We start from the raw sequence: 57,671 nt of genomic DNA, 5'->3' as shown, positions 1-57,671 counted from the left end.
GCAGTTCGCCGTCATTATAAAGCTCGGCGGAAAGTCCTTCGTTACGTGCTTTATTACCGTGAGGTCTGCAAGTGTATCTCCGCTGCTGCGCTTAGGGAGGTAGTCACGGAGAGTTTTTACCGTGCAGAAATGCTCAGCGTCGTATATTCCGCAGTTAAGGGCAAGTCCTTTTATTGTAAGCCCCTTCGGCGGCTTGAAGCTGTACTTCTCAGCGTAGTCCGCAGAGGTCAGTATACAGGCGTAAAGCGCTATTCCCATCGCTCCTGCCGAGTCGCCGACTGCAAAGATATTGTCAGTATCAAAGCCGTACTTCGCGGCATTTTCCATAAGCCATGCGAATACCTCGTTCGTGTCCTCAAATGGCGCAGGGTGGCGGAACTTCGGCGCAAGACGGTAGCTGTAGTTCACAACGGCAAAGCCCTGCTTTGCAAGCTCCATGCAGTAATACTGGTACACGCCCTTGTCTCCGTAGACCCAGCCGCCGCCGTGAAAGCTCACAATTACGGGAAGCTTTCTGCCTGCCGCAGCTTTCGGACGGTAAACGTCGAGCAGGTTCCACTTCGGGTCGCTGCCGTATTTTATATCGTCAAAGCGCTCTATCTCCGCAGGTGTGGTAAGTCCGCTGTCCCTTGCGGTATCGCTTCTGGTACACATTTTTCTGAATAAATAGCTGCCTAACGACATTATATCCCTCCTTCGGCCTGCTTTTTATTTAGTGTGCATTAATTATACCAGTCTTTCGCTCACCTGTCAAGGTGCGTATTGACTGGCGGTGCGTCAAGTGGTATAATATATTCCGTGTAAAACGAATATTTCGCGTTTTTCGGAGGAGCTTAACTTTGAAAAAGATAATACTGAAACTGTCAGCTCCATTGCTTGCAGCGGCAGTTCTTGTCAGCTGTGGAAGAGCCGACATCGACCTGAACAATTACCTCAGACTGAGCTTCAGCGGCCTTGACACCGCAGCTTCTGCGGACATTGACATGGATTACGAGAAGATCGTCACGGACAATCTCCGCGCTTTCGGCATAAAAGACCCCGACGACAGGGAAAGTATACAGCGTGCGGCTGAAAAGCTTGCGGAGTGTATCAGCGGTTCTCCCGACAAGGATTCAATGCTTTCAAACGGCGATGTCATCACCTTCAGGTGGGACAGGAGCGGCGTGGAAGAACTGGAGAATACATACAAAATAAGGCTCGCCCTTTCGGACAAGGAGATCACCGTATGCGACCTCAGGGAAGCAGAGCGCTTCGACCCTTTCGATTTCCTCAATCTTGAATATTCGGGAGTCGAGCCAAACGGTGAGCTGATACTTAATGCCGACGGACTGCCTGTAAAGAACGTCTCCTTTACTGCAAGGCATACCAGCGGTCTCAGCAACGGAGACAGGATAAAAGTCCGTTTCGGCGGCGCCAGTGAAAAAGAAACGACAGAAAAATGCTTCGGGCAGGGATTTGTTCCCGAATGCTTTGAAAAAGCGTATACCGTCAGCGGTGTTCCCGTGTACGTGAAGAAGCTCGGCGATATCAGCAAGGCTTCCTATGAGAGAATGGACGGGTACGCTCAGGAGGAGCTCCGAAAGCTCGGAGCTTCGTGGGCGGATAAGAAGCTCTGCGATGTGGAGCTTCTCGGTGCTGAGCTCTATACTCCTGCGGAAAATACTGCAAAATGGGGCAGGAACGCCCTCTGCTACGTCTACAGGGTCACTTCCGATATAAAGAGCGGCAGTGACGCTAAAAAGCATGGTGAGAACCTCGATTATTACTATTTTACGTACTTCCTCAACGTTTTCACGCCCGATAACAGCAAAAACGGGGAGTTTCCGGCGGAAAAAGCCGTGTTCCCGAGCTATTCGCAGTTCTACGACTCTTTTTACGGTGACGCTTTCAAGGTCGGCGATGTTATCTGCGAGGGCTGCAAAAGCCTCGACGAGCTCCGCCAAACTATGGCTGACTGCTTTGAGGGCAGTATCTGTGAAACAAATATTGAAGAAGAATAAGCAGCTGTATCGCCTGCGGAGATGCAACTGTACGCTAAAAAAGCCATAAGGATACTTCCTTATGGCTTTTTGTTATAATACAACCGTGCTTTCGAGGACTGCTTTGCTGTAGCGCCACTCGGGGTACATACGCTGCAGAAGCGCGTAAAAATCCTTGCTGTGGTCGGGGTGTACAAAGTGACAGAACTCGTGGGTAACGACCTGCTCGATACAGTGCCGCGGAGCTTCGATAAGACGCCTGTTCAGCGTTATTATCTTCTTCATCGGGTGACAGCTGCCCCAGCGCGAGGTCATTGTACGAAGCTTGAGCTGCGGAAAAGGCAGGCTGTACTCTCCGAACTTCTCGTGCACATCGTGCATCACTTCGGTGAATATCTCCCTGCATATCTCTTCGAGCCATGCATTATACAGCTTCTTTCTGCGCTCCGCGTCGTCCTTGTCCTTTACGTGGATAAACAGCCTTGAGCCGTCCCTTTCTGTGTATTCCTTGAAGTCCTGCACTATTTTCAGCTCCACGTCTGTGCCGAGGAGCTTTATCTTTTCACCGCTTATATATTTCATCTCCGCCTTTTCCGTCTGCGGACGGGTGCGGAAATATTCGGTCGCGCGTCTGATATATCTGCTCTTGGAGCGTATGAAGCTCTCTATCTCACGTACAGTCACTCCGTCAGGCGCGGATACGTATACCGTGCAGTCGGGCTTTACGCGAAGATTGATGTTCTTTACTTTTTTTCGCTCCAATATGTAATCCTGTGCACCGTCAGACGTCAGAACGGTGTGTGTTTCCTTTGAATTCGCCATTTATTCTCCGTGAGTATATGTACCCTTTATGTGTCCGCAGGCGATGATGTTGCCGCCCTCTTCGCCGTCCATTACCTTGAAGGCTTCAAGAAGCTTTTCGTTTGAGTTGTCGAATGCGCCTTTCAGCTTTTCGGGGGGCTGCTTCATTGCAAATACAAGTATCTCATAAACGTGAGTTCCCTCGGGGGGATATGGTCCTACATATTCTTCCTTGGGAGCCCAGCCTGCAGGGAGAGAGGTCTCCTCTGTAAGCGACTTCCAGTGCATCCATGAGCTGACGCCTGTAGTTCCTGTATCTACCATATATACAGCATAGCAGGACGCTCCGTCAACTGCGTCCCATGAGAGCTGGGGCGAACGGTTGGTGCCGTTTTTTGTGTTGGTTATGTCGCTGTCCCACACGCCGTCGTGAAGGTCGTCTGAGCTGAGCTCAAACGGCGTAAGCTTGCTGATATCCAGCTGGTCTGCGTTCCGGGCTGTCAGTGTGTAAGCCCATTCCTCCGCATTCCCGTCAGCTTCCGTAGCCGTTTCTGCTTCGGTCTCCTCCTCTGTCACCTGTATATCGGTGGCAGAAGCAGTTGCGGACTGAGGCTCTGTGCTGCCGCTATCCTCCGAGCAGCCCGCACTCAGGCAGAGCGTGACCGCGACAAGTATCGCTGCGGTAAATTTAATGCTTTTCATGCTGCATCTCCTCTTGCAATTATTGTATGATAGTTTTTGCGTATAGTCGTGTTATGTCAGGAAAGCTTGGTGAAAAATCTCTCGTGGGTCTCGAATGTGTCGCCGGGCTTTATCTCGCGGTAGCCCGTTACATCAGCAGGGAGCCTGAGATTCGGTGCGTCTATCATTGCTGTCATGGGCTCGGGGCAGAAGAAGTGATTGAAGCCGCGGTCGTTCCAGATTATCCAGAAGCCGTACTCCTCCGATACTTCGTAGCATATCTTCTTGCCGCTGGCAACGTCCTCTGCGATAATGCCGTGGAAGTCCTCGCCGTCGAGCTTCGTGCACTCGCCTATGTACATCTCGTTGTCGACTACCTGTAATACAGGGTGCTTCGAGCCGTTCCTGTACTCGAGGTCGTGCATATTCGGTACCTTCAGCTGCTCAGTAGGCAGGCAGCGCTCGTTGAGCTCGCAGCGCTTGCCTATCGGCACTGTCAGGCGGATATCCTCCTCCTTGCCGCCGTCAACGAAAGGTGCGCTGATAGTGGTATGCGAAGCAAGTGACATGGGGAGCATCTTTACTCCGTCAGTATTCATGAAGCGGATATTCTGCTCGAGTCCCTGCTCGGAAAGAGTGAATGTGTACTCTACAGTGAATCTTACGGGAAGGAACTCGAAGAACTCGTCCTTCTCATCGTAGACGTATCTCGTCTTTACCCATGCACAGTTGTCGTCGGAGCTGAACTCCAGCACCTCATGGACTCTCTTGTGGAGAAATCCGTGAATGTGATTGTTGTAGGGCTCTTTCTCGTTTACGGGGAGCTGATACACAGCGTCTGAGGCTCTGAGCACTCCGTCCGCAAAACGGTTGGGAAGATACAGCGTGGGAAGTCCCCATACCTCGGGCGACTTCTTTATAGCGTCGGCTGTATTCTTCGGGTTGAAGCGGAAAAACTCGATGCCGTTCTCGTTGTCGCGGAAACGGATAACGTTGGAGCCTATCTCGTTTGCTACCCATGCTTCATAGCCGCCTGCAGTTAGCTTTACGCAGGTAGTGCCCTTCCATTCAAATAATTCTGCTGTGTTCTTCATGTTAATCACAATCCTTTTATAAATAAAAATATGTTTTTTATCTCTTTTTTACCGCGTTTACTATGGCAGTTATCACGCGGATCACAACTGCCCAGACAAAGCCGCCTGCAAGTATGATAAGCATTATGGTAAGACTGATACCTGCAAGGAAATAGTGACCGAAAAGCTTATACATATCCAGCGAATCAGTAATAAAAACAAGTACAGGTACAATTACCGCATAGCCTATCAGATATGCGGGAGCGATAAGCTTTGTGGGGAACTGTTTCTTCAGCTTTTCCTCCCTGTCATGGAAGAATATCGGCAGGACAAGAAGACACAGTCCCTCAAGGAAAATGAGGACCATATATATGTCTTCCTTTGTGATAACATCAATAGCTCCTGCCGCCAGATATATTATCCCAGGGAATGTCATTCACATTAAGAATGATTTTGCCAGTACTCCGCTTTTCATAGCTGTATCAGTCCATTCTGTTTTCCATGTCGGTATATTCGCGCATAGGCGATATAGCCTTGTACGCAGGTCGGATTATCTTGTTGGAATTGATGAGCTCCTCTATTCTGTGGGCTGACCAGCCTGCTATCCTTGATGTTGCGAACAGGGGAGTGAACAGCTCGTCGGGTATGCCGAGCATACGGTATACAAATCCGCTGTAGAAGTCAACGTTGGCGCATACTCCCTTGTATATGCGGCGCTCCTCGGCGATGACCTCCGGGGCAAGAAGCTCTACCAGCGAATACAGGGCAAATTCATCGTGCCTGCCCTTTTCGGAGCTGAGCGACTCAACAAAGCTCTTGAATACCTTTGCTCTCGGGTCGGACTGGGAATATACAGCGTGTCCCATGCCGTATATAAGTCCCGAATGGTCGAAGGCTTCCTTGTGAAGGAGCCTGCGGAGGTAGTCCTTTACCTCTTTCTCGTCCGTCCAGTCCTTCACGTTCTCCTTCATGTCGTCGAACATCATTGCGACCTTGATATTGGCTCCGCCGTGCTTTGGTCCTTTCAGCGAGCCCAGCGCAGCTGCTATGGCTGAATAGGTATCCGTTCCCGAGGACGATACGACGTGCACCGTAAAGGTGGAGTTGTTTCCGCCGCCGTGCTCTGCGTGGAGCACCAGTGCAAGGTCGAGTATACGCGCTTCCAGCTCGGTATACTTTCCGTCCTCGCGGAGCATATAGAGTATATTCTCGGCTATGGAAAGCTCGGGCCTCGGACTGTGTATGAACAGGTCCCCGCCAAGCCTTGCGTAATTGTAGGCGTGGTATGCATACACTGATATCACGGGGAACAGTGTTATGAGCTCTATGCTCTGACGCAGTACGTTCGGTATGGATATATCGTTAGCCTTGTCATCGTAGGAATACAGCGCAAGGACGCTCTTGGCAAGGGTATTCATCATGTTGTCCGTGGGAGCTTTCATGATAACATCTCTCATGAAGTTGGACGGGAGCTCGCGGAACTCCGCAAGTATCTTCCTGAACTCCATGAGTTCATGCTCAGATGGCATTTTTCCGAAAAGGAGGAGGTACACGGTCTCCTCGTAGCCGAAACGCTTTTCCTTTATAAAGCCTGCGACGATATCTTCTACATCTATTCCGCGGTAATAAAGCTTGCCGTCGCCGTGATTCGGCATCCCGTCGCCTATTTCAAGGACCTTTATCGTACTGATATTAGTAAGTCCTGCCACAACTCCGTTGCCGTTTATATCGCGGAGTCCGCGTTTTACGTCGTACTGTGTGTAAAGCTCCGGGTCTATCCTGTAGCCCTCCAGTGACATATCTGCAAGGTGGATTATTTCGGGGGTAAGCTCTGAAAATTTGTATCTCATCGGTATCGTCATCCCTTTCTTTACTGCGTTTTTTACTGACAATAGTATGTACTACAATTATACGTGATTTCGCCTTTTTTGTCAAGTATAAAACCATATGCATTATACTTTCGGGAACATTGATTAATAAGCTGTAAATATTGACTCTTTTCTCTTGAAAAAAACAGCGGAATATGTTAATATATATTTGTCGGTCAGTGCCGATACATGATATTTTTAGGGTTACTTCCGCGCTTTATGCGCTGAGGAAAGGAGATAGGCTATTGGAATCAGTTAAGTACACCTGTCCGAACTGCTGTGCAGACCTGAAATTCGACCCGCAGCAGCAAAAGCTCACCTGCGAGTATTGCCTCAGTTCGTTTACTGTCGAAGAGATAAGAAAGCTCTGCGCCAAAACCGAGAACAGCATACCTCAGGAGGCTGTGCAGGTCAAGGAGGACTTCGAGAACCACACCCATCTGTACCGCTGCGACAGCTGCGGCGCCGAGATAATGGCTGACGACCAGCAGACCGCTACGTTCTGCTATTACTGCCACAATCCCGTTATCCTCGCAGGAAAAATGGGAGGCGAGTTCAAGCCGGACAAGGTCATCGGCTTCAAGCTCACAAGAGAAAACGCTATCGACGACTTCAAGAAATGGATAGGCAAGCGCCTGTTCGTTCCCAAGGACTTCAAGTCCGAACAGCAGCTTGAAAAGCTCACGGGCCTCTATGTCCCGTTCTGGATAGCGGACTGCCATATCAATGTGGATTACTCCGCTACAGGCAAGAAGGTCCGCCACTGGACATCGGGCAATTACAGATATACCGAAACAAGCACCTACCACATCGTCCGCAGAGGCAATCTCGTCACCCGCGGAGTCCCCGCAGACGGCGAGACTAAAATAGACGACCTACTCATGGAGGCTATCGAGCCCTTCGACTACAAGGACCTCAAGGACTTCTCCATGTCCTACCTCAGCGGCTTCTTTGCCGACAAGTACGACGTGGACAAGAAACAGGTATTCCCGAGGATACGCGAGCGCTCCACTCAGGCGTGCTCTTCCCTCATAAAGGAAAGCATATCAGGCTATACCACTGTTACTCCCCTTGCACAGAACTACAATATTTCGCAGACAGACTGGAAGTACACCATGCTCCCTGTATGGTTCATGTCCTATATGTACAAGGGCAAGGTGTATGAATTTGCTATCAACGGTCAGACAGGAAAGCTGGCAGGCACTCCGCCTCTGTCAAAGCCGAAGCTGGCGCTCGTCAGCGGTATCATAGGGGCTGCAGTCGCCCTCGCAGGTATGTTTATAGGGGGTGCTTTCACAATATGAAAAAAGCAGGTTCAGCACTGACAGTCTTTATCACTATAGTCGCATTGATAGTGGGATTGTTCCTCTTTGATTCGTTTGTAGCAAATACAAGCTCTCAAAACCTCTATAAAGGCTTTTCGGACGACGATATTTCAAAGTCCGGTATCATCGACGAGCACGGGCTCTTTGCAGGCGACCAGTCACTGCTGTGGTCCCTCAATGACGAGATACAGGAGTGTGCAAGGAAAAACAATATGAATATCCTCGTGTTCCTACCCGACAGCAGCAGGAGCCATTACACTGACGATATGGTATGCAATTTCACAACAAATGAGTTGAACAGCGTTTTCGGCGAAAATACCGACGGCATTCTGTACTATCTTGACATATCGGGCAAAAGTCCTGCATCTGACGATATTGCTACAAGCGCAAGGACTAATCTTATTTTTACGGATTCAATATGCGACAGCATTTTCAGTCTGCTCGACTCGTACCTCCCCTCGTCGAGCTCCTCTGAGCCCCTCGACCCTAAAAAGATCGGCGAGGCTATCTCGAAGTTCTGCTATTATGTGGACTACTACAACACAAGCACTCCGAGAGAGAGCTATTTCCACGAGCCTACAGCAGACCCGCCCGTTTATGTATATATGAAAAACGGCGAGACATTTGTCACAAAAAGCGCTCCTCCGTCAAAAAAATGGGTGGTCCTTATCATTTCTGAGCTTATAGGTGCTCTTGTAACGCTTATTATCTATCTTGTCTCAAAGCATAATTATAAGTTCAAGAGCAAGACCAACCCGAGGATATATCTTGCAAGCGACGCGATAAACCTCACGCAGAATGCGGATATATTCCAGGGAACTCACACCACAAAGACAAGAATTGAAAGCAGCTCGGGCGGAAGCAGGGGCGGCGGATTTCACGGCGGAGGCGGCCATCACGGCGGCAGCGTAGGCCATCACGTTCATCACAGATAAAAAACGAGACAGGTATATGTGTGTTACGCACAGAGAAGTATTTGTGAGATTTATTCGGGGGATAACCTTTCCCCCGATAAGTCCCATATACACTTCTTTACGAGTATCACGCATATACCTGTCCGTTTTTTATTTTATGCTGTCAGCAAATTCTTTTATGACCTTTGCCACCTCATCGGGTTTCTGCTCGTAGATAAAGTGGCTTCCGGAAATATTCACTTCCTTGCAGTTGCCTACCTTTTCAATGTATTTGCTTCTGTTTGTGCGGTATTCCATCTCTCTGTCCGACTGCTCGTCCCCGAACCATTCCTGCGCCTTGGCTTCGTCAACTTCGCCGTCCATGAACATCAGGTAGTCCCTTACGTCCTGAATTGTCTGATAGTTGGTGGAAATGTATATCTTCGGGATATCGTTGGACTTTATGGAAGCCCATGCTGTTTTCATGTTACTGTTGAAGTTCTTCATCTCGCTGATATGAGACTTTGAAAATGCAGGCGGATTCAGTGCAAACAGTGCATTTGCGTCCTTTGCGTATTCATCGGAGCTGTCTTTGCTTGTGATATCGTTTATAGCTCTTAAAACGCCTGATTTGTACAGGAATTTAGTGACGCCGAACATTAAGCCCGAAGTAGTCTCTTTAAGCTCCTCGTCGGTCAGCTCGGGGTATGCTTCATTGACGGAATCAAGGAAGATAACTCCCGATACCTCGTCGGGATAGGTGTTCTCCCAGTAGGTGCCGTAGATTCCGCTGAGGGAATGAGGCATAAGTATGTATGGAGCTTCAACTCCTGCGTTTTTCAGTGCGGTACGTGTGCTGTCAACTATGTACTCGGTCGTGACGTCATGTTTTGTTTCTCCGCAAAGCCCGTACCCGGGACGGGTAACGACCACAAGGCTTATATCGTCGCTGAGGTGCTCCGAAAACTTCTTCATGTCCACGGTGAACTCCGCATGACCGTTGCCGGGCATAACGATTATCTTGTTCTCGCCCTCGCCGTAGATGTTGATGTTCATTTTATAGTCGCCTGCGTCGTACAGGTGGCTGAAGCCATCCCTTTCAAGGAGCTCCCTGTCCTTTTTCTGCGCGATCTTCTGATAAATAAAGCTTGCTATTATTGCGATAACTATAAGTATCAGCAGTACAAGCAGTATTCTTCCTATCACCTTAAAAATCTTCCTGACAACTCCCATATCCTTTTCTCCTTTATGTCTCATGTCCTTGTATTTGCCGTTTTATGCGGCATAGTGTACATATTATAACATAAAAGGAAGTTGATGTCAATTGACTGTGCGCCCCTGCAAAAAAGGCTATCGGTTTTCCGATAGCCTTTTTATCTTATGCGTTCATGCCGAGGTCGATAGCCTTGAAGTTGTTGGGGATAAGTGCTGCCTTCTTGGGAGGTACGACTTTCTCGATAGCCTTCTGCATTGTCTCAAGCGAGCAGATGTTTGTCTCCTTGAGGAGCTTGCCGAGAAGTATGATATTTGAGCCGCCCTTGAGGTTATTGTCATCAGCCATCTGCTGTGACGGGATACCGTAAAGCTCGATATCTGTTCTGTCTGTCTCGGGCTCGATCATGGTGCTGTCGAAGAACACCTTGCCGCCGGGACGTACACAGCTTACGAACTTGTCAAATGAGGGCTGGTTCATTGCAATAAGAAGATGCGGTGTGAGTACAAGAGGTGAACCGATAGGATCATCGGAAATAGTAACTGAACAGTTGCAGGTACCGCCTCTCATCTCAGGACCGTATGAAGGGAGCCATGAGAGCTCCTTATTGTCCATAAGTCCGCAGTATGCAAGGATCTTTCCTGCGAAAAGGATACCCTGTCCGCCGAAGCCTGCAAGAAGGATCTCTGTAGTAGCCATTACTCATTACCTCCTTCTGTCTTGGGGAATACTCCCTCTTCTACGTCCTTGTATACGCCGAGAGGATAGTACGGGATCATTTCGTCCTGAAGTCTCTTGATTGCGTCAAGAGGTGCAAGACCCCAGTTTGTGGGACAAGTCGAAAGAACCTCTACGATAGAGAAGCCCTTGCCTGCCTTCTGGTTCTCGAATGCCTTACGGATAGCCTTCTTGGCTGCCTTTATGTGAGGAACGCTGTCAACTGCAACACGCTCTGCATATGCAGTACCTGTCAGCTGTGAGAGCATCTCGCATACCTTTACAGGATAGCCTGCAAGCTCGGGGCTTCTTCCGAAAGGTGTTGTCTGTGTTACCTGTCCGGGAAGTGTTGTAGGAGCCATCTGGCCGCCTGTCATTCCGTAGATAGTGTTGTTGATGAAGATAACGACGATATTCTCGCCTCTTGTTGCAACGTGAACTGTCTCGGCAGTACCGATAGCTGCGAGGTCTCCGTCGCCCTGATATGTGAATACGAACTTGTCGGGGTTTGTACGCTTTACGCCTGTTGCTACAGCAGGTGCACGTCCGTGTGCAGCCTCGATCATATCACAGTTGAAATAATCATATGCCATAACGGAGCAGCCAACAGGACATACTCCTATAGTATCGCCCTCTATGCCCATTTCGTCGATAACTTCACAGAGTATCCTGTGTACGATACCGTGTGTACAGCCGGGGCAGTAATGTGTAGGAACGTCGATGAGCGACTTTGGTCTTTCAAATACTACAGCCATCAGAGGGCACCTCCCATTCTCTTGATCTCGCCCAGCACCTCAGCAGGTGAAGGGATAACGCCGCCTGTTCTTCCGAAGAACTCTACAGGCTTTGAGCAGTTGATAGCGAGTTTGATATCGTCTATCATCTGTCCCATTGACATCTCTACGCTGAGAAGCTTCTTTGCGTTCTTTGCAGCCTCGTTGATCTCCTTTACAGGGAACGGCCACAGTGTCTTGGGACGGAAGAGACCTGCCTTGATGCCCTGTGCTCTTGCGTCGTTTACAGCAGACTTTACGACTCTTGCTGTTGCGCCGAATGCACATACCAGTATATCGCAGTCCTCTGTGAGATAGAGCTCAGCTTCTGTCTCTGTTTCCTTGATGATATCGTACTTCTTGTAGCGCTCGAGGATAGAGTTCTCGAGCTCGTCGGGCTTGAGGTAGAGGGAGTTGATGATGTGGTGCTCTCTCTTCATCTTGTGTCCGTTTGCAGCCCAGCCGCTCTTGTCGTAAGCCTCGGGATTGATCTCGGGGAATGTAACAGGCTCCATCATCTGTCCGAGAAGTCCGTCTGCAAGGATCATTGCAGGCATACGGTACTTGTCGGCACGGTCGAATGCCTTTACAACGTAGTCTACCATTTCCTGTACGGACGCAGGAGCGTATACGAGAAGCTGGAAGTCGCCGTGGCCGAGAGCCTTTGTTGCCTGCCAGTAGTCAGCCTGTGAAGGCTGGATACCGCCGAGACCAGGGCCGCCTCTCTCTACGTTGATGATTACAGCAGGAAGATCTGAACCTGCTATGTATGATACGCCCTCGCTCTTGAGTGAGATTCCGGGTGAGGACGAAGATGTCATTGCACGGACGCCTGTGGAAGCAGCTCCGAGTACCATGTTGATAGCAGCGATCTCGGACTCTGCCTGTAAGAATACGCCGCCTGCCTTATGCATACGCTTTGCCATATAAGCGGCAAGCTCTGTCTGAGGAGTGATAGGATATCCGAAGAAGCATTTACAGCCTGCTCTGATAGCAGCCTCTGCCAGCGCTTCGTTACCCTTCATAAGATTTCTTTCCAAAGCTAAACAGCTCCTTTCAACGAATATAGATTATTTTTCAATAACGATAGCGCAGTCGGGGCACATAGTTGCACACATTGCACAGCTTATGCACGCTGACTGATCGGTGCATTCTGCGTAAAAATATCCCTTCTTGTTACGCTTTTCCTTCTGAAGTGCAACGATCTTCTTGGGACAGGCAGCAGTACACAGACCGCAGCCCTTGCAGCGCTCGGTAATTACTGTCATTTTAGCCATACACTTTTTCTCCTTTCAATCAATTCATAATTCACAATTCATAATTCATAATCAATGCTGCTTGCGAAATATGCGGAAATCCGATCTTTCATGCAATTATGCATTATGTATTATGAATTATTCATTCAGGCTCAGCCCCATACGGGCTTTACGTATATCTTTGCGGCGAACCTGTCGGGCTTATCCGACTGCTCCGCGATATCCTCGGGATATACCGTATATATTACGGGAAGTCCTGTGATACGGGAGGTCTCCTCCGCAAAGGGACGCGACTGCTCGATGATGTCAAGAGTGGTCTCACAGCCGAGGTTGGTATTGTTGACGATAGCCGTATGCTTCATACGTGCTGCCGCCTCTATCTCATACATCAGCTTTGTCACTTCCTCAGCTGTATTGGTGAGGTAGCGGCGCTGGTTTATGACGTAGTACATCTCGATACTGTCCCTGAACTGCTCCAATGCTTCGGCATAGCGTCCGAGAGCCACAGCTCCCGCGTCGTCGCCGCCCACGTCGATTATCAGGCAGTCCTCATCTGTGGCAAGCTCCACAACGTCGAACTGTATTGACGGGATATCGAGGTTGCTCCTTGCAAAATCGGGAGCTATGAGCCTTATGCCCTTTTCCTCGAAAAGGTCTTTGAAATCGGCAGTTCTGAAATAGGGATTTACAATGTCAAGGTCAACGATAGCTGCGGACTTTCTCTCCGCTGCGGCTTTTACCGCAAGGTTTACGGAAAAATTGGTCTTTCCGCTTCCGTAATGACCTGTGATTATCTTAATATTCTTCATAAATATCCTCTTGTAATCTTTGTGAAAAATCCTACAACTTATATTATACCACTTTGAATTGTCAATTGCAAGTGCAATTTTTAGTATCAAAGGCAGGCGTTTTTGTTGAAAGCAGGCAAAAGCCCTGACTATAGTCAGGGCTTTGGGTCATTCACCAATATCAGCGCCGGTCTGGCAGCTTGTCATAAACTGCCTTATAGCACGGGGCTTCACGGAGCGTAATTTCGTCTATACGCCAGTCGTTGAATTCAGAGTCAAACACGAACTTTACCTCATAGCAGCCTATCTTATCAAGCTCGATAAGACCGGGGTCTATCGGGTCGCTTGCAGAATAAATGTAGGTGCTCTGTATATATGCGGTAAACGACGTATCTGTCTTGTTCGATATGATAACAGGCAGCTCATCCATGTAATCTCCCGCGGGGACATATCCTCTTCCGCCGCCGTCGAACCATATGTACAGTTTTCCGCGGTATTCTGCGAACCAGCCTATCTTGTCCGTAGGCAGGAAGCCGCCCACGTCTATATCATCGAAGCCCGATGAAAAGGTGTTTCCAAGACATAAACTATTGGTCAGCTTTTCAGTGAACACAGTCCTTGCGTATCTTCTTATATCGTCTATGCAAGTGAAGCGCTCATCGTTAACAAGTGAGTAGAATACTGTGTTTTCCAGTATCTCATCGGAATTATCGGGTAAATTACTGGTCTTATATCCCAATGCCGGATCAACTGAGAACCTTAGGAACTCACGCTCTCTCATAATGTTACTTGTCAAATTAAAATGAACGTCGCCGCTCTTTGCGAACATATCATGTACATAGCGGGACAGCTCGTCGTCGATGATGATATCCTCAGCCTTCGGCGCGACAAACGGCCTTGTTGTGTATTTTTCGTCAGCTGCCGGAGCTGATGTGGTCTGAGTCGATACAGCAGTAGTATCGCTTGTGGCCGTTTCAGTCGTTTTTGTGGTCTTATTGTCTGTTCCTAAAGCTGTGACAGTTACAACAGTATCTGTAGCCGAGCCGAATCCCGAAACAGATGTGCTTTCGGTTCCCGACTGACCTGACTGCTCGGCGCTTATATGTGTATCGTCGCCTATTATCACGTTTCTATTGTTTTTCATAAGGGAAACGCTGCCGATGACAGCTCCTGCGATGAGCACCACTGAAGCCGCCGTTATAAGGGGCGTGAGCCATACGGGACGCTTTATGCGGTCAACTCCGCTGACTGTGTACTCCCCCTCTGTATCATTATCTTTCCTTGTTCTTTCTATTTCTTTCTTTTTCATTCTGTAGTTCCTTTCGCTCACTGCGAGGAGCTTTTCCAGCTGATCATCGCTGATCCCGGGGCTCATATCTGTAAAATCGTCCATAAGCTCGTCCTCTGCATTTTCAAGAATATCGAATATGTTTTTCTTTTTCACAGCTGCTCCTCCTTTACCTTGTGATACCGACTTCGGCCAGCTTTCCGCGCAGCTTATCCATAGCCCTTGTACACCGCGATCGGACGGACGAAGCCGTCATGGAAACCGTCTTCGCTATCTCCGACGATTTGCGGTTGTAGTAGAATTTCTGTATAAGTATGGTGGAATCGGGCTCGCCGAGTTCTTTTATCTTCTGTACGAGAAGCCTGCGGAGTTCTGAACTGTCAACGTGCTCGTCCACGCTGAAATCGGAAACAAGCTCCGCCATATCCTCCTCGTCTGCATATGCATTGTGGCTGTTTTCGGCGGAAAGGCTCCTGTAACGGTCGATGGCCGTGCGCTTTGCAACAGTTCCGATATATCCCTTGATATCGCTTACGTATTTCTCGTCGTACTCGAATTTTATGAATATATCCGTGAAAACATCGCAGACGCACTCTTCAACGTCCTCCCTTGTGCCGCAGCTCCTCAGCTTATTGAATACTATGGCATAAACATATCTGCCATACTCCTGCATGAGCTTTCTGTGGCAGTCCGCAGGAGATGCACTGAGAAGCTCTCTCAGCTCGTTTCCTGTCATGTTCATCCCTCCCTGCTGTATTTTTTATTGAAGATCGACCTTTCATAAACAACATTCGGAGCGAAAAACGAAAGTGCTGCAAGATCGTGAAAAATTTTTTCTCTTTTTTATCATACTGCTTCGGCATAACCCGAGATCATCTGCATTTTTCAGGCGGCAGCTCCGTCTGACAAAAAAATCCCCCGGCTGAGAGCCGGGGGAGTGTTATACGCTCATTATTCAGCGTCTGTATTCTTTTCGATATAGTTTACGATGTCTCCTACTGTCTTGATCTCCTCAACTGCCTCGTCGGGGATAGAAAGATCAAACTCGTCCTCGATAGTTGTGATAAGATCTACAACGTCGAGCGAATCAGCTCCGAGATCGTCCTGAATGTTTGAATCAAGGTTTACTTCGTCTGCCTCCACACTGAGCTGTTCTGCAATAATATCTTTGAGTTTTTCAAAAATCATTATCTGGTCCTCCATTTTTTCTTTTATTTTCTTTATTTTTTTGTCAAAATCGGTTCATTCAGTGAACGCTCCGATTTTTCTAAATTTAGTATAGCGTTCTTTAAGCAAAACGTCAATATCTTTTTTGCATTTTTCAGGTATTTTTTGTGACAAATATTCCTTTATATTTTCTGAAATTTTGTCTAAATCGTTATGGGCGCCTCCGAGGGGCTCCTCGATAATGGCTTCGGCAACACCCAAACGCACCATATCCTCCGCCGTTATCTTCATTATCTCGCTTGCTTCCTGCTCGCGTGAAGCGTCCTTCCAGAGGATACTTGCAAAGCCTCTCGGCGACAATACCGAGTACTCTGCGTTCTCGAGCATGGCAAGCTCGTCACATACGCCCAGCGCAAGTGCGCCGCCGCTTCCGCCCTCGCCGAGGACGATAGATACTATAGGTGTGCGGAGAGTCATGAACTCCGCGATATTCTTTGCGATAGCCTCGCCCTGTCCGCGCTCTTCGGCGGCTACTCCGCAGAATGCTCCGGGAGTGTCTATGAAGCATATAACGGGACGGTGGAACTTCTCCGCCTGTCTTGCTATCCTGAGCGCCTTTCTGTAGCCCTCTGGGTGGGGCATTGCGAAGTTGCAGGCTTTATTCTCGTTGAGGTCCCTGCCCTTCACCTCTGCTATGATGGTCACAGGCATACCGTCAAGTCTTGCGATACCGCCGATGATAGCCCTGTCGTCGCCGAAAAGACGGTCTCCGTGCATTTCATACCAGTCCGTGAAAATCTGAGGGATATAGTCCTTTATGGTAGGTCTGCCCTTAGTGTGTATGAGCTGAAGGCGTTCCCACGCTGTTCTTTTGTCTTCCATGCTCATGCCTCCTTAGGGGTGTATCCGTGGAGCTTCAGAAGGTGTGAGAGCACGCTCCTGAGCTTTCTGCGCTCGACTATCATATCAACAAAGCCCTTGCTGTACATGAATTCCGCAAGCTGGAAGTCATCGGGCAGTTTCTGCTTGATGGTTCCCTCGATGACTCTTCTGCCTGCAAAGCCGATAAGTACCTTCGGTTCTGCTATTATGATATCTCCCAGTGAAGCAAAGCTTGCGGTAACTCCGCCTGTGGTAGGGTCCGTCATTACCGATATATACAGTCCGCCTGCCTCGCTGTGGAGCTTTACTGCGCCCGATGTCTTTGCCATCTGCATGAGGGAGACTATTCCCTCCTGCATACGCGCTCCGCCCGACGCGGTGAACATTACCACGGGGAGCTTATGCTCCGTTGCGTACTCGAATGCGCGTGTTATCTTCTCGCCTACGACGCTGCCCATAGAGCCCATCATAAAACGCGAATCCATTACTCCTATTACTACAGGCGAGCCCTTGATTGTCGCCGTACCTGTGATGACTGCGTCGCTGAGTCCCGTACTTGCGCGGAGCTCTGCCTGCTTTTCGGGATAGTCGGGGAAGTTGAGCGGGTCTGCTCCCTTCATTCTTCCGTTGAGCTCCCTGAAGCTTTCCTTGTCTACAGTTATAGCGATACGCTCGTTTGAGGAGAGCCTGCCGTGATAGTTGCACTTGGGGCATACTCTTCTGAGCTCCTCGTACTTTGACAGAGGACTAAGTCCCTGACAGCGCGGGCATTTGAACATGGGGGGCTTGTATTCCTCTTCGCCCTCTCCCCAGCGCTTCTTAACTACGTTAAAAAAATCTTCAAACAATTCTTTTCACCGCATTCCCGTTTTATTTCTTCTTTTCTTCCATATATCTTCCGAGGAATCCGATATCATACTTTCCTGCCTTGAAATCGGCGTTCCTGATTATTTCCAGCTGGAAGTCTATATTTGTGTCAACTCCCTCAACGATGAACTCGGAAAGCGCCCACCTCATCTTGTTTATGGCGTCCTCTCGGTCGGAGCCGTGAGCGATGAGCTTGCTTATCATAGAGTCATAGTACGGAGTTATGGTATAGCCCTGATAAACGGCTCCGTCTATTCTTATTCCCGGACCGCCCGGCATATAGAGAGCCGTGATGGTTCCCGGGGAAGGTCTGAAGCCCTTGTCAGGATTTTCCGCATTTATTCTGCACTCGATAGCGTGGCCGCGCATTTTTATATCTTCCTGCTTTACCTCAAGAGGCTTGCCGTCTGCTATCTCTATCTGTGCCTTTACAAGGTCAAAGCCCGTTACCTCTTCGGTTATTGGGTGCTCGACCTGTATTCTCGTGTTCATTTCCATAAAGTAGAAGTCGCGGTTCTCGTCAACGAGAAACTCTATGGTGCCTGCGTTGTAGTATCCGCACTCCTTTGCGGCAGTTACCGCTGCTGCGCCCATTTTCCTGCGGAGCTCTTCGTCCACAATAGGGCTCGGGCACTCCTCCAGCATTTTCTGGTTGCGGCGCTGCATTGAGCAGTCGCGCTCGCAGAGGTGGATATAGTTGCCGTGCTTGTCGGCGATTATCTGTATCTCCACATGGTGGGGATTTATGAGGAACTTCTCGATATATACGGCGTCGTCGCCGAAGAAGTTCTTCGCCTCCTGCTGTGCAGCCGTCATCTGCGCTTCAAGCTCGTCGGGACTGTCAACACGGCGTATGCCGCGTCCGCCGCCGCCTGCGGAAGCCTTTACAAGTACGGGGTAGCCTGCTTTTTCGGCTATCTTCTCAGCTTCTGCGAGACTCTTTACCGCGCCCTTTGAACCGGGGATAACGGGTACTCCCGCAGCAGCCATTGTCTCCTTTGCAGCTGCCTTGTCGCCAAGCATCTCTATAGACTTATATGAAGGTCCGATGAAAACTATTCCGTTCGCCTCGCAGAGCCTTGCGAACTCGGCATTCTCGGAGAGGAAGCCGAAGCCTGGATGTATAGCCTCTGCTCCCGTATTTTTTGCAGCCTGTATTATGGCGTTCATGTTAAGGTAGCTGTCCTTTGTGGCAGCAGGACCTATACAGACCGACTCGTCCGCTATCTGTGCATGGAGAGAATTGCGGTCGGCTGTGGAATATACCGCTACACAGCGTATGCTCAGCTCTCTGCACGCTCTTATTATTCGTACAGCTATCTCGCCTCTGTTGGCGATAAGTACTTTCTTGAACATTTATATTTATCCCCCGTATGGATTATTTATTGTCTGTGATAACAAAGGTTATCTCGCAGGATACAGCCTTTTCGCCGCCTACGGACGCAAGCGCCTGTCCTGTTCCCACAGGTCCGCGCTGACGTACTATCTCGACCTCAAGGTCAAGAACGTCCCCGGGAACTACCTGTCTGCGGAACTTAGCCTTGTCGATGCCGCCGAAAAGTCCTATCTTGCCCTTGAACTCAGGCTTTGAGAGCATACATACAGCTCCTGCCTGTGCAAGCATTTCTACCATGAGCACGCCGGGAGTCACAGGATAACCCGGGAAGTGTCCCCTGAACCAGAAATCCTCCTCCTTGATGTACTTCCTTGCGTGTACCTTTACTCCCACTTCCATATCCACTATCTCGTCAATGAGGAGAAAGGGATCGCGGTGGGGGATTATTTCCATTATCTGCTCTTTATTCATAAGTATATCAGCCATTGTTATTCTCCTTTTTTGTATCACGGCATATCATTTCAGTTCCTCAGCATCGGGGTGCTCTCTCCTTGCCTTGTCGCGTATGCTGTCAAAGGTGAGCTCCGATATGGTGTCGGAATCGCTGTATGATGTGGTAACTATGAGTCTTGTGAATTTCGGATAGTCAGGCTTTGTCCTGAGGTCGTTCTCCACCTTTTCATGAAGCCAGCCCACAAGGAAGTTGAATGCCACTATTCCTATGAACTTCCAGTCTGCTATGAGTATGGGCAGAGAGCTGAGAGCCATGACATGAGGTCTCGGGTCTCTGCGTAAAATGACAAAATATGCAAATACTCCCATATACGCAAGGAAACCGAAAAGTCTCAGAAGTATCCTCCATGTGGGAGTGGTCGCTGAACTGAACATCTGCTCCAGCTGATTATTTACTACGAGCACTATACCGATAACAAGGCTCAGCACCAGCTGTCCCACCGACCATATGGCTATGAACCAGTGGTTTCGCTGCTTCTTATTGTAATTTCTTACGGCTTCGATGTTGTATTCCCTTGCCTCTGCAAACATTTCGGCGCTTGTGACGTTTATGCCGCCTGCGTCTATTATATCCTGAGTTATATATTTCCAAGCCATGATATGCAAGACCTCATATTATCCGAGAAAATCTCCTCTGTCGGGGTGATCCCTCTGCGCCTTTTCACGTATGCTGTCATATGTCATGTCATTGATATTGTCGGATCTGCTGAATACGGAATTTGTAACTATCCTCGGGAATGAGGGATAGCCCAGCTTTTTCGAGAAATAGTTCTCCGACCTTTCGTAAAGATACCCTATTATATAATTTCCTAAGGGGATACCTGCAAAGTACAGCGAAAACGCTATTACAGGCAGAGAAGCGAGGCAAAGTGTCTTTTTGTCGCGGCTTCCGTTATGGAAAGCGAACCAGAACATCAGCCCTAAATAAGCCAGCACTCCAAATACCGCAAGAGCTGCCCTCCATACGGGAACCTTCGTGTCTGTGGCTCTGTCATAGCCTGTCTGCATCTCAATACTGTTCACAGCACAGAATATTACGTATATTACCTGCGCGGCTATCCACAGGCCGAAAGCGATCTTTATCAGGTAGCGCTTCTTGTAGTTCCTGACGGCTTCTATGTTGTACTGCCTTGCCTCCTCGAACATCTCGGGAGATGTTATATTCACATTTCCCTTTTCCACAAGCTCCTGAGTAAGATACCTGTATTCCATTACTTTATGACCATGATCGGCTGGTCGAATTCTACCGCCTGTCCGTCGGAGACAAGTATCTGCTCAACTGTTCCGTCGTACTCGGACTGTATCTCGTTCATGAGCTTCATGGACTCGATTATCATGATAACGTCGCCCTTCTTGACCTCGTCGCCTGTCTTTACAAAAGGCGGCTTGTCAGGTGAGGGAGCTGAATAGAATGTGCCTACGATAGGCGATCTTACGATCTTTCCGCTTACTTCCTCCGCCATTGAAGCCTCGCTCTCGGCGAGAGTGCTCTCAACGGGAGCCTGATTCTGTGCAGGTGCTGCTGCGACTACAGATACAGGCATTGCAGGCATACATTTCTTGCCCTTGAGCGTTATGCTCTTGTCCCCGTTTGAAATGGTAAGCTCGGAAAGCTCCTTCCTGTTGATGATATCAGCAAGCTTTTCGATCGTTTCAAGGTCGATCTGACCATAAATTTTCTCCATCGAATATCCTCCTCAGTCATTTACCCTTTTAAAGCAGATAGTCGCATTATGTCCGCCGAATCCGAGAGAATTGGACAGAACAGCCTTTACCTCCTGCTTTATGTTGCCGTTTCCGCAGTAATCGAGGTCGCATTCCTCGTCGGGCACCTTATATCCCACTGTTGCGTGTATAAAGCCCTCTTCTACGGACTTTGCACATACTACGGCTTCAACTGCGCCTGCCGCACCGAGAAGATGTCCTATCATGGACTTTGTGGAGCTTATCTTCACGCGCCTTGCTTCTTCGCCGAAAGCAAGCTTGATAGCGGCTGTCTCATACTTGTCGTTGAGACCCGTTGATGTACCGTGTGCGTTGATGTAGTCTATGTCCGCAGGTCTGAGCCCTGCCTCCTGCATTGCGAGCTCCATGCCCTTTGCAGCTGCCTCGCCGCTGGGCATTGGTGAAGTCATGTGGTAGCCGTCGCAGGTAGCTCCGTAGCCTGCAAGCTCTGCGTATATCTTTGCGCCTCTTGCCTTTGCGTGTTCGTATTCCTCAAGCACAAGGACTGCGCTGCCCTCGCCGAGTACAAATCCGCTGCGCTCCTTATCGAAAGGAATGGACGCTCTTGTGAGATCATCGCACTTTGTAAGGGCTTTCATATTTGAAAATCCACCGAATGTGAATTCTACTCTCGTTGATTCTGTACCGCCTGCGAGACAAGCGTCAAGGTAACCGTCCTTGATCTTGCGGAAAGCCTCGCCTATGGAATGCGTGCTGGAAGCGCAGGCTGTTGTGATATCGAAATTGGCTCCCCTGAAGCCTGTTTTCATGGAAATGGTTCCTGCTGCCATATTGCTTATCATCATGGGGATATAGAATGCGGAAACTCTGCTCGGTCCCTTTTCGAGGTACTTCTCGTACTCGGAAAGAGTGAGATCCACGCCGCCTATTCCCGAACCAACAAGTACGCCTACCCTGTAAGGATCGAGGTCCTTCAGGTCTGTACCTGCGTCCGTGAGAGCCTCATGTGCGGCTATGACCGCATATTTCGTAAAGGTGTCCATATGTCTTGCTTCCTTCTTCTCGAAGCAGCCCTCAACACCGTAGTAATCTTCTTCATTGAAATCGCGGACGATACCTGCGACCTTTACGCCTGTGCGCTCTGTACCGAACATATCTATATACGATATGCCCAGCTTGTTCTCCTTTATTCCTGCCCAGAATTTCTCAACACCTGTTCCGAGGGGAGTTACTGCCCCCAGACCCGTGATAACAACTCTTCTGCTCATATTATACCCTTTCTTACCTCTGTATTGGATTTTTTGGTATGTCCGGAGCATTACGCCCCATGCTGCGACTGTTTATGCTTTTTACATTGAAAGTCCGCCCGAGATCTCTATTACCTGTCCCGTAACGTATGATGCGTTGTCGGAAACAAGGAAAGATACAACGGAAGCGATCTCCTCGGGCTCGCCGTAGCGTCTGAGAGCTACTGCCGAGATCATCTTCTCCTTGAGTTCGTCTGAAAGAACGTCCGTCATGGGAGTCCTGATAAGTCCGGGAGCTACTGCATTGCAGGTGATATTGCGCGAACCGAACTCCTTTGCGGTGGTCTTTGTCATACCGATGATAGCAGCCTTGGAAGCTGAATAGTTCATCTGTCCCGGGTTGCCGTAAAGTCCTGCAACGGAAGCAACATTGACTATCCTGCCGCTTCTCTGCTTCATCATGACTGCTGTGACGTGCTTTGTCATATTGTATACGCTCTTCTGGTTAACGGCGATAACAGCGTCGTAGTCCTCCTCGGACATTCTTGCAAGGAGCTTATCCTTTGTTATGCCTGCATTGTTGACAAGAGCGTCGATATTGCCGAAATCAGCCTTTATCTGCTTTACCATAGCCTCGCACTGGTCATATTTCGATACGTCCGCCGCATAGCACTCAGCCTTTACGCCAAATGCGCGGCACTCCTCTGCAACTGCAAGAGCCTTTTCCTTATCTCCGTCACTTGGATAATGATTTATTACTACGTCAAAACCGTCCTGTGCAAGCCTTTTCGCGATACAGGCGCCTATTCCCTGAGAAGCGCCCGTGATTATTGCTGTTGCCATTTTTGTTACCTCCGTTTTATTCGACTGTTTTATTTATTCTATCATTCTGTCAGCTTTTTTCAATGTGATATCTGTCACTTTTTCAGTTACAAATGTCACTTTTATCTGTCAGGCTCCTCAAATATCATGTCGTATTCGGACAAAGAGCCGTAATAGCCTGTTTTTACGGGAACATTGCCGATGTACCTGTATCCCTGCGCCGCCATTTCCTTTATGACATCACGGGGAGTCTGCTTCACACCGTCTTTTTTATAGTAATATATCCCGCCAAGGCTTCTTATAAACCTGAAATACTTGTATCTCACAGCTTCAGGAGCTTCTCCGCGCCGTCGTTTATTTCCTTTACTATGTCGGCACAGCTCTTTATCTCGTTGACCATGCCCGATATAGCTCCGCAAAGGAACGAACCGCTCTCCACGTCGCCGTCAACTACGGCTCTGCGGAGCGCACCGACTGTGAGCTGCTCGAACTCCTCGGGAGAGAGTGTTCCCTCCTTTTCGCCCGTTGCAAGCTTCTTTGCGAACTTTGTCTTGATATTTCTGCACGGATGGCCTGTGTAGCGGCCTGTTACGATATTGTCCGTGTCCTTTGCATTTATTACAAGTTCCTTGAAGGTGTGGTGTATCTGACATTCCTCGGAAGCAAGGAAGCGTGTGCCTATCTGAACGCCCTCAGCGCCCAGCATGAAGGCTGCCGCCATACCTCTGCCGTCGGCGATTCCGCCTGCGGCGATAACAGGTATCTCAACCGCGTCGACTACCTGCGGTACGAGACACATTGTGGTATTCTCGCCGATATGTCCGCCTGATTCGGTGCCTTCTGCGATAACTGCGTCAGCTCCCGACTTTTCCATTCTCCTTGCAAGAGCTACGGACGGAACTACGGGCATTACCTTTATACCTGCCTCTTTCCATGCAGCCATGTACTTACCGGGATTACCTGCGCCTGTGGTTATTACCTTTACTCCCTCGTCTATGCAGAGCTGTGCGAGATCGTCGGCATTGGGGCTCATAAGCATGATATTTACGCCGAAGGGCTTGTTTGTCTTTTCCTTGCAGAGGCGTATCTGCTCACGAAGATAGTCTATCGGAGCGCTGCCGCCTGCGATAAGTCCGATTCCGCCTGCATTTGATACTGCGGAAGCAAGTGTATGCTCGGCCACCCATGCCATACCGCCCTGGATTATGGGGGATTCGCAGCCGAGAAGCTCAGTAATGCGTGTTTTCATAGTTATACTCCTTTTTAGGGATTAGTGGTTGGTTATCAGCAGGAAACGCAGTTCCCTGCATCTTGGTTCTCAATATTCAAGAATTATTCCGCCGTAGGTGAGTCCTGCGCCGAAACCTATGAGTGCAAGCTTCTGTCCGCGCTTTATTATGCCCTTTTCTATGGATTCGCAGAGCGCAAGCGGTATCGAAGCGCTTGAGGTGTTGCCGTAATGGTCGAGGGTCACTATGAACTTCTCCATAGGCGCTCCCAGCTTCTTAGCAGCAGTCTCGATTATGCGTATATTCGCCTGATGCGGCACGAACCAGTCTATATCGTCCTTGGTTATGTTTATCTTTCCGGCAGCAAGCTCGAATGACCTGGGAAGAGCCTGCACCGCGAATTTGTAAACCTCTTTGCCGTTCTGCTGGAGCTTGTGCAGCGGAGCTTTCGGGAACGGATCGTCAAAATCCTTGTCCTGCGCCACCTCGGGAGCTACACTGAGAGCTCTCGCACAGAGGAGAGAAGCGCCGCTTCCGTCGGAGCAAAGCGCCGAAGAATAGAGCTTATCGCTCTTTTCAAGCACAGCTGCGGCTGCTCCGTCGCCGAAAAGTATGCACGATGAACGGTCGGTAAAGTCAAGGAAGCGCGAAAGAGCTTCATTTGCCACCACAAGCACGTATTTCAGGCCGTCGTCGGTCTCAAGGAAACGCCTTGCGGTATCGGCTGCATAGACAAATCCAGAACAGGCAGCGTTCATGTCGAATGCGGCTGCACTGACTGCGCCTATCTCATGCTGTATAACGCTGGCCATACTGGGAGTATGAAAGTCAGATGTGGCGGTACAGGAAATTACCAGCCCTATCTCGGCAGGGTCTATGCCTGCGGCTTCGACAGCTCTGAGAGCCGCCTGCTTTCCCATGTACCATGTGGGCTCCCAGCCTGCCATGGGGCGCTCGGTTATACCCGTCCTTGTACGTATCCACTCGTCATTTGTCTCTATAAATCGGGTAAAGTCATCGTTTTTCAATACCTGCTCGGGCACATATCTGCCCATTCCCAAAATGCTGATGCCCATTAAAAAGCTCCTTAGAATCAATAAAATTATGAAAATACAGTTGTAAAAACCGTAAATATGTGTTATAGTAGTAATATCGGTATCGCCTTTGGAGTTTTTCCTGTGAACAGGCGCAATACCACACATATTATATTGTAAATCATTTTGAGGTTTTTTGCAACGATATTTCTGCACTTTGATATTTTAAAGACAAAATATCGTCACTTCTCACAAATTTACAATCAGGCAACAGGATATTTTCACCAATACTTTGTATATAACATACAGAAAGGAAGTTATTTATTATGACAATTGCACTATTTTCAGGACAGGGCTCGCAGTACGAGGGCATGGGAAAAGACATAGCTGAGGCTATGCCCGGTCTCATGGACGTATACGAGACAGGCTCGGAGATACTCGGCTCTGATCTTAAAAATATCTGCTTCAATGCCCCTCTTGAGGAACTGTCAAGAACTATCAATTCGCAGCCTGCTATCATGGCTACTTCTATCGTGTGTCTGAAAGCCGCTCAGGCCAAGGGCTTCACCTTTGACGGAGTTGCAGGCCACTCTCTCGGAGAATACGCTGCCATGTACGCTTCGGAGATGATATCCCTCGAGGACGCATTCCGCCTCATAAAGGCAAGAGCTGCTGCTATGGAAGAGGCTACCGCTTCGGCAAAGGGCGCTATGGCTGCGGTCATGAAAATAACTCCCGAGGAAGTTGAGCGCGTATGCGGTGAGGCAAAGGAATACGTCACAGCCGTAAACTACAACTCCCCTGCTCAGACCGTTATCGCGGGAACTCCCGAGGGTATCGCTGAGGTAAGCGACGTTTTTGCCGGAATGAAGGCAAGAGTCATACCCCTCAACGTTGCGGGCGCTTTCCATTCAAAGCTCATGCAGCCTGCCGCCGATAAGTTCTACGAGACTGCAAAGGCCATAAAATTCAGCGCCCCCAAGGTAAAATACTACTCCAACCTCACAGGCGGCGAGCTCACAGACTTCTCGGATATGGCTGAAATGCTGGCAAAGCACATCGTTTCGCCTGTGCGCTTCACTTCGGAGCTTGCGGCTATGCAGGAGGCAGGCGCTGACAAATTCGTGGAATTCGGTCCCGGAAGAACTCTCACGGGTCTCGTAAAGAAAACTCTCAAGGACGTCACAGCCGTAAATGTTGAGGACCTTGAAACACTTGAAGGAGCATTGTCATGAACAGATTTGCGCTTATTGGTCACCCTCTCGGACACTCGATGTCCCCTCTTATACACGAAAAGCTGTTCGCTCTGAGCGGACTTGACGATACATCGTATGAGCTCATGGATATAGCTCCCGAGGATATGGCGAACAGCCGCGGACTCCTCGAAAGTCTCCGCGGTCTCAACGTGACTATCCCCCATAAACAGGCTGTTATCCCCCTTGTGGACGAGCTTGCGGAGAGCGCTCAGCGCTACAACTCCGTGAACTGCATAAACAACGACGGTGGAAAGCTCATCGGCTACAACACCGACTGCGACGGCTTCCTGCGTTCGGCGGAGCTCCTCCCTATCGGCGGGAATGTGGCTGTTTTAGGCTGCGGCGGCGTAGGCAGAATGATAGCTATCGAGGTTGCCCGTCACGGCGGTAACATCACTCTCGCAGTTATCCCTCAGGACGTTAAGAACGCTCAGATACTCATGGCCGAGATACTGGCAAAGTGCAGCGGCGCTTCTGTGAGGATCGCCGATATATCCACTCTCGACGGCAGCTACGACCTGCTTATAAACGCTACTCCCGTAGGTATGTACCCGAAGACGGAAGCCTGCGCGGTAAGCGATACCATAATCGAAAACAGCGGCAGCGTCTTCGACGTTATCTACAATCCTATCGAGACCTTACTTATGAAGAAGGCCCGTGCCCTTGGCAAAACAGCGGTCGGCGGAGCTTCTATGCTGGTATATCAGGCTGTAAAGGCTCATGAGATATGGTACGGCGGCAGCTTTGCTCCCGAGGATATCTCGAAGATAATCACCGACGTAGAAAATGCTGTTGAGAACATGAACAAGTGATCTAAGAACTTTCGGGTGACAGTATGCTCACGCATGAATTCGGAATAATGCAGGAATATCCCCGCAAAAAAAGCTATAACGAATATACTCCCGAAAAATACGGCTGTATACCAGTGAATGACAACTTTATACTGCCGATATGTCCAAAGCTGAAAGAACTGCGCTGCTATTGGCACAGCCCTGACCGCCCGGAGTTCGGACTTGCATATTACGGTGTCACTCTCATACCGCCAGATTCTCTTGAAGCATTTATTGAGATAACACTGGGATATCCACAGCTTTCCGAGCTCACAGCTCTGCTTTCGGAGGCGCAGCGCGAGAATAAATTTGTGATACACTTCGGAGTATAATATCGCTTTTAAGCATATCGATAAGGAGAAAAACATGACTGTATTTTTATGCGGCTTTATGGGCTGCGGAAAATCTACTATAGGCAAGCTTGCAGCCAAAAAGCTTGGCTGCGGCTTCTGCGACACGGACGACCTCATCGTCCGCACTCTTGAAATGACCATTCCCGAGATATTCGAGAAAAAGGGAGAGCCTTTCTTCCGTCAGACCGAGGCTGAGATAGTAAAGTCCCTCTGCGGCAAGACCACAGTCGCAGCCTGCGGCGGCGGCGCCATGCTCAATCCCGATACCGCTAAGGCTGCAAAGGACGCAGGTGCGGAGATAATCTTCCTCGACGTCCCCTTTGAGGTCTGCTACGACCGCATAAAGGGCGATACCAACCGCCCTATCGTTATGAGGTCCACAAAGGAAGAGCTCTGCGAGCTCTATAACTCGCGCAGAGACGTTTACCTCAGGCACTCGACCATAAGACTGGAGTGCGGCGGAAGTCCCGTTGAAAATGCGGAGCTTATCGCCCGTTCACTCAGAAAGTGAGCGGCTATGCTTATCTATAATGCTGAAATTCATACCATGAGCGACCGCGGAGTTATCCCCTGCGGCTGGATCGAAACAGAGGACGGCAAGATAAAAGCCATGGAATCGGGAGCTCCGAAGGATATTCCCGACGGCAGCATAAATGCTGAGGGCGGTATGCTCCTCCCCGGATTTATCGACGCTCATACTCACCTCGGAATAATCGAGGACAGCCTCGACTTCGAGGGCGACGACTGCAACGAATCCACAGACCCTTTTACTCCGCAGATGAGGGCGATAGACGGTATAAACCCGTTCGACCGCTGCTTTGAGGAAGCGCGTTCACGGGGCATAACCGCTGTGGCTTCAAGCCCGGGCAGCGCAAACGCCTGCGGCGGCGAGATAGCCGCTATAAAAACTTATGGCAGACGTATCGACGATATGCTCATAAAGAGCTGCGGTATCAAGTTCGCTCTCGGTGAGAACCCCAAAAACGTCTACAACGGACGCGAGGAAACTCCCATAACGCGAATGGCTATAACCGCTCTTATCCGCGAGGGACTCTACAAGGCGCGGAGATACGTCCACGACATGGGCAGCTACTACTCCGACAGCGAGAACTACGATCCCCCCGAGTACGACATAAAGTGCGAGGCTCTCATGCCTCTCCTTGACCGCAAGGTAAAGGCTTTCTTCCACTGTCACCGCGCAGACGATATCTGCACGGCTTTGCGTATCTCGAAGGAGTTCGGGCTCGATCCCGTCATCATTCACGGCACGGAGGGACAGCTCATTGCGGATATCATCGCGGAGGAAAACGTCCCCGTTATATGCGGACCGCTGATATGCGACCGCTGCAAGCCAGAAATGCGCGGACTTGAGCTGAAAAACGCTTCTGTACTCCACGAAAACGGAGTAAAGATATGCATATGCACAGACCATACGGTAATACCAATACAGTATCTGCCCCTCTCCGCTCAGGCAGCGGTAAAGGGTGGGCTTGACCTCGGCGAGGCGCTGAAGACCCTTACTATCGCTCCTGCCGAGATACTCGGCATAGACGAGACCACCGGCTCACTCACAGAAGGCAAGGACGCGGATATACAGCTCTACAGAAAAGGTGCAAATCCCCTCGACCTCATGTCAGAACCTGTCCTTGTCATGGTAGACGGCAATATATGCCGCAGGGAGATATGATATGAAAAAGACTTTTTTTGCCGTTGTTTCGGCGGCAGCTCTTGCTTTTGCGTCACTTCCGGCAGCTTCGTTCGCTGCGGGAAAGGACTTCGCCTTTGAATACGAAATAAAGGATGAACAGGTAACTGTTACAGGCGGCACAGGCTTTATGGATACCATAAATATCCCCTCCGAGATAGAGGGACTTCCCGTTACTGCAGTGGCGGACAGCGCCTTTGCTGGAAATGAGGATATCATATCCTGCACTATCCCCGACAGCGTTAAAACAGTGGGCGCAAAGGCTTTCAGCAACTGCCCGAAGCTCGGCGAGCTCAGCATAGGCAAGGGACTGACGGCTATCGGCGATTATGCCTTTACTGCCTGCCCCGATCTGGACACAATTGATATCAGCTCCGATAATCCGACTTACACTGCGTTCAATAATTCGATCTACGATAATGAGAATACTCTTGTCCTGTACGGCGGAAAACAGCCTGCGGCTTCTATACTCTATACTGCAAAAGCTATCGGTAAGGGTGCATTCTTCGGAAAAACAAATATCAGAATGTTATTTATTCCCGAAAGTATAACTTCCATAGGCGACTATGCATTTTCAGGCTGTGTTTCGCTCTGGAGCGTCGAAATCCCCGATAGTGTCGTATCTCTCGGAAAAGGCTGCTTCATCAGCTGCAATTTAATTTCAGATGTTGAGCTCGGAAATTCCCTGACTGCGATCCCCGAGGATTGCTTCCACTCATGCAGCAGTCTGGAAAAAGTCTCGCTCGGAGATAATATCACTTCCATAGGCGACGACGCTTTCTACGGCTGTACGGAGCTCAAAAACCTGTATGTCCCACCGTCCGTAACTTCTATAGGCAGGGACGCCATAGGCAGGAAGTTCGATGTGAGGAGCTCCGCTTCCGAGAATATCGCGGGCTTCACCATAAGAGGCGAGAAAGGCTCGCAGGCTGAAAAATATGCCTCGGAATACGGTTTTTCCTTTACGGAAAAGCACTTTATAAAGGGAGATATCAACGACGACGGCTATATCGACGCCGTTGACGCAAGCTATGTCCTGAGAGAATACGCTCTTGTTTCCTCGGATCAGCCGTCTTCGTTCGCCTCCGAGCAGAAGGATGCCGCCGACTGGAACGGCGACGGTATCATAGATGCTGTTGATGCGTCGGGAATACTGGCGGAATATGCTGCCATTGCCACAGGCAGAAAAGTCTGAACAGGCCCTCTCCGCTTTAACGCTGAGTTACTTTAGTATAACACATTGCTTTTTTCGCCAAAACCCGACCATTTTTGAAAATAAAATTCTATACGTTCCCTTCTTCCGAAACTATTGACATAAGGCGCAAAAAATAGTATCATTAAAGTTAATATTACAACTGCAAGGAGGAATTTTTATGCTGACTGATATGAACAGCAAATTTCAGAAGGAAGGTCTTACCTTCGACGATGTGCTGCTTATCCCCGCTGAATCCAATGTTACGCCCAACATGATACAGATCGGTACTCAGCTCACTAAAACCGTTCGACTCAATACTCCGATAATGACTGCCGCTATGGACACCGTTACAGATTCCCGTATGGCTATCGCTATCGCCCGTGAAGGCGGTATCGGTATCATCCACAAGAATATGTCCATCGAACAGCAGGCTGACGAAGTGGACAAGGTAAAGAGAAGCGAAAACGGCGTTATCGTCAACCCGTTCTCCCTCACCGAGGATCATATCGTTGCCGACGCTGACGAGATCATGGGCAAATTCAAGATCTCAGGCGTCCCGATAGTTGACGGCAAGGGCAAGCTCGTTGGTATCATCACCAACAGAGATATGCGCTTCCTCACAGACTTTACCGCTAAGATCTCCGACGTTATGACCAAGGACAACCTTATCACTGCTCCCGTCGGTACTACTCTCGAACAGGCTCAGGAAATTCTCCGCGCACACAAGATCGAAAAGCTCCCTATCGTTGACGAGGCAGGCTACCTCAAGGGACTTATCACTATAAAGGATATCGAGAAATCCGTACAGTACCCCAACTCCGCACGTGACAGCAAGGGCAGACTCCTCTGCGGCGCTGCTATCGGAGTTACCGCAAACGTGCTTGAAAGAGCAAAGGCTCTTATCGACGCACAGGTGGACGTGCTTGTTCTCGACTCGGCTCACGGACACAGCGCAAACATCATCAAGTGCCTGAAAATGGTCAAGGAAGCATTCCCCGAGATCCCGGTTATCGCCGGAAATATCGCTACAGCAGAAGCTGCAGAGGCTCTTATCGCAGCAGGCGCCGACTGCCTCAAGGTCGGTATCGGCCCCGGCTCCATATGCACCACCCGTGTTGTTGCAGGTATCGGCGTTCCGCAGATCACAGCCGTTTATGACGTTGCCTGCGTAGCTCAGAAGTACGGTATCCCCGTTATCGCTGACGGCGGTATCAAGTACTCGGGCGATATCGTTAAGGCTCTCGCAGCAGGCGCTAATGTAGTTATGCTCGGCTCTCTCCTTGCAGGCTGCGCGGAAGCTCCCGGTGAAACAGAGATATATCAGGGCCGTCAGTTCAAGGTATACAGAGGCATGGGCAGTCTCGGCGCAATGGCTTGCGGCTCCAAGGACAGATACTTCCAGGAGGGCGCCAAGAAGCTGGTTCCCGAGGGCGTTGAGGGTCGTGTTCCCTTCAAGGGCCCCCTTGCAGATACTATATTCCAGCTCGTCGGAGGTATCCGCTCCGGTATGGGCTACTGCGGCTGCGTAGATATCCCGACTCTCCACGAAAAGGCTAAGTTCATACGCATTACAGGCGCAGGACTTAAAGAGAGCCACCCTCATGATATCTATATCACTAAGGAAGCTCCTAACTATTCAACTTCAATATGAGCAAAAGGCGGACTTTGTGTCCGCCTTTTTTAGTGTTCAGTTATTAGTCAGGGCGTGCAAGTTGTGCGCCCGTGTTCCTGTACATGACATCTTTAGGGGACGAGGATCACTCACTCCAGCATAAAAAAGGGCTGCCTTCCGGCAGCCCTTGCTGTTTATTGCTTATTCTTCTCCGTTTTCGGAATTATTCCCGTCATCATCGTCGGTATCGGCTTCATCGTCGCTCATTATCTTCTTGTACTTCTTCTCTTCTTCCAGCTCTTTAGCCTTTTTAGCGGCTTTGCGGGCACCTGCGGTGGCAGTTTTCCTGCTGCGCTTCATGAGAGTCAGTGCGAAAACGAGAGCGGCTGCGATAAGGCCTATCATAATTGCGATGAAAGCCACTCTTTTTATGTTGACATCGGTAACAGTATGCGATATCTTTTCTGATTTGGAGTACTTTTCGCCTGCCGAGCCTGAGAAAACACTCATATTGAAGTCCTCGAGCTTCTGTCTTTCGGAGTTCTCAACTGTGTATCCGAAAGCATTCTCCCCTATAGTCTTTACGCTTTTCGGGATACTTACCTGTTTCAGCTCGTCGCAGACAAAGAAAGCCTCCTTGCCTATGGACTCAACGCCCTCCGGAAGGATTATCTTATTGAGCTTCATACAGTACGCGAAAGCAAGCTCATCAATGGTTCTGACAGTTGTCGGGATACTGAGAGAGAGGATATTCTGGTCAAAGAGAAAAGCTCCCATGCCTATTGACCTGAGTCCCTCAGAGAAGTCCACGTTTTTCAGATCAGAACACTGTCTGAAAGCCTCGTCGCCCATAGTAAGAACGGATGAGGGGATATGCACTGAGGTTATCTTTGCACAGGTGGAGAAAGCTCCCGAGCATATCTCAGCAGTACCCGAAGGTATGTTTATCTCTCCCTCGGTCTCTACGGAGGCGCGGTATATCCTCTTTTTGTCCTTGTCCATGAGCATATTGTCCTCATAGATATAGGAGCCGTTTTCAGAGGTGTCTATATTCTTTATGCTGTACCAGCAGCCCATTGCGTTATCGCCTATGTTAAGGAGCGAAGACGGAAGCTTGAAGCTTTCGATCCTGCCGCACTGATAGAAAGCGTACTCACCGATATCGGTGACATTTCCGCCCATTTTCACCTCGCGGAGATTGTCGCACAGAGCAAAGGTATATGGCTGTATTTCCGTAATAGTATCGGGGATATCAATGCTTTCGAGGGCCGAGCAGCTGAAAAATGCATGGTCTCCGAGGCTTTTGAGCTTGCGCGGGAGAGTTACCTTTTTCAGTGCAGGGCAGCCGTAAAATGCATTTTTCTCGATAGTTGTGACTGAATCGGGGATAGTCAGCGAGCCGATACCCGTACATTCCGCAAAAGCTCCCTCGCCGATACAGGTTATAGCCGTACCGTTTCGCACAGAAGGGACTTCCTCGACGATGATAGCCGTGCATTTCGTTATTTTATATGTTTTTTCAGGGGTAAGCTCATAGTAGAACGAGCCGTCGTAGAGAGTATCCTCCGCGCCCGTTAATTCGTCGGCAAAAGCTCCTGCGGGCAGACAGCACAGAGCAGCTGCTCCTGCTGCAAGAATGGCGGCGAGCTTATTCATCATCTTCTTCAACGTTCTCGCCCTCCTCTTCACCGGCAGCTTCTTCCGCCTTTTTCCTGCGGCGCTCCGCAGCTTTAGCTTTTCTTTCGGCAGACTCCTTCTTAGCCTTGCCCTTTTTAACGGCTTTTCCTGTGAATACGCCGATGATACCAAGCAAAGCAGCTCCGATAATGCCTGCCATGGTGTACACGAAGCCCGAAGACATATTCTTTCCGAGCACCTTTGTAGTGCCCGTAACTACCTTTATGCCCTCTCTCTGCGCGTATTTATAGGCTTCAGAGCCCTCGTCCGCATAGAGTGTGAAGCCCTCGACAAGAACGTCGTCAGGCTCGCCGTTTTCGGTATCGGCGGTCTCCTTGTAGTAGTAGCCGAAAGCGTAATCGCCTATCTCGCTGAGAGAGCTGGGCAGGCGCAGGCTTTTCAGCGCAACACAGCTGTATATAGCGTCTGAGTCAAGCTTTTCGAGCTTATCCGACACTTCAAAGGACGAAAGGCTCTCGCAGTTCTCGAACGCATATGCGTTTATCACTTTGACATTGGGGAGCTTCACGCTTTCGAGGTAGTGGCAGTTTGCAAAGGCGGACTGAGCTATCTCAGTAACGCTTTCGGGAGCTGTAAAGCTCTTGTCGGTTTTGTTTGCAGGGTAAGCCATGAGAACGGACTTGTCGCTGTTGTACATTATGCCGTTTTCCGTGATGAAGCTGCTGCCGCTGCCGATGTCTATATTCTCGAGAGCAGTACAGAATATGAACGGCTCATTGTCGTTCCATTCCTTGAGAGTGCCTGCGGCTTTGAAGTTCCTGAGTGCCGAACAGTCGCAGAATATACGGTTTCCGATAGTCTCGGCGCCGAGGAACTCAACGGTCTCAAGGGCACCGCAGCCGTCGAAAGCACGGTCTCCTATGAGCTTGACGCTTGCGGGGAGAGTTATCTTTTTTAGTTCCTTGCAGTTGTAGAAAGCCATTTCCCTCAGCTCCTCAACGCCGTCGGGGAGGATTATCTCCGAAGCCTGAGAAATACTGAAGCAGCTTGGATATATCTTTACTATCCTGTGTCCGTCTATCTCCGCAGGAACATTGAGGACGCCGTTCTCCTCGGAATAACAGCAGGTAAGAACAGCGCCTTCATCGGTAACTCCGTACTCGTAGTCGCCTGATTTTATTCTTTCAAGGTTGAGGTAATCCTGTTCCTGCTGATATTCCTCACGGGTAAGGAATACGAAGTTGTTCTTGTAATCGTATTCGGTATCGGAGTCGGTAGCGTATCTCTGAGCGGCAGAACCAAGCTTTCCCACCATGGTAAAGCTGTCGTCCGCAACTATGTTGCCTACAGTATTCGTATAATAGCCGAAAGCACAGTAGCCTATCTCGGCAACGTTATCAGGTATAACAATGGCGGAAAGTCCGGTATTTATAAAAGCGTACTGACCTATCTCTATAAGCGATTCGGGGAGCTTTATCTCCTTGAGTATGGGACAGCTCGAAAAAGCTCCGCCGCCGATGTAGGTGAGCCCCTCGGGGAGCTTTACATCGCTGAGAGTTGAACAGCTCGAAAGAGCATAGGGAAGTATCTCCGTTACCTTTGTATTGCTGAGGTCTATGGAAGTCATCCTCGGCAGGCAGGCAATGGAGAAATAGCCTATTTTTTCAAGTCCGTCGGGGAGCTTTATCTCTTCGAGACCTGTGTCGTAAAGTGCGGAAGTGCCAAGAGTCTTTACACTGTCGGGAACAGTAAAGGAAGTGCCGCCTTTTTTGCATGGGTAGCAGATGAGGGTATCCTTTGACTTTGTATAAAGGATATCGTCCTCGGTGCAGTAGTCCTTATTTTCCTTTGCAACGCTTATCTTTTCCAGCTTTGTGCAGTACATGAAGGGATTGCTGTCAGAGATATAGGTTATGGATGCAGGGAGCTTCACCTCGGTTATGGGATTGTTGTCGGGATCGCTTCCGAAAGCCTTCTTGCCCAGCTCTGTAACTGCGATACCGTCCAGTTCATCAGGCACTTCGAGGACTTCGGCGGTGCCTGTATAGTCCTCGATACAAACTGTATCGTCATGAGTCTTTGAGTAAAGGAAGTCGCCGCTCTTTATATATGTATCGTCGTCCTCCTCGTCGTCATCTTCCTCCTGAAGTGCGTCGGAAACAGGGATATCCTCCTTGTCTTCCTCTGCAAACGCGCTCGTTACAGGAGCTGCCGCATAAGCGCAGATAAGCAGACCTGCAATAAATGCAGCGATTTTTTTACGTTCAAGCATAATATTACCCTCTCATCAGAATATGTTTAAGTCTATACATTAAAATGTGATATAATGATCGCAACACGAACATTATAGCATAATACGCGCGATATTGCAATAAATTTCACTTATTTTTCGCATTTGCAGCGTTTTTTTCAGATATCGTCCACATTTTCGCCGAAAACAGCTCTGATGACAGCTTTAAGCGTATTTACCGAGAAATAGTCCTCTGTTTCAAAGAGTTCCAGCAGCTTTTCCATGTTTTCTTCGCAGTATTCGGTCTCTTTTGAGTAGTTTTTCGCTGTTTCGGCACAGTCCTCAAAGCTCCGGGCACCGTTTCCGGCAGTATCACAGCGGAACAGCTCGCCGATGAAAAGGGTGCTGACAACTGCAAAAGACGCATAGCCAAGGATATTTCCGTCGTAAACGCTCTTCATGACGTAACGGAAGAGAAAATATGCGGCTATCCTGCGAAGATACGGGATATGCTCCGCATCGGCAGGTACAGCGCCTTTGAGCTTCTCCGCACAGCTCCGTATATAGGGAAGCCATTTTTCGTCAATGGGTTCGAGCTCTGAGAAACAGCGGAATATTGCCTGCAAAGCCCTATCGCAGTCAACTTCGGCTTCGTTCCGTGCGGTTGGCATATCTATGCACTCCCGTGCCTTTACTGCCGTGTCAAGGACATAGCAGAGAGCCTCCGCGAACGGCGTATCATCGCTGCATACAGCTTCGAGCATAGCTGTACGGGCTTCGAGCAGCATATCAAAGAGCTCCTCGTCGTACTCGCCTGCGGCTTCTTCAAAGGGAACTTCCTCCTCGCACAGCTCAAATGGGCGGGAGAGTATCAGCCGTGCCGAGGCTTCGCAGCAAAGCCCTGTCCCGCCCTCCTTGACAGTGCCGAACCACTCGAAATACCGTGGATGCTCGGCACATATATGGCAGAGGTTCTCCTCGCCGAGCTCGGTGTAGATGTCGCAGAGCCCCTCTTTATTGAGAAACGGGCAGCGCTCGTCCTCTGTGAGCACAAAGCTGCCGTCTTTTATACTATTCCGCAGCCTTTCGCCGAAAGCGCCCTTTACCGCCGCGTATTTCGCAGCAGCAGCCTCGTCTATGTCTATCTCCCAGCCCTTACAGCAGCTGTCCCTGCATTCGCCTGCGATACAGCGGAAATCGCGGCAGTATACGGGTGTACGGTAAATCATAGTATCCTCCTTGCAAAAGCAAAGGGACTGATCAACAGTCCCTTTTTTAGCATAAATCAGTTTTTTGTCATAGCCCTGAGGTTTTTGTGTTCCTTTATGAGCTCCGCTCTGTTGAACTCCTCGGGAGTCGTGAATGTCGGAACTATATCGTGCAGCGCCTGAACGGCTTCCTCGTTGAGGTTGTGGTTGGCAGCGTTGCGGAGCCTGCGGAGCTTTCTTATAAAGACATCGCAGTTCAGCTCTATCTGATTTCCGATGAATATGAGCTTGTTGGAGGTCTGCTTCAGACCCTCCTCGTTCATGAGGAGCTCCTCACGAAGCTTTTCGCCAGGACGGAGACCTGTGAACTTTATCTCCACGTCGGTATACGGCTTCTTGCCGTACATACGGATAAGGTTTTCAGCAAGCTTTACGATATGTACGGGCTGACCCATATCAAGCACGAATATCTCTCCTCCGTGAGCTATTGCGGCAGCTTCCATAACGAGGCTGACTGCCTCGGGTATAGTCATGAAGTACCTGATAACGTCAGGGTGAGTTACAGTCACGGGCTTGCCGCTCTCTATCTGCTTGCGGAAGAGCGGTATTACAGAGCCGTGGGAGCCGAGGACGTTGCCGAAGCGTGTGGTCACGAACTCGGTGCAGCCGTCATGCTGCTGAGAGAGGTACTGTATTATCATTTCGCAGCAGCGCTTTGAAGCTCCCATTACGTTGGTGGGGTTTACCGCCTTGTCGGTTGAGACCATGACGAACTTCTGTACGTTGTGGAACTGCGCCAGAGTCGCTACATTGAATGTGCCGATAACGTTGTTCTTTATAGCTTCCATAGGCGAATTTTCCATAAGGGGAACGTGCTTGTGTGCAGCCGCATGGAAAATGATATTGGGCTTGTACTTGTCCATAATGGAATTCATGCGGTCGTAGTCTCTTACGGAAGCGATAAGCACTGTGAGCTTGAGGCTGTCGCCGTACTCCATTATGAGTTCCTGCTGGATATCGTAGGCGTTGTTCTCATAGATATCGACTATAATCACGCGCTCAGGGTCGTACTTTGCTATCTGACGGACAAGCTCGGAGCCGATAGAACCGCCGCCGCCTGTTACCATGCAGACCTTGCCGCTGATGAAATCGCGTATATCCTCATTGTCGAATTTTATAGGTGAACGTCCGAGAAGATCCTCGAACCTGATATCATGCATCTGCGAGAGCAGAGGATTGTTCTTGTCGTTGAAAATAAGGTTTCCTATGAAGGGAACGACCTTAACGGGAAGATTTGTTCCCGCACAGATGTCCAGTATCCTCTTTTTCTCGTCGTCGAGGCATGAGGGGATAGCGAAGATTATCTGCTCAACGTGGTGCTGATCCACGTATTTTATTATCTCACTGGTGGTTCCGACTACGGTAATGCCCTGTATTTCCGTACCTATCTTGCTTCTGTCGTCATCGATGATACAAACGGGCTCGTAGTCTGCGGAGATGTTATCGGAAGCAGACCTCTGTGCGTTCTTGATCTCTGTGAGTATCATTTTGCAGGTCTGACCGCCGCCGACTATCATGGTACGCTTCTTGGTACTGTCAGTTGCGGAAGCCTTGATGGTGACGAAAGCCTCCTTGAAAAGCAACCTGAACAGGCATACGCCGATGAGAGTAAGTGCTCCGTGCAGGCACATGAAGCTGAGAGGCACCTGCTTGCGTATCAAATAAACGATGATGCCGGAAGAAAAGAAGCCGAAGACTACTCCGTAAAAACAGGATAAGTAATCGTGCTTGTTGAAGAATCTCCACAGCTTATTGTAAGCGTTGAAAATAAACAGGCAGCTGCAACAGGTTAAAGCGCCTATTATGAAGCTTATGAGCAGTCCCGAGCTGCTTATCGCCTTTCCGAAGAAAGACAGTGTGAAATTCGTGATAAGTGACGCAGTTACAACGATAAAAGCGTCTGCCAGAACGAGTATAGCCCGCCTGAAGCTGAACTTTTCCAATAATTTTTTCAAAACCTTAACCCCCCATCAGCCCTGCAAGGAGCTGATATTCTCCTTCTATCAAATATTTTGTGCAGTAACGATCAGACTTGCAGGCTCAAGAAGCTCGTCCGAAGCCTTTAGTATACCGGGATCGCATTTTTCTGTCAACATATCCCAGTTAGGTCGTCTGCCTTCGGTATTATGCGCGTCGCTGCCGAACACCACCTTTTTGCCGCTTTTCAGTACTCTTCCGAGGAACTCTTCCTCTTCGGGAACGAGGAAGGCGTCGTTGTTGAACTGGAAAACAGCGTCTAATTTCAGCAGCTTTTCAATATTTTCGGGCGAATAATACTGAAGATAACGGTGAACGTGTGCGAGTATCACCGTAAGACCGAGTTCCGAAGAGAAAGCGTTTATCTCCTCTGACATCCAGTCTTCATGTTCGCGGTAGGGCAGCTCAAGGAGTATCATATCGGAATCCTCGAAAGCAAGCTGCTCGATACCTTGGATTTTTGAAACACCGTGCTCTATGGCGATCTCCGCGCCGAGCACTATATTCGGAACGGCGGCTGTGTCCCATACGCTGTCAAGAGCGTCTTCCCGCCGCAGCAGATATTCTGTCAGTGATCTTTCCTCATGGGCATAGAAATGGGGAGTTGCTATGATACGCTCAACTCCCTGCTCTTTCATTATTTCTATCATTTCAAGAGCTGTTTCCACGTCTGCAGCGCCGTCGTCCATAAACGGCAGAATGTGACAATGGTAATCAGTAAGCATATTCTGTTGTCTTCCTTTTTCTTTGTTCTGTACATTTAATTGTTAAAGCATTATATATATTTTTCGCTTTTATAATATTGCATAAAAAATCGCATTATATGTTTTCGTGTATCTATCCTGCGATACCGCTATAATTATATAATAATTTAAGTGTATTTGTCAATAGGGAAAATTTAATTAATTTTGTTTTATAGTTCATAAACAATCAATATCAATGTTAATACTAAAAATATATTATCAGAGAGATAACGCTCTGCGGTGCGATCGTGAACGCTCCGGCTTGCAGAAACAAAAAAGCAGCTGCATAAGCAGCTGCTTTTTAAGAGGTATATGGATCAATTAGTGCTTAGCTATCAGTCGATAACTGTACCTTCTGCAACGGGGAGAGACTTTACGAGGTTGAGGAGGTAAAGCTGGATAACCTGAGCGTCCTTTACAGTAACGCCGTCGTTTCCGTAAACGTCAGCATTGAGCTTGCCATATTCCTCAAGTGTATACTTGTTGGGGTTAGCAAGGGACTGCATGATCTTTACAGCGTCGCTGAGGTCTACCTGACCGTCAAGGTTAGCATCGCCTGAGAGACCGCCTGTATGAGGTCCGTCTGTCTTTGAAGATGTAACAGTTGAAGTTGTAGCCTCGGTTGTAGTAGTAGTTGCTGTTGTTGTGGTTGTGCTTGTAGTAGTTGTTGTAGTGGTTGTAGTTGTTGTGGTTGCTTCTGTTGTGGTAGTAGTTGTCTCAACAGCTGCAGCACCGAAGTTGTACTCAACCATGTCTACGAGCTCTGCCTGATACCAGATCTGGCACTCAGCAGAAGCGATACCTGCAGGGAACTTGCTCATAGGTATCTTAACTGTGAGGTCGCCGTTGGCATCTGTTGTGCCCTTCCACTCTACCTGCTCCCAGCCGTCGCCGTTATAGCCTACACATCCGTTGGTAACAGTGTTCTTTTCGCCCTTGAATGTAAGGATAAGGTCGTCGCCTGCCTGAGCGTTGGCGAAATCGATCTTGTACTTCTTGGTCTTGTCAACTTCAACTTCGATATCAACCTCGGGAGCTGTAAGGATAACGATCTTCTCGATGTTGGTAACGTCGTCTGTTCTTGCCTGCATATGGTTAACTGTTGAAAGGTCCTTCCATGCAGCGGGGAGCTGCTTGCTTACGAGGTAGTAAGCTATGCCGTTAGCCTCGTCAACTACGTAAGGCTTGAATTCTGTCCAGTTGCCGTACTCAGCGTCTGAGAATGCGAGGATAGGAGTTGTACCTGTGAACTTGATAGCAACTTCCTTGCCCTCAAGCTGTGACCATGAGATCTCCTGACCGGGAGTTGTGTTCTCGTAGGTCTTTGACTTGGAAGCGTCGATCTCTACAGCCTTGTCTCTGAAAACAGTACCTGCCGAGAGGTCCTGATGATTGTAGGTAGGTATCTTTCTTTCGCTGCCCCACTTGATAGATGTATCGTTCATAACTTCCATCATCTTGTTGATAACAGGAAGGCTTGTCTGATACCACTCGCCTGTCTCACGGTTGATATAGCCGTGGCACTCGCCGGGATCCTTGGGGTTTGACTCTGTGTTGTTGTCCCAGAGACAGCATGGGATACCGTACTTCTTTGCTGTTGAGAAGTAGAGGTTTGTCCACTCTACACGAGCTTCTGTGTTTCCGAAGTTTGATGTGCCCATTTCGCCGATTACAACAGGGATATCCTTGTCAAGGAAGAGATCGCGCATACCCTGGAGTGTATCAGCGAGGTTCTGAGCGTAAGCGCCTGTGAATACAGAGTGATCTGCAACAGCTGTATTCATAGTGAAGTCATAAGGTGTATAAGCGTGGATAGAAATAGCTACATACGGATCGTCGGGAACGTCGATCTCCTTGAGGAATGTCTGCTCGGCACTTGCACAGTAGCCGGGAAGCATAAGGAGACGGGTCTTTGCGTAATCGCCGTCCATGCCTCTGATGAGCTTTACGAAGTCAGCTTCGAGCTTGTTGATAACTTCGCACTCGGGAACTGCCTTTGCAGCCCACCACTCGTGGTCTGTACCAACTGCACGGGGCTCGTTCATGCACTCAAAAATGAGGTGCTGGTCGTAGTCCTTGAACTCTGTAGCGATCTGAGTCCAGATCTTCATGAGTTTTGGCTGGATATCATTGTAAGCGTTAAGAAGGTCGCCTCTGTTTATCCAGTTCTCGTGGTGAACGTTGAGGATTATGTACATATCGTTCTTGATACCGTAATCTACAACTTCCTTAACACGAGCCATCCACTGCGGGTCGATGTTGTTGTCTGAGTCAAGGTGCTGGAACCATGTTGTCGGGATACGGACTGTGTTGAAGCCCTTAGCCTTGAGTGCGTCAAAAAGCTGCTGGCTTGCCTTGGGGCAGCCCCATGCTGTTTCTGTCTCGAGACCTGCTGTGGTGAAATCGCCCTTGGCGTCACCTGCTTTTGCGTCAAGAGTATTACCGAGGTTCCAGCCGATCTTCATGTTTTCTGTAATCTCAAAAGCTGTCATTGTTTTGTCCGCAGCAACAACATAGTTGTCAAGCGGAGCAATGCGGAGCGATGAAAGCATACATACTGCAGCAGCAGAAATGCTTATGAAACGCTTCACATTCTTAGATGAATTGAACATGATATTTTCCTCCCTAAAATATTGTTAGTTTGGGTTGTTTTCCTTTAAGGTCCAGTGCAGTAACCCTAAAGCATTTGACACTTATAGTTTAGCATATATGTAGAAAAAAGTCAAGATACTTTGTGCAAAATGCAACAAATTTAGCATAGAAATATTGGTGGGATAATTAGTACAAATGCCAATGAAATCCGCATACCTTGCGGATTTATGTTTCCTTATTGTTATTTTGATATAATATTTTCATGCTATTAAACAAAATATTACTTTTTATGTAAATCCAGTTACCATATACACACTTTATTAATTTTTAGTTCTTGATATTGCTATTTTGTTTAGCCATCAGCAACCGCTCGTGAAGGGGTTATTTGCGCAGCAAAAAGCCCCTGCAACAGCAGGGGCTTGGATAATATTTTACTTTTTCTTCTTTTTTGCTTCTTCAAGAACGCTTTCAACTGCGCTTTCGGCAGTCTCGGCAGTTTCTTCCGCGATATCTTCGGCAGCCTTCTCAGCTTCCTCACTGATATCTTCCGCAGCTTCTTCGGCTGCTTCTGCAATGTCCTCAGCAGCTTCTTCAGCTTCGTCAGCGATATCCTCGGCAGTCTCCTTGACCTTATCCTTGATATCCTCCGCAGCCTCTTCTGCCTTGTCCTTTGCTTTTTTCAGGGGTTCTTCCGTGATAGCGCCCTTGGACTTGATAATGTTCTTTTTGGAAGACTTCTTTACGTTCTCTGCTTCCTCAACAGCCTTGTCAGCTTCGCCGCTCTTTATGAGCTTCTTGGCCTTGAGTCTCTCGATGAGTATCTTGTTGTGCTTTCTGTCGTACATATAGAAGAGCACAAGTGCGATGATACCCAGGATCAGAGTAACTATTCCCATATTGAAGCCCGGCGGCGTATACTTCATTGATACGGTGTGATGACCTGCGGGAACGCGGATACCTATGAGTGTTCCGAGAACGATTATCTCGCCCTCTGCACCGTCTGCATTCAAAAGGGTAGTCTTTTTCGTATCGGGGTTCTTTTCCTCTACGATCTGGCTCTGTACGGTCTTTCCGTCGATCTGTACCTCCCAGCCGGGTTCGTAAGGAATGGTGGTCATGAGTATCTGACCTTCCTGTGCATCAACATCTCCTACGAGATAGCGGTCATTGGTCTTGCTCATGTCGAGCTCCCACGGATTTGTCTTGAGCTTTGCGATATCCTCCTCAAAAGCTTCCTGATCGAGGTAGTAGAAGTTGAAGCCCGAGTTCTTTCTTACCATGAGGTACTCGTTGCTTCCCGTATACGTCTGATTAGCGCCTGTAGGCGGAATGGTAAGTCTTATCTCGACCTCGTCACCCTTGTGGAACGGACCCATTCTCACGATAGGCGATGAGTTTGTATTGAAGTAGGTGCCGTAGCCGTCGTAGTTCTCATCGCCTGTTTTCTGACCTCTGTAAACTCCGTCCTCGTCCTTTACGGCTACCCATACGTTGCACGCCTTTCTCATTTCAGAGCCGAGGTGCATATAGATGTTTCCTTCATTCGGAACTGTAACGTCGATGTTTACTACAGCGTCGTCAACTCCTGCGAAAGCCTCATAGCAGTCGTGGATAGTGCCGCCGTGGTCATAATCGTGGAGATATACCTTTGTATCGTCGTACTTTACGGTATAGTCGAAAGGTACGTAATACTGTCTTGGGGTGAGGTTTGCGAAATCCTCGGTACTTCCTGCCATAGCGCTGAGGAAGTTGTTGAGGCTGTTGAACGGGTTGTCGTTTCCGAGACCTGTCAGGTTGAGAATGTCATCGTCAGCCATATAGCCTATATTAAGAGCATTGGGGTTCTCCCAGATATCCATTGTTGCAGGAATGTCCTTGTCCTTCCTGTATTCTTTCGAGAAGCGATAGATGTACGAAGCGTCTACCGTAGAGCCGATATTTGTTCTGACAGGATCGTCAAGGACGTACTTTATGCCGAGGATAGAGTCCGCAACAGGGTTGCAGCCCTCATATTTCGACTCGAAGCTCTGTGTGAAGTAGCCCATAGTCTCGATAAATGTGATAGCTCTTGCGTTCATTACCGAGCTGGAGTGGGATATACCCTTGAGACCGTATGCAAGGTCGTCGTTGACCATTCTGTTGAAGGTCTTTTCCGCACGATAGAAGCCGCCGTCGTAATTTTCAAGCTCCTTTACAACGTCGGGGGCTGTCATTATCTCGGTATATGTGCTGCGGTCGGAGTTTCCGACCTCCTTGAATATCTTTCTGAACGAGTCGTAGCAGTTATAGCCTGTCTCGAAGAATATGAGGAGAGCCATTCCCACTGATATGGCGTTTCTTGCTTTCTTTGTCCTTGTGTGGCTGTAGCAGTAGACCGCCACGAGGTATATAGCTCCGAGGATAAGTCCGAATGCGACCGTACCCAGCCAGAGCTCTTCCCAGCTGTCGGAGCCGCGCTCCATATTAGCCTTGTACGGGTAGATGGCAACGTACTTGTACTTCTCCTCATTGTAGTTGAAGTCCTTCATCTTGGCGCAGAATACCGCCGTTAGTATGCCGACTATCGCCGCGGACACGCTTGCGCTGACAGGCGACATCTTGTAGCCCTCGAGGTTCGAGAAGATATCCGCTGCCATTGATACGAACACGAATGAAAGCAGGAACGAATATCTGTAAGGGAGCCAGTTAGGATCCTGACCGCCGTGCCACAGCATATTTATGGGCTTTACATACATACTGAAAATGAGTACGAACGAAAGGAGTCCGTAACCGATCTTCTTGTTTACCTTGATCTTCTTGTTTATGAAGAAGAGGGGGAGAAGGACGAATGTGAGCACGCCGCAGTATATCTCGGGACGTCCGTAGAAACGTGTGCCCTCGTCAACGTTTACCGAGTAGTACTGGTTCGGGAGCAGACATGGTACGAGCTCGAGGGGATTGAACATCGCCCTGTAGCTGTAGTCGGGCTCGGAGAAGTCGAACTTACCGAGAGCCAGCGCATTGTAAACAGGCATTATCATGATATAGCTGCACATGAGCACCACCAGCGTGGATATGCCCATTCGCAGGACTACCTTTCCGTACTCGCCGATATTCTTGAACTTGCGGTTCGTACCGAAGAACAGGTAGTAGAAGAAGTATATGGCTATGAATATGGCTATCATGAAGCCGATATAGAAGTTGGCAACGAACATCAGAGCCGTAGGTATGATGTAGTTGATCTTTCTTCCGTCGTCTATGAGGTATTCAACGCCGAGGATTATCAGCGGAAGGAATACAGGTCCGTCGATCCACATGGGGTCTATGAGCTGGATAACGACGTATGCCATCATAGCGTACATTGTGGAGAACATTATAGACTGGAGCGGTCTGAGGTTCTTTGACTTCTGTGCGTAAACGCTGAACGTGAGACCTGCCGCGCCCACCTTTGTCATCTGCATGATCATTACGCTTTCGAGTATCATCTTTCTCGGGAGAAGCATTACGATCAGAGTGAACGGGCTTGCGAGGTAGTATCCTATGATACCCATGAAGCCGCCCGAAAGGTTTCGGCTCCAGCTGTAGAAGGCGCTTCCGTCACCCCAGAATGCGTCTCTCAGGGATTCAAAGTAGTAAATGTACTGGCCGTTGAGGTCCAGTGTGAGCACTGAACGCTCGCCGAAGGGGTAGACGTCGAAGCCGATGTATGACACGAATGTAAGAAGAAAGGGTATCAGGAACGACGCTATATAGAATAGCGGCTTGTACTTTGCGCCTTTTTTCTCAGCTATGATGTCAGCGGCTGTGATAGCGGGTTTAGTGCTGCCGATCTTGTTGCGGGCAGCAGTGCTTTTTGGCTTTGTGCCCGTATTTTTTGACTTAGCCAATTTTGTTCCTCCTTTTGCCTCGGGCATATAGAGCCATAATACCCGATTTTATACTATTTTTTATTATACTACAAAACTTTACCTTTTGCAATACCAAAATAAGGATACTTTACCAACAAGGAACAAAATTTTGATTTTAAGGAATTTTTTCAGAAATACCTGAGAGTTTTCGGCTTTTCATACGTATAATATTATGGAGGTGTATCCATTCGGCACCTGCGGAGCATACATATTATAATATTTATGGAAAATATTTCGGAAAAGCATTGACTGACGGGCCGCAAAGTGCTATAATTATGTCGTTATGGGTCTTTTTTAAGGCCTTGCGTACAAAAAATGTATAAGGAGATAAGACAAAGTGGGAAAATATTTTGGAACTGACGGATTCAGAGGCACGGCTAACGAAAATCTTACAGCAGACCATGCATACAAGGTAGGACGCTTCCTCGGCTGGTACTACGGCGAGCTCAGAAGAAGAAAGGGCGATGATACTCCTGCACGTATCGTTATAGGCAAGGACACACGCCGTTCAAGCTATATGTTCGAGTATTCACTGGTAGGCGGACTTACAGCTTCGGGTGCTGACGCATATCTGCTCCACGTTACAACTACGCCTTCTGTTGCATATATATCAAGAGTTGACAGCTTTGACTGCGGTATCATGATCTCCGCAAGCCACAACCCTTACTATGACAACGGTATCAAGCTCATAAACGGTCAGGGCGAGAAAATGGAGGACGAGGTCATAGATCTCGTTGAGGCTTATCTCGACGGAAAGCTCAATGCTTTCGGTCAGGACTGGCCTGAGGTGCCTTTTGCTCACGGCGAAAAGATCGGCAGAAGCGTTGACTATGTTGCAGGCAGGAACCGTTACCTCGGCTACCTCATCTCTCTCGGAATGTACTCTTTCAGAGGCAAGAAGATAGGTCTCGACTGCGCTAACGGAGCTGCATGGAACATCGCCAAGTCTGTTTTTGAGGCTCTCGGAGCTGAGACTTACGTTATCAATGCCGAGCCTACAGGCGTGAATATCAACAACAACGCCGGTTCAACACATATCGAGGGACTTCAGAAGTTCGTAGTCGAAAAGGGTCTCGACGCAGGCTTTGCATATGACGGCGACGCTGACAGATGTCTCTGTGTTGACGAAAAGGGAAACGTCATCACAGGCGACCATATCCTCTATATATACGGAAGATACATGAAGGAGCGCGGAAAGCTCATAAACAATACAGTCGTTACTACTGTAATGTCCAACTTCGGACTCTACAGAGCATTTGACGAGATCGGCGTTGATTACGCCAAGACAGCTGTCGGCGACAAGTACGTTTACGAGTATATGAAGGAACACGGCTGCTGTATCGGCGGTGAGCAGTCCGGACACATCATCTTCTCGAAGTATGCTTCAACAGGCGACGGCATACTCACCAGCCTCAAGATCATGCAGGTCATCATGTCACGCGAGAAGAAGCTCAGTGAGCTTGCTGCTCCGTTTACCGTATATCCGCAGGTACTCGAGAATGTAAAGGTAAAGGATAAGGCTGCTGCACAGGCTGACCCTGACGTTCGTGCAGAGGTGGACAAGGTCGCAGCAGAGCTGGGAGATTCGGGAAGAATACTCGTCCGTGAAAGCGGTACAGAGCCTCTCGTAAGAGTTATGGTAGAGGCAGAGCAGGAATCTGTATGCCGCAGCTGCGTTGACAGAGTTGTGAACGTTATAAAGTTAAAAGGACATACATTATAATAATACAATAATGCGGAATATCGGCGCTCTTTGCAGAATACTGTCGGGAGCGCTGTTTTTTCCCGTTAGTATATTTTGTCAAACTGACATCGGTGCGTAGTTATTAATTTCAGCTAATTACTGGAAATTTGTTCTTTCTATTGACTATATGCCCTGTTAGTGATATAATTATTCTTACGGCGTATTGTGCCGTAATATAAATGTTTTGGTAAATATGGAGGTTGAAATGGCTAAGAATAATGAGCGTAATCTCAATATTACGATCAAGAATCAGGAAGAAAACGATGAGGTAATTATTTCGGTTTCTTCTATTTTTAAGCAGCTGAAGAGATTTCTGACGGCATGGATAGTTGTTGCGATAATAGCAGCTCTTGCTGTATTTTCATTATCGGCATTCAGGACTTTTTCCAGTGCAACGCCTGCACAGGCTATCGTAAGCTTTACATATGACGGTATCGAACAGGGACTCGACCCTAAAAAGGGCGGAGATTTCGATATAGAGACAATGAAGAGCCCGAGAGTTATAGAAATGGCTCTTACGGAAATGGGCCTCGATATCGAAAGCCTTGAGGATGTCAGAAGAAACATCAGTTTCGGCTATAAAATGCCACAGGACGCTTATGAAAAGCTCAAAGCCTACAACAGCGTCATGGAAAAGGCTACAAGCGGAAGCCTTTCTGCTGCACAGGCAATGCTCGACGTTAAATATTACCCTACGCAGTTTTATGTAGTTTTCGATTACAGCAAAGCCGGCTTCGACAAGACAACAGGTACTGAGATACTCAATACGATCCTTGACTGCTACGGCGAGTACTTCTATCAGCTCTACGGCTTCAACAAGCCTCTCGGCGCTGCTGTTACAGCCGTTGATTCCGAGGACTATGACTATGCTCAGCAGATCGACCTTTACAGGACTTCGCTCAGAAATGTAAGAAATTATCTCAACGAACTCGCAAAGGAAGACAATACAGCATTCCGTTCAAGCGTAACAGGCTTTTCATTCAACGACCTTTCAGAGTATGCAAAGACTGTCACAAGCATTGACCTTGACAGGATCTCGTCCTATATTTCAGTTAACAACGTTACAAAGGACAAGAACTCTGCTCTTGCATACTATGATTACACAATAGAAAACCTCAAGCGCGACAAGGACGAGTATGCAGAGAGACTTGCAGCTCTTGATGCCTCTATCGCAAAGTACGTAAAGGACTCTGCTACATTCATCGGTGCAGGAGCTGAGAGCATAAACGGTACATCTTCGATACATTCCGATCAGTATGATGCAATGTTCAAGTCGAAGACCAGTATTGAAGCAAATCTTGCTCAGACAACACAGGATATAAAGTTCTATGAGTCAAGAAAGGAAGCTCTCAATTCCGACAAGACAAGTTCAAGAGCAAATATCGAAAAGGTTGAGGCTGATCTCGAGAGTCTCAAGGAAAAGGTCGCAAATATAGTTGACCTTACGGAAAAGACAGCCAACGACTACTATGAGAACGTTCAGTTCGCAAATGCCTATACTGTCCTTGCTTACGCTTCAAAGTCAGCATCAGCAGGTATTATGCAGGCATTAAATGCGTCTCTCAAGTCCATAATAATTTTTGAGATACTCATCTTTGCTATATACCTTGCAGTTGCATTTATCTCGGCTCTCAAGCGCGACAACAGGAAAAAGGCTGTAAAGAGCACAGATGATGATTATGACGACGACGATGATGATCTCGAGGAAGTTATCGAGGCTATCGAGGAAGCCGCTGAAAAAGAAGCGGAAAAAAATCCGAAGAAGTCAAAGAAAAAATAAATGATATACATAACAGCTCCGAAAGGGGCTGTTATTTTTTTGCAATGTTAAATTCACGTTAAACTATTGCTGAAATCATTGACTCTGAGATATAACCTGATATAATATAATCAGAAGGGAAAAATATATTATTACAGATAAAGAAAGATCAGGAGAACATATGGAAGAGTTTTCGATTTTTAACATTTTCACCCTTGTGGGCGGACTTGCTTTCTTCCTTTACGGTATGAAGGTAATGTCCACAGGACTTGAAAAACTCACGGGCGGCAAGCTCGAAGTCGCACTGAAAAAAATGACCGAGAATAAGCTCAAGGCTATTCTTCTCGGAATGGGCGTTACTGTTGCTATACAGTCCTCGTCGGCTATGACCGTAATGCTCGTAGGCTTTGTAAACTCGGGTATCATGACCCTGGAGCAGACTATCGGAGTTTGCTTCGGCTCGAATATAGGTACTACCTTTACGGCATGGATACTCTGTCTTGACGGCATCAAGGATTCGGGAGAGGGCGGCATCGTCAGCTTTATCCTGAGGCTTCTGAAGCCTGTATCGTTCTCGCCGCTCATAGCTCTTGCGGGAACAATACTTATCATGTTCGCGAAAAAGAACAAGAAAAAGGACGTAGGACGTATACTTGTTGGCTTTGCAGTCCTTATGACAGGTATGACATTCATGTCGGATTCCGTCGATCCGCTGGCAAGCTCGCCTGATTTCCAGAGGGTGCTCACAGCATTCCACAATCCTGTGCTCGGCGTTCTCGTGGGAACAGTATTCACAGGCATAATCCAGAGCTCAGCAGGTTCTATCGGTATATTACAGGCTTTCTCAAAGACGGGCGGTCTTACCTGGGGTATGTCGCTGCCGATAATCATGGGCTGTAACATCGGTACCTGCGTAACGGCTCTCCTTTCAACAGTCGGCGTCAGCAAGGATGCAAAGCGTGTTGCATGGACACATATAATCATCAAGATAATCGGCACACTGGTGCTTCTTCCCATTATCATGATACTCCAGAACGTCATAGGTCTCGGTATCATGAGCAAGACCGTAGGATACGTTGGTATCGCGGTAATGCACACTATCTTCAATGTGGCTACAACAGTGATGTTCATGCCGTTCACAAAGCAGCTTGTGGCTCTCTCAAAGATAGTCGTAAAGGACGGCAAGGAAGAAGTCAGGGACACAAGAAGAACTCTTACAGGTCTCGATGTTATCCTGCTGAAAACTCCTGCCGTAGCTGTTCACACCTGTATCTCGGCTACAAATCAGATGGCAGAGCTTACAAGAGAGACTATCCTCATGTCGCTGAAACTCCTCACAGGCTATGACGAGAATGCCTGCGAAACTATCATCGAGAACGAGGACATAATCGACGGCTATGAGGACAAGATCAACAGCTACCTTATCAAGCTTTCAAAAGCAAGTATCACAGGCGCTGACAGCCGAAGCGTATCGAAGATGATGCACTGTGTAGGAAACTTCGAGAGAATTTCCGACCATGCGGTAAACCTTGTTGAATCGGCTCAGGAAATGCACGAAAAGGGCATAATGTTCTCTGACGAGTGCATAAATGAGATAACAGTCATCACCGACGCTATCGCAGAAAACGTAAACAAGGCTATGGACGCATACATGAACAACGACCTCAAGATCGCCCACAAGGTCGAGCCTCTTGAAGAAGTTGTGGACAATCTCAGCACCGAGCTGAAAAACAGACATATCCGCAGACTGCAGAACGACGAGTGTACCGTAGAGCTTGGCTACATCTTCCAGGACGTACTCACCAACCTCGAACGTATATCGGATCACTGCTCAAATATCGCAGGCTGTCTTATCGAGACAGACGAAAAGACCAATCTCCACGCTTACCTCCACGAGGTAAAGGAGAACGACGAGGTATTCAGAACGGAATACCGTGCCTATGCCGAGGATTATTTCCGCAGGCTGGGTGCACAGGAAGTCAACGCATAAAAAGGATCAAGCCCGAAAGAGGTTCGCAAGAATCACTTTCGGGCTTGTTATTGTTTGTTGAAGAAGTTCAGTATGGAAGCGAGAACTTTCCTGCTTTCCATATGTTATCGGTGCCGATAACTGCCGAGAACTCCTCGGTCTGCGTATTCGGCCCCTCGCCGTAGTCGCTGTCGCTGTAGTAGTTTTCCACTGTAAATACTATCTCATCATCGGTCCTGGACTTTATTTCCGTTATTTTTGAGCCTGTGTAGTATATATCGGCTCCTCTTGCACCGGAAAGAGCATATACTCCCCCGTCCTGCTCAACATAGAGAGTGGAAAGGTCAACGGTCTTGTAGCGGTCGCTGAATACCTTCTGATAAGCTTTCTCAACGTCCGCAAAGGTCTTGATACTGCTGTCGGAGATGTGATAATAGCGCCAGTTGAAATCGCCTGTCTCGATGAACTGCTCATCGGTCTTGAAAGGACAGCCTACTGTGAAGTTCCACTGGGTACGGCAGGCTGACTCGAAAAGCGCCTGTGCTGCCGATATCACAGTACGGTCGTCAGCGTCCTTGCTGTCAGCCTTGAAGACTACAGCTCCGTCCTCGTTGTACTCAAAAGCTCCGCCGCCGAGAGGGTCGGGCTGAGTCGTTGTTGTAGCCTTAGCGGTAGTTGTCACAGCTGTGGTCTTTTTTGTGGTCGCTTCCTCAGAAGTCACCTCTGTTGCTGCGGCTGTAGTCTCGGGCTCGTCAGGCTTTGAGGGAGCTGTTCCCGTCTTTTCGCCTGCACATGATACGAGTGCTGCTGTAAAAGCTGCTGCTGCGATAATTGCTGATATTTTTTTCATTAAAGTTCCTCCTCATCTTCGTCGTCATCGAGAACGAAATCAATGGTTCCGTCACTGACGCTGACTGCGGCGCAGACTACCTGTACAGTCTGTCCGAGAGTGTATGATACGCCTGTGAAACGCTCAGTAAGCGATACAGGCTCTGTATAGTCGTATTCTCCCTCGGGGAGCGTCCTTATGTGGACGAGTCCCTCCACGGTATTGGGGAGCTCCGCATAGAAGCCGAACTCCGTAACTCCCGATATCTTAGCGGTGAAGCTCTCGCCGATGTGTGCTTTCATATACTCCGCCTTGTAGCAGTCCTCACATTCGCGCTCAATGGTTATGGCGCGTATCTCTGCGGCGGAGGAGCGTTCGGCAGCGTTTACGGCAAAGCCTGCATACCGCTTGTTGAGCCACTCGTTGTTGTAGCCTGCCAGTATATCCGTGATTATGCGGTGTATGGCAAGGTCGGGATAACGCCTTATAGGCGAGGTAAAGTGTGCGTAGTCGTCCAGCACCAGTCCGAAATGTCCGAGAGGCTCGGGGGAGTACTTCGCCTTTGCCATTGAGCGGAGCACCAGCATATTGACTGCCTCGAACTTCTCCGTATCACGGGCGCTTTCCAGTATCTTAGCGGCGTGAACGGGCTTGAATTCGCTGAAATGCGGGCATTCAAAGCCGTATTTCGGCAGTATCTCATGGAGAGCCTCGGTCTTGGCTTCGGGAGGAGCTTCATGTATACGGTACACAAAGGGTACGTTCTTCTCCTTTGCCAGTTTTGCGGCAGCTTCGTTTGCTGTAAGCATGAACTCCTCGATGATACGCTCGGACTTGCCTCGCTCACGGGGCTGTACGTCGCAGCATATGCCGTCCTCGTTGATTATAAGTTTGCTTTCTGATGTCTCTATCTCTGGAGCGTTGCGGAGCTTTTTCCTTGCTATGAGCTTATCCGCAAGCTCATTCATGAGCGTGATACTGCTGCGTACCTCTTTGTACTTTTCGGCGATTTCATCGGTCTCGCTGCCGTCAAGTATGCGGTTTATCTCCGAATATACGCCCTTTACACGGGAACGTATAACGCTCTTGCAGAAGCGGTAGGAGAGCATATTTCCCTCCTTGTCGAGCTCCATGAATGCCGAGAGCGTAAGTCTGTCCTCGTCGGGATTAAGTGAACAGATACCGTTTGACAGCTCCTTCGGGAGCATTGGTATCACCTTATCGGCGTAGTAAATACTTGTTCCGCGCATGAGCGCTTCCTTGTCGAGAGCGCTGTTGCCCTTGACGTAGTGGGAAACGTCGGCGATATGGACGCCGAGGCAGTAGCCCTTCCGCGTCTTTTGAAGCGATACAGCGTCGTCCAGATCCTTTGACTCTGCGCTGTCTATGGTGAATATGGTCATATCGCGGAGATCCTCGCGGTTATTGACAGAGTACTCCTGTACGCCGCCCTCGGATATCTTCCGCGCTTCCCTGAGGACTTCCTCGGGGAAAGCTGTGGGAGCGCCGTGTACAACGAGTATCGAAGCCGCCGAAGAAGCCGCGTAGTCGGAGCTTCCGAAAACAAGGGTTATCTTCACCTTGTGCTCGGCGTGTCTGCGGCCGCGGTAAACTATCTCCGCCAGCACCTTGTCCCCATTCTCAAAGGGAATGCTTTCCTCGCGGACTATGATTATATGATTTCTCGAAGCTGTATCGGGGACGAGGTAAGGTCTGCCGTCCTCGTATTCTATCTTACCTGTGAGCTGTGAGCTGCCGAACTCAAGTATATCCAGTATCTCGCCCTCGGGCTCTCCAGAGCGCGAAGCGATGGGAGAAATGAGCACCCTGTCGTTTGGCATGGCTCCGAGCATACACTTTCCGGGTATGAAGTACTCCGTGCCGTCGTCGGTAACTGCAAAGCCGAAAGTCCTGCTGAGCCTTGTGACAGTTCCGGGGTAAACATTTATACGTGAGCAGAGAGCGGCTTTCATGCCCTTTTTCATCATGACAACGCCCTCTGTGCGGAGCTCCGCAAAGGCTGTTGTGAAGTTCTCCCTGCCCGATTTCTTTGTCCTGCATTTTGACTCGAGCTCGCTTATGGACATGGATTTCTTCCCGTAGGCTTTGAGAAAAGTGACTATTTTATTTTTATAGCTCTCAACGGAGGTGACTGAGCCTCCTTTTTTGTTTGTTTGTTTCTTTTTTGGCTTTTCTGACATAAAAGTCTCCTTAATTCCGTATAATAACGCGGAAAATCCGCATTATGCCGCGGTACCGGCAATAAAAGCAAAGCCCCATGACCTCAGTCACAGGGCAATTCATTACTTCTTGAAGATCGGTATGATGTTTACTGCAAGCACAACAATAAAGAGGAGAATGGAAAGTGTTCTTGTGATCTTTCCGAGGATAGCTTCCTTTGTTCTTCCCTCGTTCTTGCCGTAGAATGAATCAGCACTTGCACCTGTGAGCGCTGCTGTCATGCTGTCCTGTGACTTCTGCTCCTGTGAGAGGCAGAGGATAATAGTAATAAGGCTTATAGCGAGTATAACTACTCCGCCGATGATCTCTAAAGTTGACATAAAAATACCTCCGGATAATAAGTATGATTTACGGTACGAGCCGAAATATTTAAATTAGCTTTACTATTATATCACAGAAAGCCATGATTTGCAAGAGTTTTACGTGAAAAAGCAAGACAAAAAAACTGTGCAAAATTGTTCAAAACCTACAACTTGTCAAGTGACCGGAAAAGAGTATCAGGGGTAAGGCGATACTCATCAGTATAAATTCGGAGGGTGTGATAAGATATCTTATCACACCCTCCATTGAAGTATCTGCTTGGAATAATCAATTAAAGAACGTCGATCGGGAATCCGCTGATCCTGCCGAGAAGCTTCATCTGAATTGCAAGAGCGTCGTTTGTAGAAACGCCGTTGCCCTTCTGATGTACGTCTGCATTGATCCAGCCCTGCTCTGTGATGTGGAGCTCACCAGTACCCTGCTTGCCGTACTTGTTGGGGTTAGCAAGAGCCTGCATGATGAGAACTGCATCTGACAGATCAACCATACCGTCGCAGTTGGAGTCGCCGAGAAGTGTAGGCTTGTCCTGCTTGGGAGCTTCGGTAGTAGTTGTAGTTGTTGTGGTAGCCTTTGTAGTTGTAGTTGTGGTTCTTGTTGTAGTAGTAGTTGCCTTTGTAGTAGTTGTGTTATTGCTTGAAGAACCGCTTGTCTTGAGTCTTACAGCGTCGATGGTGAAATCGTCGCAGTCGATCCACCAAACACCGAACTTGATCTCACCGCCGTACTGAGTCTGGATGATAGAAGCGATGTCTGAAGGAACCTTCCATGAGATAGTACCTGAGTTGCCACTGATGGACTGAGTGATCTCGTCGCCCATTGCCCAGTAGCCGTTCTCCTTGTCAGTTGTGGAAGTACCGAACTGACCAACATACTTGCCGATGTTCTTGCTTGCAGAGATATCTACCTGAACCTCTGTGATCTTTGCGCCTGAAGGAATATCGAAGTCCTCATATGGGAAGCCGATCATTCTCTCGTCTTCGCCGAGAGCACTGTATGTTACCTTCTTGTTGGGCTTGATCTCGTAGCCGTCGCTTGAAGACGAGCTGCTGTTATTGTTATTTGAAGTGTTATTATTGTTGTTATTATTATTGTTTGAGCTGCTGCCTGATGAGCTGCCTGTCTTGAGAGTTACAGAGTCGATTGTGAAATCGTCACAGTCGATCCACCAAACACCGAACTTGATCTCACCGCCGTACTGAGTCTGGATGATAGAAGCGATGTCCGAAGGAACCTTCCATGAGATAGTACCTGAGTTGCCGCTGATGGACTGAGTGATCTCGTCGCCCATTGCCCAGTAGCCGTTCTCCTTGTCAGTTGTGGAAGTACCGAACTGACCAACATACTTGCCGATGTTCTTGTTAGCAGAGATATTAACCTCTACCTCTGTGATCTTTGTGCCTGTAGGAATGTCGAAGTCCTCGTATGGGAAGCCGATCATTCTCTCGTCTTCGCCGAGAGCACTGTATGTTACCTTCTTGTTAGGCTTGATTGTGTAGCCGTCGCTTGAAGATGAGCTGTTATTGTTATTATTGTTGTTATTAGGCTTAGTTGTTGTAGTTGTGTTGTTATTGTTGTTATTATTGTTGTTGTTTGGCTGAGTTGTTGTAGTTGTCTGCTGCTGATTGTTGTTATTATTATTGTTGTTGTTTGAGCTGCCGTTGCCGCCGTAGATCTTTGTTACGCCCTCAATGCTTGTCTCAATAGAACCTGTCTTGTAAATGCTGTAGAGACCAGCAGCTGCGCCGACGAAACCTGCGTTGTAGTCACAAGCAACCTCGTTGCTTACATAGTCTGAACGAACATCTCTGTAAGAGCCGTTTGCGTCTGTAGGACCGCCGCAGAGAGCGCCTATGAGTGTGTACTTGTTCTGTACGCCGTCATTTGACTCAGCTGCACTGTTTGTGCCTGAAGCTGCTCTGTGGTGAGGATTCTTTGAAGCGTTGGGCTTGAAGCCGCAGACGAGACAGTATGACTGACCGTTAGCGAATGCCTTGTCGCCTGTGAGGTACTGCATCTGACCCTTTGCCCAGCCTGCGTCACCCTTGCCGTGCTTTGCAGCTACGAGCGAGCACATCTGAGCTGTT

The 57,671-nt window shown here is 48.8% G+C and carries 51 protein-coding genes (1 of these 51 running past the window's edge); 13 read left to right on the top strand and 38 right to left on the bottom strand.

Annotated elements, in window-relative coordinates:
* Positions 1-684: the 5' portion of an alpha/beta hydrolase gene (locus tag IKW96_RS11910; protein ID WP_296575064.1), read on the bottom strand. Its footprint begins 186 nt before the window's first position; only the first 684 of its 870 coding nucleotides appear in the window; it begins with the start codon at positions 682-684; the stop codon falls past the left edge of the window.
* Positions 685-839: 155 nt separating this feature from the next.
* On the opposite strand from IKW96_RS11910, the gene IKW96_RS11905 reads away from it, so the two are divergent.
* Positions 840-2,000, top strand: coding sequence for a hypothetical protein (locus tag IKW96_RS11905; RefSeq protein WP_296575060.1), 1,161 nt, complete (start codon positions 840-842; stop codon positions 1,998-2,000).
* Between the two features lie 72 nt (positions 2,001-2,072).
* On the opposite strand, the gene IKW96_RS11900 is transcribed toward IKW96_RS11905, so the two are convergent.
* From IKW96_RS11900 to IKW96_RS11880, 5 genes are all read right to left on the bottom strand, one after another.
* Complete coding sequence (locus IKW96_RS11900; RefSeq protein ID WP_296575057.1) at positions 2,073-2,801, bottom strand: M48 family metallopeptidase; 729 nt, start codon at positions 2,799-2,801, stop codon at positions 2,073-2,075.
* A complete protein-coding gene (locus IKW96_RS11895) occupies positions 2,802-3,482 on the bottom strand; it encodes a YbhB/YbcL family Raf kinase inhibitor-like protein (RefSeq protein WP_296575054.1) in 681 nt (226 codons plus the stop codon).
* Between the two features lie 56 nt (positions 3,483-3,538).
* Positions 3,539-4,555, bottom strand: coding sequence for an aldose 1-epimerase (locus tag IKW96_RS11890; protein ID WP_296575051.1), 1,017 nt, complete (start codon positions 4,553-4,555; stop codon positions 3,539-3,541).
* Between the two features lie 37 nt (positions 4,556-4,592).
* Positions 4,593-4,901: a hypothetical protein gene (locus IKW96_RS11885; RefSeq protein ID WP_296575048.1), complete on the bottom strand. Its 309-nt coding sequence runs from the start codon at positions 4,899-4,901 to the stop codon at positions 4,593-4,595.
* A gap of 115 nt (positions 4,902-5,016) precedes the next feature.
* Positions 5,017-6,384 carry a citrate/2-methylcitrate synthase gene (locus IKW96_RS11880; RefSeq protein WP_296575045.1) on the bottom strand — a complete coding sequence of 456 codons (1,368 nt, stop codon included), beginning with the start codon at positions 6,382-6,384 and terminating at the stop codon, positions 5,017-5,019.
* 263 nt (positions 6,385-6,647) lie between these two features.
* Between IKW96_RS11880 and IKW96_RS11875 the strand changes: the two genes are divergently transcribed.
* Complete coding sequence (locus IKW96_RS11875; protein WP_296575043.1) at positions 6,648-7,706, top strand: hypothetical protein; 1,059 nt, start codon at positions 6,648-6,650, stop codon at positions 7,704-7,706.
* Positions 7,703-8,662, top strand: a complete 960-nt coding sequence (locus IKW96_RS11870) for a hypothetical protein (RefSeq protein WP_296575040.1) — start codon at positions 7,703-7,705, stop codon at positions 8,660-8,662. Before IKW96_RS11875 ends, IKW96_RS11870 begins: the two co-directional genes overlap by 4 nt.
* Positions 8,663-8,791: 129 nt before the next feature.
* On the opposite strand, the gene IKW96_RS11865 is transcribed toward IKW96_RS11870, so the two are convergent.
* The 21 genes from IKW96_RS11865 to IKW96_RS11765 form a co-directional block, all read right to left on the bottom strand.
* Positions 8,792-9,853 (bottom strand): alpha/beta hydrolase, encoded by a 1,062-nt coding sequence (locus tag IKW96_RS11865; RefSeq protein WP_296575038.1) that lies wholly within the window; start codon positions 9,851-9,853, stop codon positions 8,792-8,794.
* A gap of 145 nt (positions 9,854-9,998) precedes the next feature.
* Positions 9,999-10,532 carry a 2-oxoacid:acceptor oxidoreductase family protein gene (locus tag IKW96_RS11860; protein WP_296575035.1) on the bottom strand — a complete coding sequence of 178 codons (534 nt, stop codon included), beginning with the start codon at positions 10,530-10,532 and terminating at the stop codon, positions 9,999-10,001.
* Positions 10,532-11,305: a thiamine pyrophosphate-dependent enzyme gene (locus tag IKW96_RS11855; protein WP_072950984.1), complete on the bottom strand. Its 774-nt coding sequence runs from the start codon at positions 11,303-11,305 to the stop codon at positions 10,532-10,534. Before IKW96_RS11855 ends, IKW96_RS11860 begins: the two co-directional genes overlap by 1 nt.
* Entirely contained in the window at positions 11,305-12,348 is a 1,044-nt protein-coding gene (locus tag IKW96_RS11850; protein ID WP_296575369.1) for a 3-methyl-2-oxobutanoate dehydrogenase subunit VorB, read from the bottom strand. Before IKW96_RS11850 ends, IKW96_RS11855 begins: the two co-directional genes overlap by 1 nt.
* 45 nt (positions 12,349-12,393) lie before the next feature.
* Positions 12,394-12,600, bottom strand: a complete 207-nt coding sequence (locus IKW96_RS11845; protein WP_294753460.1) for a 4Fe-4S dicluster domain-containing protein — start codon at positions 12,598-12,600, stop codon at positions 12,394-12,396.
* 131 nt (positions 12,601-12,731) lie between these two features.
* Positions 12,732-13,388: a cobalamin biosynthesis protein CobQ gene (locus IKW96_RS11840; protein WP_296575032.1), complete on the bottom strand. Its 657-nt coding sequence runs from the start codon at positions 13,386-13,388 to the stop codon at positions 12,732-12,734.
* Positions 13,389-13,548: 160 nt separating this feature from the next.
* On the bottom strand, positions 13,549-14,811 hold the full coding sequence (locus IKW96_RS11835; protein WP_296575029.1) for a hypothetical protein: 1,263 nt from the start codon (positions 14,809-14,811) through the stop codon (positions 13,549-13,551).
* A 13-nt stretch (positions 14,812-14,824) separates the two neighbouring features.
* Positions 14,825-15,391, bottom strand: coding sequence for a sigma-70 family RNA polymerase sigma factor (locus IKW96_RS11830; RefSeq protein WP_296575027.1), 567 nt, complete (start codon positions 15,389-15,391; stop codon positions 14,825-14,827).
* A gap of 215 nt (positions 15,392-15,606) precedes the next feature.
* Entirely contained in the window at positions 15,607-15,843 is a 237-nt protein-coding gene (gene acpP, locus IKW96_RS11825) for an acyl carrier protein (RefSeq protein WP_294753468.1), read from the bottom strand.
* A 54-nt stretch (positions 15,844-15,897) separates the two neighbouring features.
* Positions 15,898-16,704, bottom strand: coding sequence for an acetyl-CoA carboxylase carboxyltransferase subunit alpha (locus IKW96_RS11820; RefSeq protein ID WP_296575023.1), 807 nt, complete (start codon positions 16,702-16,704; stop codon positions 15,898-15,900).
* A 2-nt stretch (positions 16,705-16,706) separates the two neighbouring features.
* A complete protein-coding gene (gene accD, locus IKW96_RS11815) occupies positions 16,707-17,552 on the bottom strand; it encodes an acetyl-CoA carboxylase, carboxyltransferase subunit beta (protein WP_296575022.1) in 846 nt (281 codons plus the stop codon).
* Between the two features lie 22 nt (positions 17,553-17,574).
* Complete coding sequence (gene accC, locus IKW96_RS11810; RefSeq protein WP_296575020.1) at positions 17,575-18,927, bottom strand: acetyl-CoA carboxylase biotin carboxylase subunit; 1,353 nt, start codon at positions 18,925-18,927, stop codon at positions 17,575-17,577.
* 22 nt (positions 18,928-18,949) lie between these two features.
* Entirely contained in the window at positions 18,950-19,393 is a 444-nt protein-coding gene (gene fabZ, locus IKW96_RS11805; RefSeq protein WP_296575017.1) for a 3-hydroxyacyl-ACP dehydratase FabZ, read from the bottom strand.
* A gap of 30 nt (positions 19,394-19,423) precedes the next feature.
* Positions 19,424-20,017 carry a hypothetical protein gene (locus IKW96_RS11800; RefSeq protein WP_296575014.1) on the bottom strand — a complete coding sequence of 198 codons (594 nt, stop codon included), beginning with the start codon at positions 20,015-20,017 and terminating at the stop codon, positions 19,424-19,426.
* A gap of 18 nt (positions 20,018-20,035) precedes the next feature.
* A complete protein-coding gene (locus tag IKW96_RS11795; RefSeq protein ID WP_296575011.1) occupies positions 20,036-20,632 on the bottom strand; it encodes a hypothetical protein in 597 nt (198 codons plus the stop codon).
* A complete protein-coding gene (gene accB, locus IKW96_RS11790; protein WP_296575008.1) occupies positions 20,632-21,105 on the bottom strand; it encodes an acetyl-CoA carboxylase biotin carboxyl carrier protein in 474 nt (157 codons plus the stop codon). The genes IKW96_RS11795 and accB overlap by 1 nt, the downstream gene beginning before the upstream one ends.
* Before the next feature lie 12 nt (positions 21,106-21,117).
* Positions 21,118-22,374: a beta-ketoacyl-ACP synthase II gene (fabF, locus tag IKW96_RS11785; RefSeq protein WP_296575005.1), complete on the bottom strand. Its 1,257-nt coding sequence runs from the start codon at positions 22,372-22,374 to the stop codon at positions 21,118-21,120.
* An 81-nt stretch (positions 22,375-22,455) separates the two neighbouring features.
* On the bottom strand, positions 22,456-23,196 hold the full coding sequence (gene fabG, locus IKW96_RS11780) for a 3-oxoacyl-[acyl-carrier-protein] reductase (RefSeq protein WP_296575003.1): 741 nt from the start codon (positions 23,194-23,196) through the stop codon (positions 22,456-22,458).
* A gap of 101 nt (positions 23,197-23,297) precedes the next feature.
* Entirely contained in the window at positions 23,298-23,501 is a 204-nt protein-coding gene (locus IKW96_RS11775; RefSeq protein WP_296575001.1) for a DUF4177 domain-containing protein, read from the bottom strand.
* Complete coding sequence (gene fabK / locus IKW96_RS11770) at positions 23,498-24,424, bottom strand: enoyl-[acyl-carrier-protein] reductase FabK (protein ID WP_296574999.1); 927 nt, start codon at positions 24,422-24,424, stop codon at positions 23,498-23,500. The genes IKW96_RS11775 and fabK overlap by 4 nt, the downstream gene beginning before the upstream one ends.
* A 69-nt stretch (positions 24,425-24,493) precedes the next feature.
* Entirely contained in the window at positions 24,494-25,480 is a 987-nt protein-coding gene (locus tag IKW96_RS11765) for a beta-ketoacyl-ACP synthase III (RefSeq protein ID WP_296574996.1), read from the bottom strand.
* Positions 25,481-25,764: 284 nt separating this feature from the next.
* Between IKW96_RS11765 and fabD the strand changes: the two genes are divergently transcribed.
* From fabD to guaB, 7 genes are all read left to right on the top strand, one after another.
* Positions 25,765-26,673 (top strand): ACP S-malonyltransferase, encoded by a 909-nt coding sequence (fabD, locus tag IKW96_RS11760; RefSeq protein ID WP_296574994.1) that lies wholly within the window; start codon positions 25,765-25,767, stop codon positions 26,671-26,673.
* The gene (locus IKW96_RS11755) at positions 26,670-27,506 is read left to right on the top strand and encodes a shikimate dehydrogenase (protein ID WP_296574992.1); all 837 of its coding nucleotides are present in this window, start codon (positions 26,670-26,672) and stop codon (positions 27,504-27,506) included. Before fabD ends, IKW96_RS11755 begins: the two co-directional genes overlap by 4 nt.
* Positions 27,507-27,529: 23 nt before the next feature.
* Positions 27,530-27,856 (top strand): hypothetical protein, encoded by a 327-nt coding sequence (locus IKW96_RS11750; RefSeq protein WP_296574990.1) that lies wholly within the window; start codon positions 27,530-27,532, stop codon positions 27,854-27,856.
* Between the two features lie 34 nt (positions 27,857-27,890).
* The gene (locus IKW96_RS11745; protein WP_296574987.1) at positions 27,891-28,388 is read left to right on the top strand and encodes a shikimate kinase; all 498 of its coding nucleotides are present in this window, start codon (positions 27,891-27,893) and stop codon (positions 28,386-28,388) included.
* Positions 28,389-28,394: 6 nt separating this feature from the next.
* A complete protein-coding gene (locus tag IKW96_RS11740) occupies positions 28,395-29,564 on the top strand; it encodes an amidohydrolase (protein ID WP_296574985.1) in 1,170 nt (389 codons plus the stop codon).
* 1 nt (position 29,565) lies between these two features.
* Positions 29,566-30,777 carry a leucine-rich repeat protein gene (locus IKW96_RS11735; RefSeq protein ID WP_296574982.1) on the top strand — a complete coding sequence of 404 codons (1,212 nt, stop codon included), beginning with the start codon at positions 29,566-29,568 and terminating at the stop codon, positions 30,775-30,777.
* A gap of 178 nt (positions 30,778-30,955) precedes the next feature.
* Positions 30,956-32,428 (top strand): IMP dehydrogenase, encoded by a 1,473-nt coding sequence (gene guaB, locus IKW96_RS11730; protein WP_296574979.1) that lies wholly within the window; start codon positions 30,956-30,958, stop codon positions 32,426-32,428.
* Positions 32,429-32,590: 162 nt separating this feature from the next.
* Here the strand turns inward: guaB and IKW96_RS11725 are convergent, their stop codons facing one another.
* From IKW96_RS11725 to IKW96_RS11695, 7 genes are all read right to left on the bottom strand, one after another.
* Entirely contained in the window at positions 32,591-34,048 is a 1,458-nt protein-coding gene (locus IKW96_RS11725; protein WP_296575366.1) for a leucine-rich repeat domain-containing protein, read from the bottom strand.
* Positions 34,038-36,299 (bottom strand): leucine-rich repeat domain-containing protein, encoded by a 2,262-nt coding sequence (locus IKW96_RS11720; protein ID WP_296574977.1) that lies wholly within the window; start codon positions 36,297-36,299, stop codon positions 34,038-34,040. The genes IKW96_RS11725 and IKW96_RS11720 overlap by 11 nt, the downstream gene beginning before the upstream one ends.
* Positions 36,300-36,436: 137 nt before the next feature.
* Positions 36,437-37,486 (bottom strand): flagellin lysine-N-methylase, encoded by a 1,050-nt coding sequence (fliB, locus tag IKW96_RS11715; RefSeq protein WP_296574974.1) that lies wholly within the window; start codon positions 37,484-37,486, stop codon positions 36,437-36,439.
* A gap of 56 nt (positions 37,487-37,542) precedes the next feature.
* On the bottom strand, positions 37,543-39,480 hold the full coding sequence (locus IKW96_RS11710) for a nucleoside-diphosphate sugar epimerase/dehydratase (protein WP_296574971.1): 1,938 nt from the start codon (positions 39,478-39,480) through the stop codon (positions 37,543-37,545).
* A gap of 48 nt (positions 39,481-39,528) precedes the next feature.
* A complete protein-coding gene (locus IKW96_RS11705; protein ID WP_296574969.1) occupies positions 39,529-40,227 on the bottom strand; it encodes a CpsB/CapC family capsule biosynthesis tyrosine phosphatase in 699 nt (232 codons plus the stop codon).
* Positions 40,228-40,580: 353 nt separating this feature from the next.
* Complete coding sequence (locus tag IKW96_RS11700) at positions 40,581-42,857, bottom strand: cellulase family glycosylhydrolase (RefSeq protein ID WP_296574967.1); 2,277 nt, start codon at positions 42,855-42,857, stop codon at positions 40,581-40,583.
* Between the two features lie 411 nt (positions 42,858-43,268).
* A complete protein-coding gene (locus IKW96_RS11695; protein WP_296574965.1) occupies positions 43,269-46,703 on the bottom strand; it encodes a YfhO family protein in 3,435 nt (1,144 codons plus the stop codon).
* A gap of 358 nt (positions 46,704-47,061) precedes the next feature.
* Here IKW96_RS11695 and glmM point away from each other — a divergent pair, with 358 nt between their 5' ends.
* The 3 genes from glmM (at position 47,062) to IKW96_RS11680 (ending at position 52,217) form a co-directional block, all read left to right on the top strand.
* Entirely contained in the window at positions 47,062-48,447 is a 1,386-nt protein-coding gene (glmM, locus tag IKW96_RS11690; protein WP_296574961.1) for a phosphoglucosamine mutase, read from the top strand.
* 226 nt (positions 48,448-48,673) lie between these two features.
* Positions 48,674-50,248, top strand: coding sequence for a lipopolysaccharide biosynthesis protein (locus tag IKW96_RS11685; RefSeq protein WP_296574958.1), 1,575 nt, complete (start codon positions 48,674-48,676; stop codon positions 50,246-50,248).
* Between the two features lie 160 nt (positions 50,249-50,408).
* Positions 50,409-52,217 carry a Na/Pi cotransporter family protein gene (locus IKW96_RS11680; protein WP_296574955.1) on the top strand — a complete coding sequence of 603 codons (1,809 nt, stop codon included), beginning with the start codon at positions 50,409-50,411 and terminating at the stop codon, positions 52,215-52,217.
* Positions 52,218-52,284: 67 nt separating this feature from the next.
* Here IKW96_RS11680 and IKW96_RS11675 read toward each other — a convergent pair whose 3' ends face one another.
* The 4 genes from IKW96_RS11675 to IKW96_RS11660 form a co-directional block, all read right to left on the bottom strand.
* Positions 52,285-53,046, bottom strand: a complete 762-nt coding sequence (locus tag IKW96_RS11675) for a hypothetical protein (protein ID WP_296574952.1) — start codon at positions 53,044-53,046, stop codon at positions 52,285-52,287.
* A complete protein-coding gene (gene rnr, locus IKW96_RS11670; RefSeq protein ID WP_296574949.1) occupies positions 53,046-55,226 on the bottom strand; it encodes a ribonuclease R in 2,181 nt (726 codons plus the stop codon). Before rnr ends, IKW96_RS11675 begins: the two co-directional genes overlap by 1 nt.
* 102 nt (positions 55,227-55,328) lie before the next feature.
* A complete protein-coding gene (secG, locus tag IKW96_RS11665) occupies positions 55,329-55,586 on the bottom strand; it encodes a preprotein translocase subunit SecG (RefSeq protein ID WP_296574944.1) in 258 nt (85 codons plus the stop codon).
* Positions 55,587-55,858: 272 nt separating this feature from the next.
* Positions 55,859-57,671, bottom strand: a 1,813-nt coding sequence (locus tag IKW96_RS11660) for a DUF5620 domain-containing protein (protein ID WP_296574941.1), incomplete at its 5' end; no start/stop codon positions are given.

The sequence above is a fragment of the Ruminococcus sp. genome, from assembly GCF_017549005.1.
GTDB lineage: Bacteria > Bacillota > Clostridia > Oscillospirales > Ruminococcaceae > Ruminococcus.
This window is presented reverse-complemented; position numbering and strand designations above follow the sequence as displayed.

Bases quoted from the DNA above. Each gene is read 5' to 3' on its own strand.
- IKW96_RS11900 (WP_296575057.1), bottom strand. From the start codon at position 2,801: ATGGCGAATTCAAAGGAAACACACACCGTTCTGACGTCTGACGGTGCA.
- IKW96_RS11895 (WP_296575054.1), bottom strand. From the start codon at position 3,482: ATGAAAAGCATTAAATTTACCGCAGCGATACTTGTCGCGGTCACGCTC.
- IKW96_RS11890 (WP_296575051.1), bottom strand. From the start codon at position 4,555: ATGAAGAACACAGCAGAATTATTTGAATGGAAGGGCACTACCTGCGTA.
- IKW96_RS11885 (WP_296575048.1), bottom strand. From the start codon at position 4,901: ATGGTCCTCATTTTCCTTGAGGGACTGTGTCTTCTTGTCCTGCCGATA.
- IKW96_RS11880 (WP_296575045.1), bottom strand. From the start codon at position 6,384: ATGAGATACAAATTTTCAGAGCTTACCCCCGAAATAATCCACCTTGCA.
- IKW96_RS11870 (WP_296575040.1), top strand. From the start codon at position 7,703: ATGAAAAAAGCAGGTTCAGCACTGACAGTCTTTATCACTATAGTCGCA.
- IKW96_RS11865 (WP_296575038.1), bottom strand. From the start codon at position 9,853: ATGGGAGTTGTCAGGAAGATTTTTAAGGTGATAGGAAGAATACTGCTT.
- IKW96_RS11860 (WP_296575035.1), bottom strand. From the start codon at position 10,532: ATGGCTACTACAGAGATCCTTCTTGCAGGCTTCGGCGGACAGGGTATC.
- IKW96_RS11855 (WP_072950984.1), bottom strand. From the start codon at position 11,305: ATGGCTGTAGTATTTGAAAGACCAAAGTCGCTCATCGACGTTCCTACA.
- IKW96_RS11850 (WP_296575369.1), bottom strand. From the start codon at position 12,348: ATGAAGGGTAACGAAGCGCTGGCAGAGGCTGCTATCAGAGCAGGCTGT.
- IKW96_RS11845 (WP_294753460.1), bottom strand. From the start codon at position 12,600: ATGGCTAAAATGACAGTAATTACCGAGCGCTGCAAGGGCTGCGGTCTG.
- IKW96_RS11840 (WP_296575032.1), bottom strand. From the start codon at position 13,388: ATGAAGAATATTAAGATAATCACAGGTCATTACGGAAGCGGAAAGACC.
- IKW96_RS11830 (WP_296575027.1), bottom strand. From the start codon at position 15,391: ATGACAGGAAACGAGCTGAGAGAGCTTCTCAGTGCATCTCCTGCGGAC.
- acpP (WP_294753468.1), bottom strand. From the start codon at position 15,843: ATGATTTTTGAAAAACTCAAAGATATTATTGCAGAACAGCTCAGTGTG.
- IKW96_RS11820 (WP_296575023.1), bottom strand. From the start codon at position 16,704: ATGGAAGACAAAAGAACAGCGTGGGAACGCCTTCAGCTCATACACACT.
- accC (WP_296575020.1), bottom strand. From the start codon at position 18,927: ATGTTCAAGAAAGTACTTATCGCCAACAGAGGCGAGATAGCTGTACGA.
- fabZ (WP_296575017.1), bottom strand. From the start codon at position 19,393: ATGGCTGATATACTTATGAATAAAGAGCAGATAATGGAAATAATCCCC.
- IKW96_RS11800 (WP_296575014.1), bottom strand. From the start codon at position 20,017: ATGGCTTGGAAATATATAACTCAGGATATAATAGACGCAGGCGGCATA.
- IKW96_RS11795 (WP_296575011.1), bottom strand. From the start codon at position 20,632: ATGGAATACAGGTATCTTACTCAGGAGCTTGTGGAAAAGGGAAATGTG.
- accB (WP_296575008.1), bottom strand. From the start codon at position 21,105: ATGGAGAAAATTTATGGTCAGATCGACCTTGAAACGATCGAAAAGCTT.
- fabF (WP_296575005.1), bottom strand. From the start codon at position 22,374: ATGAGCAGAAGAGTTGTTATCACGGGTCTGGGGGCAGTAACTCCCCTC.
- fabG (WP_296575003.1), bottom strand. From the start codon at position 23,196: ATGGCAACAGCAATAATCACGGGCGCTTCTCAGGGAATAGGCGCCTGT.
- fabK (WP_296574999.1), bottom strand. From the start codon at position 24,424: ATGAAAACACGCATTACTGAGCTTCTCGGCTGCGAATCCCCCATAATC.
- IKW96_RS11765 (WP_296574996.1), bottom strand. From the start codon at position 25,480: ATGGGCATCAGCATTTTGGGAATGGGCAGATATGTGCCCGAGCAGGTA.
- fabD (WP_296574994.1), top strand. From the start codon at position 25,765: ATGACAATTGCACTATTTTCAGGACAGGGCTCGCAGTACGAGGGCATG.
- IKW96_RS11755 (WP_296574992.1), top strand. From the start codon at position 26,670: ATGAACAGATTTGCGCTTATTGGTCACCCTCTCGGACACTCGATGTCC.
- IKW96_RS11750 (WP_296574990.1), top strand. From the start codon at position 27,530: ATGCTCACGCATGAATTCGGAATAATGCAGGAATATCCCCGCAAAAAA.
- IKW96_RS11745 (WP_296574987.1), top strand. From the start codon at position 27,891: ATGACTGTATTTTTATGCGGCTTTATGGGCTGCGGAAAATCTACTATA.
- IKW96_RS11740 (WP_296574985.1), top strand. From the start codon at position 28,395: ATGCTTATCTATAATGCTGAAATTCATACCATGAGCGACCGCGGAGTT.
- IKW96_RS11735 (WP_296574982.1), top strand. From the start codon at position 29,566: ATGAAAAAGACTTTTTTTGCCGTTGTTTCGGCGGCAGCTCTTGCTTTT.
- guaB (WP_296574979.1), top strand. From the start codon at position 30,956: ATGCTGACTGATATGAACAGCAAATTTCAGAAGGAAGGTCTTACCTTC.
- IKW96_RS11725 (WP_296575366.1), bottom strand. From the start codon at position 34,048: ATGATGAATAAGCTCGCCGCCATTCTTGCAGCAGGAGCAGCTGCTCTG.
- IKW96_RS11720 (WP_296574977.1), bottom strand. From the start codon at position 36,299: ATGCTTGAACGTAAAAAAATCGCTGCATTTATTGCAGGTCTGCTTATC.
- fliB (WP_296574974.1), bottom strand. From the start codon at position 37,486: ATGATTTACCGTACACCCGTATACTGCCGCGATTTCCGCTGTATCGCA.
- IKW96_RS11705 (WP_296574969.1), bottom strand. From the start codon at position 40,227: ATGCTTACTGATTACCATTGTCACATTCTGCCGTTTATGGACGACGGC.
- IKW96_RS11700 (WP_296574967.1), bottom strand. From the start codon at position 42,857: ATGTTCAATTCATCTAAGAATGTGAAGCGTTTCATAAGCATTTCTGCT.
- IKW96_RS11685 (WP_296574958.1), top strand. From the start codon at position 48,674: ATGGCTAAGAATAATGAGCGTAATCTCAATATTACGATCAAGAATCAG.
- IKW96_RS11680 (WP_296574955.1), top strand. From the start codon at position 50,409: ATGGAAGAGTTTTCGATTTTTAACATTTTCACCCTTGTGGGCGGACTT.
- IKW96_RS11675 (WP_296574952.1), bottom strand. From the start codon at position 53,046: ATGAAAAAAATATCAGCAATTATCGCAGCAGCAGCTTTTACAGCAGCA.
- rnr (WP_296574949.1), bottom strand. From the start codon at position 55,226: ATGTCAGAAAAGCCAAAAAAGAAACAAACAAACAAAAAAGGAGGCTCA.
- secG (WP_296574944.1), bottom strand. From the start codon at position 55,586: ATGTCAACTTTAGAGATCATCGGCGGAGTAGTTATACTCGCTATAAGC.